Here is a 57,671-nt window from a genome sequence, read left to right as displayed (position 1 = left end):
TCCTTTTCCAGTCCGCACAGCCCCTGGTAGACCCAGCGGGTAAATTCGCTTTCGCGCAGCGCATCGCCCCAGGCGACAGGTTGCACCCCTTTCCAGCGCTCATTGAGGAACTCGCTGAGCTGCGTCAGTGATTGCGCGGAGGTGGTGACATTGAAACGCTGTAACAGGCCCGCCGCGCGGCAGGCGCACAGCTCGCCCTGACAGGTGCCCATCCCAACGCGGGTACGGCGACGTAAATCGAGCAGGTTGTTAACCGCCAGATTTTCCACCGCATACTGTACTTCGCCCGCAGTGACGGCTTCGCATTCGCACACCAGGCTGCGGCTGAGGCGGCCCTGTCCCAGCCAGGCGGGCGTGCGGTCGCCGTGGCGGTAGATGGCCGATCCGCGCAGCGGCGCGGGCAGGGAGATGATTTTTTGCAGCGTTTTTTCGGTTGGCTCCTGCGAGCCTGGCAACGGGCGCTCAGCAGTGGTGCAGGGCTGCGTATTGCCGAGTTTGCGGCATACGGCGTCGGTGGCCCACTGCGCCATCAGCCGGTAGGTCATCAGTTTGCCGCCGGTGATGGTAATGAAACCCTCCAGCCCGTCGCGCGTGGCGTGATCGAGCAACACAATGCCACGGCTGACGTTGCGCCCGCTCGGATCGTCGTCGCTGGCGACCAGCGGGCGTACTCCGGCATAGGCGCGCAGAATGCGGGTTTGCGCCATGATCGGCGCCAGTTTTTCCCCTTCGCGCAGCAGGATATCCACCTCTTCGGCGGTCACCCGATTACAGTCGATATCGTTGTAATCAATGTGCGTGGAGGTGGTACCAATCAGGGAGATGGTATCGCCCGGCACCAGGATGTCGGCGTCGGACGGTTTGCGGCAGCGATTGATGACGTGATTATTGATACGGTGATCGAGGATCAGCAGCGAGCCTTTCGCCGGGAACATGCGAACGGACAGCTCTGCATATTCCGCAATGTGCTGGCCCCAGATCCCGGCAGCATTGACCACCACCCCTGCGTACAGCTCGCTGTGTTCCCCGTACAGGCGATCATAGACACGCACGCCCCGCACGCTGTCGCCTTCACGGATAAGCCCTGTGACTTCATGCGCGGTCAGAATGGTCGCGCCGTGTTCGCGGGCATCGAGCATATTGGCCGCCGTCAGGCGGAAGGGGTCCACGGTGCCGTCGGGCACTTTCACTGCGCCCAGCAGGGCCGGGTTTACCGCCGGTTCTATGCGCCGGGCAAGCAGAGGATCTATCGCTTCGGCATTGATTCCCGCGTTAGTGCAGGCGGTAATAAAGGTTTTCTGAAACGCCAGATCGTCCTCTGGCAGCGTGATAAACAGGCCGTCCGTGGGTTCAATGCAGTGGCGGGCGATGCGTTTGAGGATCTGGTTTTCGGCGATGCACTCGCGCGCGGATTCGTTGTCGGTCACGGCGTAGCGCGCGCCGCTGTGCAATAAGCCGTGATTGCGCCCGGTGGCGCCGGTGGCGATATCGTGACGTTCGAGCAGCGTAACGCTTAAGCCTCGCAGGGCGCAGTCCCGCGCCATCCCGGCGCCCGTTGCGCCGCCGCCAATGATAATCACATCGCTATAACGGGGATCGCGGATTGCCATTGTCTTCCCTCATGTTCGTTTTTTACCATTTAGCCACATCAAAAATGTGGTTTGTTTGATTTCGAACACAAACGAGCGCAATTCGAAAATGAAACGTGATTCCGTGCGCCTTTTTGCGCACTGTGTCATATTTCTGTAACAATTCGTGCGTTGATTCACAGTAACAATCGTCGTGATTATTTAACATCCCCAGCCTCTCTGGAGCTGGGGTGCAGTAAAAGCCCTGGCAATTAACAATATGGCCACGGAGGCTGTTATGCTCAGTATCTTTAAACCTGCTCCGCATCGGGCACGTCTGCCAGAGGCAGAAGTTGACCCGCTTTATCGCCGCCTGCGCTGGCAAATCTTCCTCGGAATTTTCTTCGGCTATGCCGCTTACTATCTGGTGCGCAAAAACTTCGCCCTGGCGATGCCGTATCTGGTTGAACAGGGTTTTTCGCGCGGTGACTTAGGTTTCGCGCTCTCCGGCATTTCAATTGCCTACGGTTTTTCGAAATTCATCATGGGGTCGGTCTCGGACCGCTCGAATCCGCGCGTCTTCTTACCGGCAGGCCTGATTCTGGCTGCGGCGGTAATGCTGTTTATGGGCTTTGTGCCCTGGGCGACCTCCAGCATCGCAGTGATGTTTGTGCTGCTGTTTATCTGCGGCTGGTTCCAGGGAATGGGGTGGCCACCGTGCGGACGGACCATGGTCCACTGGTGGTCGCAGAAAGAGCGCGGCGGGATTGTGTCGGTGTGGAACTGCGCCCATAACGTCGGCGGCGGTATTCCGCCACTGCTGTTCCTGCTAGGGATGGCGTGGTTTAATGACTGGAAAGCGGCGCTGTACATGCCTGCATTTGGCGCGATTCTGGTGGCGATGATTGCTTTTGCGCTGATGCGCGATACCCCGCAATCCTGCGGCCTGCCGCCAATTGAAGAGTATAAAAACGACTATCCGGACGACTACAGCGAGCAGCACGAAGAGGAGCTGACGGCGAAGCAAATCTTCATGAAATACGTCCTGCCGAACAAACTGCTGTGGTACATCGCGGTGGCGAACGTTTTTGTCTATCTGCTGCGATACGGCATCCTTGACTGGTCGCCAACCTATCTGAAAGAGGTGAAGCACTTCGCGCTGGATAAATCATCCTGGGCCTATTTCTTATATGAATATGCCGGGATCCCGGGCACGCTGATTTGCGGCTGGATGTCGGATAAAGTGTTCAAAGGCAACCGCGGTGCAACGGGCGTGTTCTTTATGACGCTGGTGACCATCGCCACGATCGTTTACTGGCTCAACCCTCCGGGAAATCCGGGCGTGGATATGGCCTGTATGATCGTGATTGGCTTCCTGATTTATGGCCCGGTAATGCTGATCGGCCTGCATGCCCTTGAACTGGCGCCGAAGAAAGCGGCAGGGACCGCCGCAGGCTTTACCGGTCTGTTTGGTTATCTCGGTGGATCGGTCGCCGCCAGCGCTATCGTCGGTTACACGGTCGATTTCTTCGGCTGGGACGGTGGCTTTATGGTGATGATTGGCGGCAGCATAATGGCAGTATTGCTGCTGATTGTGGTGATGTTCGGTGAAAAACGTCATCACGCGGAGATGATGCAGAAACGCGGATAAAAAAATGCCCGCGAAAGCGGGCATTTAGTGCGTGCAGGCATTACATCTCGATTTCGATATCGCCTTTTGCCCGGCAACAGCAGGGCAAAATTTCCCCTTCATTGATGAACGCCAGCGGCTCGGTGAGCCAGTCGACCTGGCCTGCCACTAAACGACAGCGGCAGGAGCCGCAGTAACCGGCGCGGCACTGGTATTCGACTTCCACCTGATGCGACTCAAGCGCGACCAGCAGAGAAGGGTGCTCTTCGCGGCACAGAACTTCTGTGCCGGAAAGGCTTAGCGTGACGCGGCTCATCAGAGCTGGAAATCGCTCAGGTCGTCAGTATTGACTTCGGAATCAATCTGACCGACCAGGTAAGAACTCACTTCCACTTCCTGCGGCGCAACCTGGACGTTGTCGGACACCAGCCAGGTGTTGATCCACGGAATCGGGTTAGAGCGCGTTTTAAACGGCAGCTCAAGGCCCACCGCCTGCATGCGGATGTTGGTGATGTACTCCACGTACTGACACAGAATGTCTTTGTTCAGACCGATCATGGAACCGTCGCGGAACAGGTAATCTGCCCACTCTTTTTCCTGCTGAGCGGCCAGCACGAACAGGTCGTAGCACTCCTGTTTGCACTCTTCGGCAATCTCTGCCATTTCCGGATCGTCCACGCCGCTGCGCAGCAGATTCAGCATGTGCTGAGTGCCGGTCAGGTGCAGGGCTTCGTCGCGAGCGATCAGACGGATAATTTTCGCGTTACCTTCCATCAGCTTGCGCTCGGCGAAGGCAAATGAGCAGGCAAAGCTGACATAGAAGCGAATCGCTTCCAGCGCGTTGACGCTCATCAGACACAGGTACAGCTGTTTTTTCAGGGCGCGCAGATTCACGGTCACGGTTTTACCGTTGACGTTGTGGGTGCCTTCGCCCAGCAGATGCCAGTAGCTGGTCATCTCGATCAGCTCGTCGTAGTAGTGGGCGATGCCCTCTGCGCGTTTCTGGATCTGCTCGTTGGTAACGATATCGTCAAACACCACCGCCGGATCGTTCACGATGTTACGGATGATGTGGGTGTAGGAGCGCGAGTGGATCGTCTCGGAGAACGCCCAGGTTTCGACCCAGGTTTCCAGTTCAGGAATAGAGATCAGCGGCAGCAACGCCACGTTCGGGCTACGACCCTGAATGGAATCCAGCAGCGTCTGATACTTCAGGTTGCTGAGGAAAATGTGCTTTTCATGGTCAGGCAGTGCCTGAAAGTCGATACGATCGCGTGAAACATCCACTTCTTCCGGACGCCAGAAGAAGGAGAGTTGCTTTTCGATCAGCTTTTCGAAGATGTCATATTTTTGCTGATCGTAGCGTGCCACGTTGACCGATTGTCCGAAGAACATGGGCTCTTTGAGCTGGTCGTTTTTCGTCTGTGAAAAGGTGGTATATGCCATTGAAGTGAGTCCTGTAGGAGTGTAATGCCGGACATCGCTTTGCGTATCCGGCCTACAACACCTCGAAATTATGTAGGCCGGATACGGCGTTTACGCCGCCATCCGGCAAAAGGCAAAACTAGATCTTACATGCGCCGCTTTCGCAGCCATCGTCCTGGATTGAAGGCGCCATATCATCCTGCGCATCTTCTGCACCGTCACGGGTGTTGTGATAGTACAGGGTTTTCACGCCAAATTTGTAGGCGGTCAGCAGATCTTTGAGCAACTGTTGCATCGGCACTTTTCCTGACGGGAAGCGCGTCGGATCGTAGTTGGTATTCGCAGAGATCGACTGGTCGATAAACTTCTGCATGATGCCCACCAGCTGCAGGTAACCGTCGTTATTCGGCATTTCCCACAGCAGTTCGTAGTTATTCCCCAGCGTTTCGTAATCCGGCACGACCTGACGCAGCACGCCATCTTTCGAGGCTTTGATGCTCACGTGGCCGCGCGGCGGCTCAATGCCGTTGGTGGCGTTGGAGATCTGCGAGGAGGTCTCGGACGGCATCAGCGCAGAAAGGGTGGAGTTACGCAGACCGTGCGTTTTGATCGATTCACGCAGACCTTCCCAGTCGAGATGCAGCGGCTCGCTGACGATACCGTCTAGATCTTTCTTGTAGGTATCGATCGGCAGAATGCCTTTCGCATAGGTGGTTTCATTGAACCACGGGCACGCGCCTTGCTCTTTCGCCAGCTCGTTCGAGGCTTTCATCAGGTAATACTGAATGGCTTCGAAAGTTTCATGCGTCAGGTTATTGGCGCTGCCGTCGGAGTAACGCTTACCGTTTTTCGCCAGCCAGTAGGCAAAGTTGATCACGCCAATACCCAGCGTACGACGGCCCATGGCACCGCGTTTTGCCGCAGGGATTGGGTAGTCCTGATAATCCAGCAGGGCATCCAGCGCGCGAACCGCCAGCACAGCCAGCTCTTCCAGCTCGGACAGGCTCTTGATTGCGCCCAGGTTGAATGCAGACAGAGTACAGAGCGCGATTTCACCGTTTTCGTCGTTAACGTCGTACAGCGGCTTGGTTGGCAGGGCGATCTCCAGGCACAGGTTAGACTGGCGGACTGGCGCGATGGCTGGATCAAACGGGCTGTGGGTGTTGCAGTGGTCCACGTTCTGAATGTAGATACGGCCAGTTGAGGCACGTTCCTGCATCATCAGAGAGAACAGGTCCACCGCTTTGACGCGCTGTTTGCGGATGCTGTCGTCGTTTTCGTACTGGGTGTACAGACGCTCGAACTCATCCTGATCGGCGAAGAACGCATCGTACAGGCCTGGGACGTCGGACGGGCTGAACAGGGTGATGTCCTGGCCTTTCAGCAGGCGGGTATACATCAGTTTGTTGATCTGAACGCCGTAGTCCATGTGACGAACGCGGTTGCCTTCAACGCCACGGTTGTTTTTCAGAACCAGCAGGCTTTCCACTTCGAGATGCCACATTGGGTAGAACAGCGTGGCTGCACCGCCGCGAACGCCGCCCTGAGAGCAGGATTTCACTGCGGTCTGGAAGTGTTTGTAGAACGGGATACAGCCAGTATGGAACGCTTCACCGCCGCGAATTGGGCTACCCAGGGCACGAATACGGCCCGCGTTGATACCGATACCGGCACGCTGGGAGACGTATTTCACAATGGCGCTGGAGGTGGCGTTGATGGAATCCAGGCTGTCGCCGCACTCGATCAGAACGCAAGAGCTGAACTGGCGAGTTGGGGTGCGCACGCCAGACATGATCGGCGTAGGCAGAGAAATTTTAAAGGTAGAAACCGCATCATAGAAACGCTTCACATAGCTCAGGCGGGTTTCACGCGGATAGCCGGAGAACAGGCATGCGGCGACCAGAATGTACAGGAACTGCGCGCTTTCGTAGATTTCACCCGTTACGCGGTTCTGAACCAGGTATTTACCTTCGAGCTGTTTGACCGCGGCGTAGGAGAAGTTCATGTCACGCCAGTGATCGATAAACCCGTTCATCTGCTCGAACTCTTCTTCCGTATAGTCTTCCAGCAGATGCGTGTCGTATTTGCCCAGCTCAACCATTTTGACCACGTGATCATACAGCGCTGGCGGCTCAAACTGGCCGTAGGCTTTTTTACGCAGATGGAAAATGGCAAGACGTGCTGCGAGATACTGATAATCAGGCGCTTCGCGGGAGATGAGATCGGCCGCCGCCTTGATGATGGTCTCGTGGATGTCAGAGGTTTTGATGCCGTCGTAGAACTGAATGTGAGAACGCAGCTCAACCTGGGAGATAGATACGTTATTCAGTCCTTCTGCTGCCCAGTCGAGAACTCGATGGATTTTGTCGAGATTGATACGCTCAGTGGTACCGTCGCGCTTTGTCACCAGCAGACTCTGATTCATGTGGGTTTTTACCTGTCCGTGAATTACCGTGAAATAGAAATATCCCCCGCTTATCCACAGAATGGTCTTGTGACTAACTCTGTGGATAAATACTACATGTAGGGGTTTTGCGATTAAAAGAACGCTATATGGTGAGTATTCTAGTATCGAATCATTTCAGTACAAGGGTTGATTTTGAGGTTAAATTGAGGTTGTGAAAGGGTAAAAAAGCCTAAGTCCTCGTGCTGTAAGGCCTGGACGACATGTCAATAATTAAGAAAAAAAATTCAAAATTTGATCGAGTGCTGATTTCTTCAACGAGAGGTCAAAATTGCGCAACATGACGCCGCGCAATCTTTATAAGAATAGTTTATGACGTTAGTCGTTTTTTGCGGTTGTGTGCAACATATAGTTAACATCTACACCCGGCGCGAGTTTGAATTTGTCCGTTAACGGATTGTAGTGCAGACCGGTGATGTGCTGCTCTTTAAGCCAGGTACCGTCGACCCAGCCTAATAATTCAGCCGGTTTGATAAATTTCTTCACGTCATGGGTGCCTTTTGGCACCATGCGCAGGACATATTCTGCCCCTACGACCGCCATCAGCCACGCCTTGCCGTTACGGTTGATGGTCGAGAAGAAAACCTGTCCACCGGGTTTGACAAGCGCAGCGCAGGCCTTGACCACCGACTGCGGGTCAGGAACGTGCTCTAACATTTCCATGCAGGTGACCACGTCATACTGATGGGCGTGCTTCGCCGCGTGCTCTTCGACCGTCTCCTGCACGTAATCCACCTGAATACCGGTTTCTAACGCATGCAGACGCGCGACCTGTAACGGCTCAAAGCCCATATCCAGCCCGGTGACCGTGGCCCCTTCGCGCGCCATGCTCTCTGCTAGAATGCCGCCGCCGCAGCCGACATCGAGCACGTTTTTACCGAACAGACCGCCGGAACGCTCCGCAATATAGCCCAGACGCAGCGGGTTAATACGGTGCAGAGGTTTGAACTCACCTTCGAGATCCCACCAGCGGGATGCCACCGCTTCAAATTTGGCGATCTCTTCGTGGTCGACGTTGTGAGCTACCGGGGATTTTTCGGCATTCATGGGCGCTTTTACTCCTTATTTCGCAAGAGGATCGAGTATATCAGGCTCTCCCCGCGAATAAAGCATACAGGTTTACCTGTCTCATAGCGGTTGTGTTATAATTTGCGACCTTTGAATCCGGGACACAGTAGAGGGATAGCGGTTAGATGAGCGACCTTGCGAGAGAAATTACACCGGTTAACATCGAGGAAGAGCTTAAGAGCTCCTATCTGGACTATGCGATGTCGGTCATTGTTGGCCGTGCGCTGCCAGACGTCCGAGATGGCCTGAAGCCGGTACACCGTCGCGTACTTTACGCCATGAACGTATTGGGCAATGACTGGAATAAAGCCTACAAAAAATCTGCCCGTGTCGTTGGTGACGTAATCGGTAAATACCACCCTCATGGTGATACCGCCGTTTATGACACTATCGTGCGTATGGCGCAGCCATTCTCCTTGCGTTACATGCTGGTAGATGGCCAGGGTAACTTTGGTTCTGTCGATGGCGACTCCGCGGCGGCGATGCGTTATACGGAAATCCGTATGTCGAAAATCGCCCATGAGCTGATGGCCGACCTGGAAAAAGAGACGGTAGATTTCGTCGATAACTACGACGGTACCGAGCGCATCCCAGACGTGATGCCGACCAAGATCCCGAACCTCTTGGTGAACGGTTCTTCCGGTATCGCCGTCGGTATGGCCACTAACATTCCGCCGCACAACATCACGGAAGTGATCAACGGCTGCCTGGCCTTTATTGACGATGAAGAGATCAGCATTGAAGGGCTGATGGAACACATCCCTGGCCCGGACTTCCCGACTGCCGCCATTATCAATGGTCGTCGCGGTATCGAAGAAGCGTACCGTACCGGTCGTGGCAAAATTTATATTCGTGCCCGCGCGGAAGTGGAAGCTGACGCGAAGACGGGTCGCGAAACCATTATCGTCCACGAAATTCCGTACCAGGTGAACAAAGCGCGCCTGATCGAGAAAATCGCGGAACTGGTAAAAGATAAACGCGTTGAAGGTATCAGCGCGCTGCGTGACGAGTCTGATAAAGACGGTATGCGCATCGTGATTGAAATCAAACGCGACGCGGTGGGTGAAGTTGTTCTTAACAACCTTTACTCCCAGACGCAGCTCCAGGTTTCCTTCGGTATCAACATGGTGGCACTGCACCATGGTCAGCCGAAGATCATGAACCTGAAAGAGATTCTGAGCGCGTTCGTGCGTCACCGCCGTGAAGTGGTGACTCGCCGTACTATTTTCGAACTGCGTAAAGCACGCGATCGTGCGCACATCCTCGAAGCGCTGGCTGTTGCGCTGGCGAACATCGACCCGATCATCGAACTGATCCGTCGTGCGCCAACGCCTGCCGAAGCGAAAGCGGGCCTGGTTGCCCGTCCGTGGGAGCTGGGTAACGTCGCGGCCATGCTGGAACGCGCTGGCGATGATGCTGCGCGCCCTGAGTGGCTGGAGCCGGAGTTCGGCGTGCGTGACGGTCAGTACTATCTGACCGAACAGCAGGCACAGGCGATTCTGGATCTGCGTCTGCAGAAACTGACTGGCCTTGAGCATGAAAAACTGCTCGACGAGTACAAAGAGCTGCTGGAGCAGATTGCTGAACTGCTGCATATCCTCGGTAGCGCAGATCGTCTGATGGAAGTGATTCGTGAAGAGCTGGAACTGGTCCGCGATCAGTTTGGTGATGAGCGTCGCACTGAGATCACCGCCAACAGCGCGGATATCAACATCGAAGATCTGATCAACCAGGAAGATGTGGTTGTGACCCTGTCTCACCAGGGCTACGTGAAGTATCAGCCGCTGACCGACTACGAAGCACAACGTCGTGGTGGTAAAGGCAAATCAGCTGCACGTATTAAAGAAGAAGACTTTATCGACCGCCTGCTGGTGGCCAACACCCACGATACGATCCTCTGCTTCTCCAGCCGTGGCCGTCTGTACTGGATGAAGGTCTATCAGCTGCCGGAAGCGAGCCGTGGGGCGCGTGGTCGTCCAATCGTCAACCTGCTGCCGCTGGAGCCGAACGAACGCATCACTGCGATTCTGCCGGTCCGCGAGTACGCAGAAGGCGTAAACGTCTTTATGGCGACCGCCAGCGGGACCGTGAAGAAAACCGCGCTGAAAGAGTTCAGCCGTCCGCGTTCTGCCGGCATTATTGCCGTCAACCTGAACGAAGGCGACGAACTGATCGGCGTGGATCTGACCTCCGGTACTGACGATGTCATGCTGTTCTCTGCCGCCGGTAAAGTGGTGCGCTTCAAAGAGAGCGCCGTGCGCGCGATGGGTCGTACTGCGACCGGTGTTCGTGGTATCCGACTGGCAGGCGAAGACAGCGTTGTTTCCCTGATTATTCCACGTGGCGAAGGGGCAATCCTGACCGTGACGCAGAATGGTTACGGTAAACGTACGGCCGAAGGGGAATACCCAACCAAGTCTCGCGGTACGCAGGGCGTTATCTCCATTAAAGTCACCGAACGTAACGGCTCCGTTGTCGGCGCGGTACAGGTTGATGACTGCGATCAGATCATGATGATCACCGACGCAGGCACCCTGGTTCGTACCCGCGTGTCTGAGATTAGCGTTGTGGGTCGTAACACCCAGGGCGTGATCCTCATCCGTACTGCGGAAGACGAAAACGTGGTCGGCCTGCAGCGTGTTGCAGAACCGGTGGATGACGAAGAGCTCGATTCCATCGACGGAAGTGTGGCAGAAGGCGATGACGAAATCGCGCCGGAAGCTGACACCGACGACGATGCGGCAGATGATGCCGAAGAGTAATGTCTCCTGACAGAAAAAAGGGCCGGATTCCGGCCCTTTCTTTTTTGCAGACAAGCGAACATTGCGGCAAGCGGCGTTTACCGCTACCTTAACCACATTCTTTTTGACCCTGATGGCGGAGCTTCGCCCCCTTGAAATACCTCGTCTCCTTTCGTACCACGCTTAAAGTCTCTCGCTATTTATTCCGGGCGCTGGCGTTATTGCTCTGGTTACTGGTCGCGCTGTTTTCGGTGTTTTACATCGTCAACACGCTGCACCAAAAGGAGTCCGAGATCCGTCAGGAGTTCAATCTAAGCTCCGATCAGGCCCAGCGCTATATCCAGCGCACGTCCGACGTGATGAAAGAGCTGAAGTACATTGCGGAGAACCGTCTGACGGCGGAAAACGGGATTATGGCGTCCCGTGGGCGCGACGAGAAATCGGAAGTCCCGGATTTCGAGCCGTTGTTCCCGGATTCCGACTGCTCGGCGATGGGCAACTCCTGGCGAGGCTCCCTCGAATCACTGGCCTGGTTTATGCGCTACTGGCGCGATAATTTCTCTGCGGCCTACGATCTTAACCGCGTGTTCCTCATCGGCAGCGAAAACCTCTGTATGGCCGATTTCGGCCTGCGAGATATGCCCGTCGAGCGCGAGGATGCGCTGAAAAAACTGCATGAACGTATTCTCAAATACCATAACGCCCCTCAGGATGAGCGCGGCAACAATATTTTCTGGATTAGCCAGGGTCCGCGTCCTGGCGTGGGCTATTTCTATGGCCTGACGCCTGTCTATCTGGCTAACCGCCTGCAGGCGCTGCTGGGCACCGAGCAGACGATTCGCATGGAGAACTTCTTCACGCCAGGCAGCCTGCCGATGGGCGTGACCATTCTCGATGAAAATGGCCATAAGCTGATTTCACTCACCGGTCCTGAGGATCGTTTAAAAGTCGATCCGCGCTGGATGCAGGAGCGTTCCTGGTTTGGTTATACCTCGGGGTTCCGCGACCTGGTGCTGAAGAAAAGCCTGCCGCCGTCTTCACTGAGTATTGTCTACTCCGTGCCGGTCGATATGGTGCTGGAACGCATCCGGATGCTGATCCTCAACGCAATCCTGCTGAACGTGCTGGTAGGCATTGCGCTGTTTACGCTGGCGCGGATGTATGAGCGCAAGATTTTCATTCCGGCAGAGAGCGACGCCCAGCGGCTGGAAGAGCACGAGCAGTTCAACCGCAAAATCGTCGCTTCGGCGCCCGTCGGCATCTGTATTCTGCGCACCCAGGACGGAACGAATATCCTCAGTAATGAGCTGGCGCATAACTATCTGAACATGCTGACGCACGAAGACCGGCAGCGGCTGACGCAAATCATCTGCGGGCAGCAGGTCAATTTTGTCGATGTGCTCACCAGCAACCATACGAACCTGCAGATCAGTTTTGTTCACTCGCGCTATCGCAACGAAAACGTGGCGATTTGCGTGCTGGTGGATGTCTCCTCGCGCGTGAAAATGGAAGAGTCCTTGCAGGAGATGGCGCAGGCGGCAGAACAGGCCAGCCAGTCGAAATCCATGTTCCTCGCCACCGTCAGCCATGAGCTGCGCACGCCGCTGTACGGCATTATCGGTAACCTCGATCTGCTGCAAACCAAAGAGCTGCCGAAGGGCGTCGATCGTCTGGTGACGGCGATGAACAACTCATCGAGCCTGCTGCTGAAAATTATCAGCGACATTCTCGACTTCTCCAAAATTGAGTCTGAGCAGCTGAAAATCGAGCCGAGCGAGTTTTCGCCGCGTGAGGTGATGAACCATATCAGCGCCAACTATATGCCGCTGGTGGTGCGCAAACAGCTGGGACTTTACTGCTTTATCGAGCCGGATGTGCCGGTGACATTGCAGGGCGACCCGATGCGCCTGCAGCAGGTGATTTCCAACCTGCTGAGCAATGCGATCAAGTTTACCGACATCGGCTGTATCGTCCTGCATGTTTCCCGCGCCGGGGATTATTTGAGTATCCGCGTTCGCGACACGGGGACCGGGATCCCGGCCAAAGAGGTGGTTAAACTGTTTGACCCGTTCTTCCAGGTGGGAACCGGCGTACAGCGTAACTTCCAGGGTACAGGCCTTGGGCTTGCGATTTGCGAGCAGCTGATCAGCATGATGGACGGCGATATCTCGGTGGATACCGAACCGGGTATGGGCAGCCAGTTTACGATTCGTATTCCGCTCTATTCGGCGAAGTATCCGGTGAAAGCCCCGGCGGATGGGCTGAGCGGTAAAACAATCTGGCTGGCGGTGCATAACGCCTCGCTCTATACCTTCCTCGAGTCGATGCTGACTAACCGTGGCCTTAACGTGATGCGCTACGAGGGGCAAACCGCCGATGCCGACGACACGCTGATTACGGACGTGGAGCTGGACCCGTCCTGGAAAGGCAGAGCCGCGATTATCTTCTGTCGTCGTCATATTGGTATTCCGCAGGAGCGTGTGCCGGGAGAGTGGACGCACAGCGTCGCCACGCCGCATGAGCTGATGCATTTGCTGGCGCATATCTATCGCGTTGAAGTGGATGAGCGCGACGGCGTGAGAGCGCTGCCGTCGCCGGACTCTTCCGTCGCAATGAATGACGATATGATGATTCTGGTGGTCGACGATCATCCGATTAACCGGCGTCTGTTGGCCGATCAGCTCGGATCGCTGGGATATCAATGCCTGACGGCCAATGACGGCGTCGATGCGCTTAACGTGCTCAGCAAAAATCATATTGATATTGTGCTTAGCGACGTCAACATGCCGAACATGGATGGCTATCGCCTGACGCAGCGTATCCGCGAGCAGGGGCTGACTCTGCCGGTGATTGGCGTGACGGCGAATGCGCTGGCGGAAGAGAAGCAGCGCTGCCTGGAGTCGGGAATGGACAGTTGTCTGTCGAAACCGGTGACGCTAGATGTGATCAAGCAGACCCTGACGGTCTACGCGGATCGCGTGCGCAAAAACAGGGCGTAAAAAAAACCGGCAAGCGCGAGCGCTGCCGGGTTTTTTAAGCGAAGAGCAATCAGTCTTTGTCGACCGCGCTCAGCGTCACAGAAGAGAGATAGTTCAGCAGGGCGATGTCATTTTCAACACCCAGCTTCATCATCGCCGATTTCTTCTGGCTACTGATGGTTTTAATGCTGCGGTTCAGCTTCTTGGCAATCTCGGTGACCAGGAAACCTTCCGCGAACAGGCGCAACACTTCGCTCTCTTTCGGTGACAAACGCTTGTCACCGTAACCACCGGCGCTGATTTTCTCCAGCAGACGGGAGACGCTTTCCGGGGTAAATTTCTTGCCTTTCTGCAGGGCGGCAAGCGCTTTCGGCAGATCGGTTGGCGCGCCTTGTTTCAGCACGATCCCTTCAATGTCGAGTTCCAGCACGGCGCTTAAGATCGCCGGGTTGTTGTTCATAGTCAGAACAATGATCGAAATGCTCGGGAAGTGGCGCTTGATGTATTTGATAAGCGTGATCCCATCACCGTATTTATCTCCCGGCATGGAGAGATCGGTGATGAGGACATGGGCATCAAGTTTCGGGAGGTTATTGATAAGTGCTGTAGAGTCTTCAAATTCACCGACAACATTCACCCACTCGATCTGTTCAAGTGATTTGCGAATACCGAACAGTACAATCGGGTGGTCATCGGCAATAATTACGTTCATATTGTTCATGTATAAGGCTACCTTGCTACAGCAAGCTTTTGACGTAGGCGTCAATGTCGCTGATGTATTTTTCTGTGCCAGAAGCATCCTTCTCGCGAATAAGATGTTCCAGCGTTTCACATAACTGCTTGCCCGGAACCAGATTAAGCATGGCAAACACCCCTTTAAGCCGGTGTGCTGTCTGCGCCAGCGCCGCGAAATCCTTCGCAGCGGACTCAGTATACAACCGCTTAACATCATCTGGTACTGTATCTACAAAGAGGGAATAGTATCCGCTGGCATGGAGTTCGGCATTTTCATCGCCACCCAACGGGGACTCCAGGATCTCTTCTTGTGCCAGCTGTTCCTCTATTAGTTGTAGTACAGCTTCCTGCATCGCATTGCTCATATTAAAGTTGACGCGCATCTGGCCGGGGCCGATTTTGCGCACGCCAGACTCATCATCGCTTAAAAGCAAGCCCGAGGCAGTAAGATTAGACGGATTATCAGTTAAAAACAGATCATATTCTTGACTTGTAAGCCTGTCGTCCGGGGTGATGCAGGACGCGCCCCAGTTTTCCAGCTGACGAACCACAATGTTGCGGATCTCGTTCGAGGTCACATCCACCATGATCACCACATCATCCAGCAGACGCTCTTCGTCCTCTTCCTCTGGGGTCGCGGCCATTTTGACGTGCAGGGAATAGCGCGTACCAAGGGACTCGCGGGCTTTAATATTAAGGTGCCCGCCCAGTTTACGCGCCAGCTGATCGCACAGCCAGAAGGTGAGGGGATTGGCTTTGCCGTAGTTGTCGCTCTGAGTATCGTTAAGGAACGGGAAGTGCAGGTTATCGACTTCGCTCAGCGTCACGCCTTCGCCCGTATCCAGGATACGGATCGTCAGGCGGTCTTGAGCGGATTCGTCTGCGCTGACTTCCAGCGTAATCTTGCCGATTTGAGTGGTGGTGACGGAGTACTGAATCAGCATCAGCACGATGCGGCGCAGGGCATCGCGGTCGCCGTGGCGTTTATCGTTGGCCGGCAGATGGTTGTTAATCAGCAGCTGCAGCCCTTTACGCTTAATCACCGGCAGGACTTCAGGCACCACTTCGTTGATCAGATCCTGAATCGAGAACAGGGTAGGGTTCCCTCTCCAGGAGTCGTTTTCCAGCATATTAGCCAGCTGAATTTCATCCACCATCCGCACGAGCGTATCCGCCTGAGTGGCAAGCTGATGGCTTTCTGGCGTGCTGATGTTTGCGGCCTGGCTTGCCAGCGCTTTCAGCGGACGCTTAAACGCATCGCTGATGTTTTGCATAAAGACCGCGCGGCCCTGCTGGTTCTTCTCATACAGCCGCTGGGCCTGCTTGAGTTTCTTGTTCACCAGCACTTCACGGTCCTGATCGCGGATGATAAAGATTTGGGTGCGGGAAGCAACCTGGCTGCGGAACTGACGAATTTCATACAGTTCATTATTAATGGTGGCCTGAATGACGCCCTGGTGCTGATCGGCCATCGCCGTGATGTTCTGCAAATTCAGGTGCGGCAGCAGATGATCGGCAATCTTGTTGCTCATAATGGTGCGATTGGCTTCCTGATCATGCACCAGCAGCCCGAGCGGGAGGATGGAGACAATCTCCTCATTCAGCGCCCGCAGGACGCGCAGTTCGTTGCCTGAGCCGGATGACGACACGCTTTCGCTTTGACGTCCAGGCTGGAAGCGGAAGGTGCTGTAGCCAAACAGCGCCAGCGCCAGCAGGCCGATATTCAGCAGCAGCGGCAGGAGAATATTTTGCAGAGTATCCAGCAGTAACGTACCAAACGGCACCTGCCAGACCAGGCGCATACCGGTGGAGTTCAGCGCAGAGGCGATCTCAATCTTCGAGCCATTGAACGTAATGGTGGCGCTCTCCGGGCCCTCTTTCTTATCGGCTGATGCGCGCAGATTTTGTGCGGAGCTGTCTGGCTCCAGACGGAAACTGTCCAGCGGCATGTCAGGCGGGATCAGATCGTTAATCGGCAAATCAAAGGCCACGACGGTCGCCAGATGGCCCGGCTGGTTAAAGGTGGTGCGCAGGGTAAAGTAATGCCCGTTCTGCCACGCCAGGCGGCGCAGAGAGGAGAAACTTTCGCGCTCATCCAGGGCGTTGGCCTGCTGGAGCATTTCGGCGCGGCGGGAATCGACGATCGAGCCGATGGTGGACTCTTTAAACCCGGATGAGAGATCTTTCAGCGGCAGCGTGGAGATCAGGATCATGCTGTTATCCTGACCGTTGAGATAATACATCGACCACGGCACCGTTTCTGCGCCCCACAGCGTGTCGAGATAGGTCGACATCCGCTGTGTCATCTCAAGCGTGGCGCTATCGTGCGAACCAAAAATCAGGGCCTCGGTTTTACGGCGCGTTTTTTCGAGGTAATACACGTCCTGCTTAAGACGCGTCTCCTGCAGATTCTCACCCGACGAGGTTCCCGGTGCGGCGGCAATGTTGTCATAAATCTGCCAGGTGGCGTAACGCCAGGTATCAATACGCTTATGCACCGCGTGGGTAATATCAACAATCTGGTAGCTCCTGTCCTTCAGCCAGGTATTGACCGCGCTCTGCACCATCACTCCCATCGTCACCAGCAGCACAATGATTAAGAGAAGGAAGAAGCGGGTGATGCTCCCCGGAAGGAGGGAGAACTTACCTGTTGCTGTGGTTTCAGACTGACTCATTGATATGTTTAACCCGATATGGCCGCACGTAAGGGGGAGTGGGCAGTATAAAGGGTAATACCTGAATTTCCAGCATCGTAGCCAGAGCTGACGGGACTTTTTCGACTTTAAATAGCGCAGGGCGGGGTAGATTTAAAAGTGTACAAACGCGATCGAATTGTACAAATAATTGGCAAGGAATGTGAAAAATAGCACTAATTAACAAGAAATTAAAATTTGATAAAGCGACGGGAAAGGAAATTTAGGGACATAATCGAATTAATTAATAGTTGTTATAATTTCAGTGCGGTAGCACAGATAAATTCAGTTTACGTAAAGAAGCGTAAAAAAAAACCGAATGCAGTGCACTCGGCTGAATTAGGGATAAACAGACATTCAAAACTGAATGACGGTAATAAATAAGTTAATGATGATAGCGGGAGTTATTTTAGTGATCTCGACGGTTTTTGTTTTGACAATCAGTGCGGTAATGATTACTTTGGCCATCTCTCTGATATATATCATCTATTTTCAATTTTTGATTTAATGTGCTTTATTTATTAGCTCTTAGTGCTATCAAAAAGTTCCCCTTTATTTACAAATTGAAACATGTTTGTAGATGAATGAAACATCTTCAAAGTTTTCGTATCATATTCTTATTGGATTATTCTGTAATTTTGCGGAGAATGAAGTTGCCGACTGGTTAAGAGGGTTAATCAGTAAGCAGTGGTAATAATAAGGCATATAAAGGCATATAACAGAGGGTTAATAAAATGAAAGTTAAAGTCCTGTCCCTCCTGGTACCAGCTCTGCTGGTAGCAGGCGCAGCAAATGCGGCTGAAATTTATAACAAAGACGGCAACAAATTAGATCTGTTCGGTAAAGTCGACGGTCTGCACTATTTCTCCGATGACAAAGGCGCTGATGGCGATCAGACCTACATGCGTATCGGCTTCAAAGGCGAAACTCAGGTTAACGATCAGCTGACCGGTTACGGCCAGTGGGAATACCAGATTCAGGGTAACACCGACGAGAGCGACAACCAGTCCTGGACTCGTGTGGCCTTCGCGGGTCTGAAGTTCGCTGACGCAGGTTCTTTCGACTATGGTCGTAACTACGGCGTTATCTACGATGTCACCTCCTGGACTGACGTTCTGCCAGAATTCGGCGGCGACACCTACGGTGCTGACAACTTCCTGCAGTCCCGTGCTAACGGCGTTGCAACTTACCGTAACCAGGACTTCTTCGGTCTGGTTGATGGCCTGAACTTTGCTCTGCAGTATCAGGGTAAAAACGGCAGCGTTGACGGCGAAAACGACACCGGTCGTAGCACTCTGAAACAGAACGGCGACGGCTACGGCGCATCCCTGACCTACAACCTGGGCGAAGGCTTCAGCGTGGGTGGTGCGATGTCTTCCTCTAAACGTACTGCTGACCAGAATGCAGCAGGCGTGTACGGCGAAGGCGATCACGCAGAAGTGTATAGCGGTGGTCTGAAATATGATGCCAACAACATTTACCTGGCAGCACAGTACTCCCAGACTTACAACGCAACCCGTTTCGGCGACTCCCAGAGCAGCAGCGACATCTACGGTTTTGCTAACAAAGCACAGAACTTCGAAGTGGTTGCTCAGTACCAGTTCGACTTCGGTCTGCGTCCATCCGTGGCTTACCTGCAGTCTAAAGGTAAGGACGTAAGCAACAACACCACCAACTTCGGCGATCAGGATCTGCTGAAATATGTTGATGTTGGCGCGACTTACTACTTCAACAAAAACATGTCCACCTACGTGGATTACAAAATCAACCTGCTGGATGAAAACAACTTCACCCGTCAGGCAGGTATCGGTACTGATGATATCGTCGCTCTGGGTCTGGTTTACCAGTTCTAAGACACGCTCAGTAACACAAAGGGGCCTTATGGCCCCTTTTTCTATTCTCTTTTTAGGGCCTTACCTGCGACCGGGTTTGATATACTCTTGCCGCCCAGGCATGAGGATGATAACGAATGGACATGACTTTTTGGCGCGCTGGCATTCTGGCGAGCTTTTTCTTACTGGCGGCATGCGACTCTTCCACCCCTTCGGTGAAACCTGCTGCGCCTGCAGCCACGGTGCTGGAAGGGAAAACCATGGGAACCTTCTGGCGCGTCAGCATCATGAATGTTGATGCCAGACGCGCGGACGAACTGCGCGCTAAAATTCAGTCTCAGCTCGACGCTGACGATCAGCTGCTCTCGACCTATAAAAATGACTCTGCGCTGATGCGCTTCAATCTGTCCAATAGCACCTCCCTGTGGCCCGTAAGCGAGGCGATGGCCGACATCGTCACAGAGGCGCTACATATTGGCTATAAAACCAACGGGGCGATGGATATTACCGTCGGGCCGCTGGTGAATTTATGGGGCTTTGGCCCAACCAAACAGCCGGAGAAAATCCCCGATCAGGCGCAAATCGACGATGCCCGCGCCCGCACCGGTTTGCAGCATCTGACGGTGATCAACCAATACGGTCAGCAGTATCTGCAAAAAGACATTCCCGATCTGTTTGTGGATCTTTCAACGGTCGGGGAGGGCTACGCGGCGGATCATCTGGCCGCGCTGATGACCCAGGAAGGGATCTCACGCTATCTGGTCTCCGTCGGTGGCGCGCTGGTCAGCCGTGGACTGAATGCCAGCGAAAAGCCCTGGCGCGTGGCGATCCAAAAACCGACCGACATCCAGAACGCAGTCCAGGCGGTGGTGGATATTAACGGCCATGGCATCAGTACCTCCGGAAGCTATCGGAATTACTACGAGCTGGACGGGAAACGTCTCTCTCACGTCATCGATCCGCAGACCGGTCGCCCGATCGAACATAATCTGGTCTCCGTTACCGTCATCGCTCCCACTGCGCTGGAGGCCGATACCTGGGATACGGGGCTGATGGTGTTGGGGCCAGAGAAGGCGAAAGAGGTGGTGCGCCAGGAAGGGCTGGCAGTGTATATGATCACCCGCGAGGGCGAGACGTTTAAAACCTGGATGTCGCCGCAGTTCCAGAGCTTCTTAATTAGCGAACAAAATTAAAAAGCAAGGTTGCGGGTTTTTGTTCAGTGGCACTCCGGCATTGTGTGAGTATGCTTGTAAGAGGAGCCGATGATGAAAAACCTGATCCTGAATACCGATGAGGAACGCTGGCTGGCAGTGCTGGCCCGCGATTCCAGTGCCGATAACCAGTTTGTCTTTGCCGTCCAGACAACCGGCATCTTTTGCCGCCCTTCCTGCCGGGCGCGCCACGCGCTGCGCAAGAATGTCCGTTTCTTCCCCGATGCCCGTCATGCTGAACAGGCCGGGTTTCGCCCCTGCAAACGCTGCGCGCCGGACAAAGCCGATCCTCAGGCCGCAAAAATGGCCAAAATCGAAAAAGCCTGCCGCCTGCTGGAAGAGGACTCCGCGCTGACCCTGACTGCGCTGGCAGAAGCGGTGGCGATGAGTCCGTTCCATTTTCACAGGCTGTTTAAATCCCACACCGGGATGACGCCGAAATCCTGGCAGCAGGCGGCGCGCGCGCGACGTTTACGGGCCGCACTGACGCAGGGCGATACCATTACCGATTCCGTACTGGCCGCCGGTTTCCCCGACAGCAGCAGCTACTACCGAAAAGCAGACGACGTGTTGGGCATGACCGCAAAACAGTACCGCAATGGCGGGAGTGACGTGACCGTGCGCTACGCCATTAGCGACTGCGAACTGGGCCGTTGCCTGGTGGCGGAAAGTGAGCGCGGGATCTGTGCGATTTTACTGGGCGATAATGACGATGCCCTGGCAGAAGAAATTCATTCGCTTTTCCCGCACGCACAGCAGGAAACGCCCGAGGGGAACTTTGCGGGCAGGCTGCATCAGGTGATTACGAGTCTGGATAACAGCGGCACGGCGCTGGCGCTGCCGCTGGATATTCGCGGTACCGCGTTTCAGCAGCAGGTCTGGCAGGCACTGCGCGCGATCCCCTGCGGTGAAACCGCGAGCTACCAGCAGGTCGCCAGTGCCATCGGCAAACCCAACGCGGTGCGGGCGGTGGCAAGCGCCTGTGCGGCCAACAAACTGGCGATCGTTATCCCTTGTCACCGCGTCGTGCGAAACGACGGCGCCTTGTCCGGCTATCGCTGGGGAACGGCGCGCAAAGCGCAGTTGCTGCAGCGTGAAGCGAAAAATCAGGAGGAGTAATGCTGGATCTGTTTGCGGATAGCGATCCCTGGCAAGAGCCGCTGGCGCCCGGTGCCACCATTTTGCGCCGTTTCGCACTAGCGCGCGCCGATGCGCTGTTTCAGGCAATTGCTGAGGTCGCTGCGCTATCGCCGTTCCGCCATATGGTCACGCCGGGCGGATACACCATGTCCGTGGCGATGACGAACTGCGGATCGCTTGGTTGGACGACTAACGATCGCGGGTATCTCTATTCACCTATCGATCCTGTGACGGGCCAGCCCTGGCCATTAATTCCCGCAGCGTTCAGCACGCTCTGTCATGACGCGGCAGTCGCGGCGGGCTATCCGCACTTTCAGCCCGACGCCTGCCTGGTCAACCGCTACGCGCCGGGATCAAAGCTGTCGCTACATCAGGACAAAGACGAGCCGGATCTGCTTGCGCCGATTGTGTCTGTTTCGCTGGGTCTCCCTGCGGTCTTCCAGTTTGGCGGCCTGAAGCGCAGCGATCCGCTTAAGCGGCTGATGCTTGAGCACGGTGACGTGGTGGTGTGGGGCGGGGAATCACGGCTTTTTTATCACGGGATTCAACCCCTTAAACCCGGCATTCATCCACTGGCGGGGGAGTACCGCTACAATCTGACCTTCCGCCAGGCGTCGGATAGCGAATAAAAATAAGAATTATTCTTGATGTAACCGTCGGGCAGTTTACACTGCTGGCTGTTTTTTCTTGTCCGGATTGCTTTGCATGCAACTACTTCTCCTTGTCTGGCGTCAGTACCGCTGGCCGTTTGTCGCGGTTATGGCGCTCAGCCTTGCCAGCGCCGCGCTGGGCATTGGGCTTATCGCCTTTATTAACGTCCGTCTGATTGAAATGGTCGATACGAAACTGTCGGTATTGCCGGAGTTTCTCGGCCTGTTGCTGCTGCTGATGGCGGTCACGTTGGCCTCGCAGCTGGCGCTGACGGCCCTGGGGCACCATTTCGTCTATCGCCTGCGCGGCGAATTTATCAAACGTATTCTCGATACGCAGGTTGAACGCATCGAGCAACTGGGCAGTGCGTCACTGCTGGCGGGGCTGACCAGCGATGTACGGGCCATTACGATTGCTTTCGTGCGTTTGCCGGAGCTGGTGCAGGGTATCATTCTGACCTTTGGCTCAGCAGCCTATCTGGCGTGGCTGTCGACCAAAATGCTGGCGGTGACCGCGATTTGGATTGTGGTCACTATCTGGGGCGGTTACCTGCTGGTGGCACGCGTGTATAAGCACATGGCGGTGCTGCGTGAAACAGAAGATAAGCTTTATAACGACTACCAGACGGTGCTGGAAGGGCGCAAAGAGCTGACCCTCAACCGCGAACGCGCCGAGCACATCTTTAACAACCTCTATATTCCCGATGCGCGCGAATATCGCCATCACATCATTCGCGCCGATACCTTCCACCTGAGTGCCGTGAACTGGTCGAATATCATGATGCTGGGCGCAATCGGTCTGGTGTTCTGGATGGCAAACAGCCTCGGCTGGGCCGACACAAACGTGGCGGCGACCTATTCCCTGACGCTGCTGTTCCTGCGTACGCCGCTGCTCTCCGCCGTGGGTGCGCTGCCGACGCTGCTCAGTGCACAGGTGGCCTTCAGAAAACTGAATCAGTTTGCGCTGGCGCCGTTCCGCCCTGAATTTCCTCGCCCGGAAGCCTTCCCGGACTGGAAAACGCTGGAGCTGCGTAACGTCACTTTCCATTACCAGGATAACAACTTCGCCGTTGGCCCGGTCAATCTGACCATCCATCGCGGCGAGCTGCTGTTCCTGATTGGCGGCAACGGTAGCGGAAAATCCACGCTGGCGATGCTGCTGACCGGGCTGTATCAGCCGCAGTCGGGTGAGATCCTGCTGGACGGAAAAGCGCTGTCCGTTGAGAAACCGGAGGATTATCGCAAGCTCTTCTCCGCAGTCTTTACGGATGTCTGGCTGTTCGATCAGCTGTTAGGGCCGGAAGGCAAACAGGCAAATCCTGAGTTGGTCGCGAAGTGGCTCGAACAGCTGAAAATGTCGCACAAGCTGGAGCTTCAGGACGGCAAAATCCTCAATCTCAAACTGTCGAAAGGGCAGAAAAAACGCGTGGCGCTGCTGCTGGCATTAGCGGAAGAGCGCGACATCATTCTGCTGGATGAATGGGCGGCCGACCAGGACCCTCATTTCCGCCGCGAGTTTTATCAGGTGCTGCTGCCGCTGATGCAGGCGATGGGCAAAACGATTTTCGCCATCAGCCACGACGATCACTACTTCGTTCACGCCGACCGCTTGCTGGAGATGCGTGACGGACAGCTCAGCGAGCTGACCGGCGAGGAGCGTGATGCCGCCTCGCGAGATGCTGTGGCGCGTACCGCGTAAAGGTAAACATGCCGGGGGGCGGCCACGTCTTACCCGGCATGTTTTACGACAAAACCTGCTATCCGCTCCTTTTTTATCCATTCCGCCCATTTGTTTATTATCATTTACATTCCCCCACGCTATGCTTGATATCACCTTATTTCATGGATTTATGATTGATGTCGTTGATAAACAAAAACAGCGCAAGGTTGCGCGATCAGGAGCGTGCCCGACTTATCTGGCTTCTGACCACTGATAAAGCGGTCACGTCGGCGTTACTCGGAAAATTGACCCTGGCTGAGCAATATGACGTCGGTACCTTGTCCGACGATATTGCTGAGGTAGGGGCGCTGGTTGCCCATCTGCCACCGCCGGACCTGGCGGATACCCTCGAGTCTCTCCCTTCAGAAGAGCGTCACGCCCTGTGGCGACTGGTGCAGGATCATGAGCGTGGTCAGGTACTTCTGGAGGCTTCGGAGAACGTCTGGGATGATCTCATCGATGATATGAGCGACCGCGAACTGCTCGATGCCGTGCAAACGCTGGATATTGACGAGCAGATCTACCTGGTTCAACACCTGCCGCGTAACCTGACGGGCCGCCTGCTGGCATCGCTGCCGGCGGAAGAGCGTGCTCGCGTACGCCAGGTGATGGACTTCGCTCAGGACAGCGTCGGCGCGATCATGGAGTTCGAAGTGATCATGGTGCGCCCGGACGTCACGCTGGCCACCGTGCAGCGCTATTTGCGCCGCAAAGGGAAAATGCCGGAAAACACCGATAAGCTGTTTGTCACGGCGCGCGACAAAACTCTGCTTGGCGAGCTGTCGCTGCAATCCATCCTGCTCAACGATGCACAGCGTCGGGTGAGTGAGGTCATGAATAACGAGCCAATGGTCTTCTCCCCGGAAGATGACGCTGAAAAGGCAGCGCGTACCTTCGAACGTGACAACCTGATCAGCGCCGCAGTTGTGGATTCCGTTGGCAAACTGATGGGCCGCGTGACGATCGATGAAATCGTTGACGTAGTCTACGAAGAGACCGACAACGATCTGCGCGCGTTAGGCGGTTTGAGCGCCGAAGATGACGTCCATGCCTCCGTCGGTAAAGCGGTCAAAACGCGCTGGGCGTGGCTGGCGATTAACCTCTGCACCGCTTTTATTGCCTCCCGGGTGATCGACGGCTTTGAACATACGATTTCACAGCTGGTGGCGCTGGCCTCCCTGATGCCAATTGTGGCAGGGATTGGCGGTAACACCGGGAATCAAACCATCACCATGATCGTACGCGCCCTGGCGCTGGAGAAAATCCAGCCCGGCAACTTTACGTTCCTTATCCTCAGGGAGATGGGCGTGGCGCTGATTAACGGCCTGGTGTGGGGCGGGATTATGGGCGGCATCACCTGGTGGCTGTACGACGATATGGCGCTGGGTGGCGTGATGATGCTGGCGATGGTGCTTAATCTGCTGGTGGCGTCGATGATGGGGGTGATCATTCCGCTGACGATGACCCGCTTCGGGCGCGACCCCGCGGTGGGGTCGAGCGTGATGATCACCGCCATTACCGATACCGGCGGCTTCTTTATTTTCCTTGGTCTGGCGACGATTTTCCTGCTGTAGCCGCGTGCTTACGCTTCAGCCGGGCCGGGATTATCACCATCACGATGATCCCGCCCAGTACGCCAATCGCCAGATTGCCGGTTGAGACGGTGGCCGCAACGGTCACCAGCATGACCAGGGTTTCAGCAATCGGCGCGTCTTTCACGGTTCCCGGCTGAATGCTGTGCCAGTTGAAGGTCTTGAATGCCACAATCGCCATAATCCCGGCCAGCACCGCCATCGGAATGTACGCCATGACTTCGCTCAAGCCGGTGACCAGAATCAGCAAAACCACACCCGCCGCAAGCGTCGATATGCGGCTGCGTCCTTTCCCCATCTCCACGTTAACGATGGTTTGCCCAATCATTGCGCAACCGGCGATACCGCCGTAAAAGCCGGACATCATATTCGCAACCCCCAGCCCGATGCTCTCCCGGCGTTTACTCGACGGCGTCAGGGTGAGTTCATCCACCAGTTTTGCCGTCAGCAACGATTCCATCAGACCGACAAAGGCGATGCTGAGCGCGCAGGGCCAGATAATGCTCAGGGTGTGCAGGTTCAGCGGCACCAGCAGCTGCGTCAGACCCGGCAGCCCGCCGCTCATGGAGCCTTCGTCGCCGACGGTCGGCAGAAGCTGCCCGCTGGTCACGGTAAAGAGGGTTAAAACGACAATGGCGATAAGCGGAGAGGGAACGCTTTTGATAACCCGAGGCGCCCACAGGACTATCAGCAGCGTCAGCACAAACAGGCCGACGATCAGCGGGCTTTTGGTCCAGAAATGGGGCACCTGGGCAAAGAAAATCAAAATGCCGAGGGCATTCACAAACCCGGTCATCACCGACTGGGGAATAAAGCGCATCAGACGCGCCATGCCGAGCACGCCAAACAGGATCTGAATGAGACCGGCGAGGATCACGGCGGGCAAAATGTACTGAACCCCGTGCAGATGCACCATTGGGCCGATCACAAGGGCCACGGAACCGGCAGCAGCGGTAACCATCGCCGGACGGCCGCCTAAAAAGGACATCGCCAGACAGAGCACCACCGAGGCGATAAGACTCACCTTCGGGTCCACTCCGGCGACCACGGAAAACGAGATCACTTCGGGGATAAGTGCCAGGGCGGTAATCACGCCGGCTAAGGTTTCGCGCATCAACATTTTAGGTGAGCGCAGTACGCTTGAGACGCGACCATCGTCAGGCGTCAGGGCAGAAGTGTGTGGTAATGACATAGCTATTCGCAGGTTAGGGCAGGCTTCCGTGCGCGCGATCACAAAGTGCAGCATAGTAGCCAGAAAAGCCGCGCGGTGCCAGCCAGCAATCCTGATACCCACACAATTATTCAAACATTTAATTTCACAATTACAATAATTTCTTAACCTTTAAACAATGTTTAAAAATTGTTAACGTTCCCCCGCAGCTTATTTCACCTGCAATTTCCACGTAAAAAGCACGACTACAAGTAAGGCATAAATGATGAAAAAAATGACTGCCATGCTCTTTTCTATGGCCGTAGGGCTGAGCGCCATCTCAATGGCGGCGAAAGCGGATACGCCTAAAGAGCAGGAAACGGACGTCCTTTTAATTGGCGGCGGCATTATGAGCGCCACGCTGGGCACCTATTTACAGGAATTACAGCCAGACTGGTCGATGACCATGGTTGAGCGCCTCGACAGCGTGGCGCAGGAGAGTTCGAACGGCTGGAACAACGCCGGAACGGGCCACTCGGCACTCATGGAACTGAACTATACGCCGCAGAAAAAGGACGGTTCCATTAGTATCGAGAAGGCGGTTGAGATCAACGAAGCCTTCCAGATCTCCCGCCAGTTCTGGTCGCATCAGGTAAACAGCGGTGTGATGCACGACCCGCACTCCTTTATTAATACCGTTCCGCACATGAGCTTTGTGTGGGGCGACGACAACGTTAACTTCCTGCGCGCGCGCTACGCCGCGTTGCAGCAGAGCAGCCTGTTCCGTGGCATGAAATATTCCGAAGATCATGCGCAGATTAAAGAGTGGGCGCCGCTGGTGATGGAAGGGCGTGACCCGAATCAGAAAGTGGCCGCGACCCGTACTGAAATCGGGACCGACGTAAACTACGGTGAAATCACCCGTCAGCTGGTGGGCGCATTGCAGAAGAAAGACAACTTCAAACTGCAGGTCAGCACCGAAGTGCGTGGCTTTAAGCGTAACGCGGATAACAGCTGGAGCGTGACCGTTGCCGATCTGAAAAACAATGAAGCCGAGCACGTGATCAAGGCGAAGTTCGTCTTTATCGGGGCCGGTGGCGCTGCGCTGAAACTGTTGCAGGAGTCCGGTATTCCGGAAGCCGACGACTACGCGGGCTTCCCGGTTGGCGGCCAGTTCCTGGTCTCTGATAACCCGGAAGTGGTGAACCGTCATCTGGCGAAAGTGTATGGTCAGGCTTCCGTTGGTGCTCCGCCGATGTCTGTTCCGCATATCGACACCCGAATTCTGGACGGCAAACGCGTGGTGCTGTTTGGGCCGTTTGCGACCTTCTCCACGAAATTCCTGAAAAACGGCTCCCTGTGGGATCTGCTGAGTTCCACCACGACCTCGAACTTTATGCCGATGGTAGATGTGGGCCTGGATAACTTCGATCTGGTGAAATACCTGATTAGCCAGGTGATGCTCTCCGATGATGACCGTTTTGCTGCCCTGCAAGAGTACTACCCGCAGGCGAAAAAAGCCGACTGGCGTTTATGGCAGGCGGGTCAGCGCGTGCAGATCATCAAGCGCGATCCGAAAGAGGGCGGCGTTCTGCGTCTGGGTACGGAAGTGGTGAGCGACAAAGACGGGACCATTGCCGCGCTGCTGGGCGCATCGCCTGGAGCATCCACTGCGGCACCGATCATGCTGCATCTGATGGAAAAAGTGTTTAAAGATAAAGTCGCCAGCCCGGAATGGCAGGCGAAGCTGAAAAACATTATTCCGTCTTATGGCACCAAACTGAACGGTAACGTGGCAGCGACGGAACAAGAGCTGGAATACACCAGCGGTGTTCTACAGCTCAAATACGAAAAACCGCAGGCAGCAGATGTTGCACCGCAGGCGCAACCGCAGGCAAAACCACAGCCGGAATCTAAACCGGTCGCGGATATCGCGCTGTAAATACTATGAAGGACAAAAAAGCCGGGTATCACTACCCGGCTTTTTTTTTAACGCACGACTGCGTTTTCGACTTTCTCGTCGGCTTTCCAGACGCGGTATTTCACGTCGATATTCTCGGGCGTGTAAACCACAATCGGTAATTTGCTGTTGTAGCGCAGCAGGCTGTTATCGCCGAGATACGCTGTCACGAACTGCTGCGTTTTTTTCCCGTCCGGGCAGGCCATCATCGTGGAAACCGGCGACGTCACATTATCGAAGACGTAATAGTCGTAGCCCCAGCCTTCCAGGGTTTTGCTTTCCAGTTTGCCGCCAAGGCGATGACGATTGCAGTCCACTTCCAGGTTCTGTCCAATCAGAAGCTCTATTTTAAACGCAGACTCATCTTCCTGAGCCGGGAGCTGGATAACCTGACGCTTCATGCCTTTTTCCGCCTGCGGGTACGGCGCAATCTTTTCCAGAGGCTGCGCTTTCGGCGTTTCGCTTGCGAAGGCGCTGGTGCTCATGCAGGCAGCAGCCAGAAGGGCGATGGCAAATTTAGGTGTGTTTTTCACAGTCATTCCTTTTATGTCAAACAATCGATGCAAGATTAGCATAGTGCAGACGGCTGCCTGGTGGGATTTACCTATATTTTGATTTCACTCGGTTGATCACACTGCTTTTGTGGCTGAATGGCAGAGATAAATGCTGATATGGAATGAAAGGGGAGATCGTGTTAGGGTTAGCGCTAAATAATGTTATTCATCTGTAAAGGAAAGAGAGACATGGTCCGCGCAAAGCTTAAAACCCCCGAAGGCAGGAAGTTTTTACTGGCGCTGTTTGTGGTGTTTCTGATTGCCGCCGCAGGCGTCGGACGGGCAACAATCGTCGGTGTGATTGAGCAGTACAATATTCCGCTCTCACAGTGGACGACCAGCATGTACGTCCTGCAGTCGGCGATGATTTTTGTTTACAGCATGGTCTTCACCATTTTACTGGCGATTCCGCTGGGGATCTTTTTCCTCGGTGGCCCAGATAAGCATTGAATAATCGCCCATGATAAATAAGCCAACCTTCGGGTTGGTTTTTTTGAAAGCGAGAATGGCACAGCACGAAACTGCTCCGTCGAATTACGGCATTAAACGTTTGGCACGGCCACAATAACCGTAATACCGCTTCTTCCCAATCCGAACATGGAACCGGAACCGGTGCGGACAATGCGCATGACCACGCCTTTGGCGGGCATGTGGGTGCGGGCGGTGGCTTCCATATGTAACGGGAATCAATGTAAATTAAAAGGCCATCGATTGATGGCCTTTTTAATGACAGAAAAAACAAATAAGGGCTAACGAGGGGTGTCGTTAATAAACGTCAATACACCTCGCTGAATACCAATGATATTTTCGCTTTTCATTTCAGCCAGAATACTCATTACGCCACTGCGGGATAGCCCTGTCTTTTCCATAATATATTTGCACGAGTTTGTTTTCAGCCGGTATTGCTCACTCTCGTTCATTAAGTCAACCAGACAGTCACGGATAATCTCCCGCGAGCGTAGCCCTATACTGTAATGACTTAAGGCAGAGTGCAGGCCCATAATGTAGAGAAGATAGTTACTGTAATCTTCCCACATTTTCTGCTCTTTAATGATCGTCATGGCGGTTTTATAAGGCAGAATCGCGACATTCACCGTGGTGACGCTCATCAATCGGAACGCATTCCCCATATATTCTGGATGCGATATTCCGGCCACAAAGGGCGCTTTCAGCGTTCCTTTAAGCGTTCCGTTATCAATACGAGAAATATCCACCAGCCCTTCGAGGAGAATTAAGCACAGACGCTCACCCTGGCTATCAAGATGCAGGATACGGTGTGCGGAAAATTGTTTAAGCTGTGCGTGAGGAAGAAAGCGATGGATCAATCGGTCAATCTGCGCGTGCGGTTTAAAACGCGTCAGTGTGTGGATTGGCATGGCAGCTTTGGGATTCATGATGGTGCCCGGCGTTTTTAAGTAATTATCGCAGAAGCTGTGAAACGCGCAATCACATGCTCACACTGCGACATAAAACAACTATACGAATGGTGAGCATTGTTTAATGAACCCTGGGATGAGTCGCCAGGGGTCATAGTCGTAAGAAAGAAGTGCAGGGGGTTACTCAGAAACCATCCACATATCCGCTTCTTCAAACATCTCTTCCAGCATGCGGTTAAGTTTCTCGCGATCGCTTTTGCTGGCATCGCTGTTCAAACCGTTCGCCTGCATAGGTTTCACTTTCACCACTGCCTCCGGGAAGATCCGGTGCACGCGTTTTGTTAATTCATTCAGGATGATGTCACTGGCGCCCGGTAAACCTGCAACGTTGCGCTTGTCATAAACGAGTTCAACAAACATAACTGCCTCATGATAACTGTTTTTATATACAGCATCTTCGCGGTTACGCCCTTAAGAGTCAAGCAGTCCGGATGTTCAGGCATAAAAAAACCAACCGTAAAAGGTTGGTTTTTTTTACTATTTTGGTCGGCACGGAGAGATTTGAACTCTCGACCCTCGCCACCCCATGACGATGCGCTACCAGGCTGCGCTACGTGCCGACGTATGAAAAAGATACTACCTGTTTGCATTCTGAATGCAAGAGTGTACCACGCTAACTGATTTAAAATTAATCAGTTAGCGATAAACCGTTTCTCGTCAGTGAGCACCTGTAGCAACAGGCTCAGCTGCGGTTTTTGGTCGTGAATCTTCTCACCCTGCAGGTTATACGTCTGGTAATTGCCGTTGCTGTTGAGCACCAGCGTCAGTGCTGGCGTAGTCACTGCCAGGGTGTTATTGCTTGCTGCCGTCACCCAGTTATGTCGACGCGTGGCGCTAAACAGATCCTGACCCTGGGAATACTCATTCGCCGGTGTGCTGACGTGCAGCAGGCGTTGCATCAGCGTGGTCATCACATCTTTGTGATCTGTCAGCATATTGATGCGCTGCGCCGGTGTGCCCGGCCAGTGTACGACCAGCGGAACGTGCAGGTTAGGGCGCGACCAGTTCATGTCCGTCGCTTCATCGCCCAGCGGCACGCCATGGCCCGCAGTGATAATCACCACGGTATTGTCCAGCTTGCCGGATTCGCGCAGGGCGTTAATCACGCGCGCAATCTGATCGTCGACATTGCCAGCCGCGCGGCTGTAGCGGCGGACAAAGCCTTTTTGATTGCTGTCATCAAGGTTAGTGCCGTTAAAGGCCACCCATGAGAACCAGCGGTTATCTTCTTGCGCGTAACGATTGAGCCAGTTTACCCACTGACCGGCAGTCTGTTCGTCAGTCTGATTTTGCGCAGGCGGCAGTGAGAAATCAGACAGCAGTGCCTGGCGATAGAGCGGGCTGCTGAAACCGTCAGAGGAGAACAGTCCCAGCTGGTAACCCTGTTGGTTCAGGGAGGTAATCAGCGCCGCAGGCGTTCGGGAGGAAAGCACGCCGTCCATATAGCCGGCGGAGATGCCGTAGAACAGACCAAAAATACCGGCGTCGGTGTTATTTCCCGAGCTCATATGCTGGGTGAAGTTGATGTTCTGCTCGGCAAACTGTGCAAGCGCAGGCATCTGCTTCTCGTAACGGGAGTAGTTCAGACCGTCGACGGTAATAAGCAGAACGTTCTGGCCCTGACCCATATCGCGATAACGTAACTCGCTCAGCGGATACTGGACCGACACGGCTTCCGGATTACCTTGTTCCACCAGACGGCGCTGATATTCCTGCGCATCCAGCAGGCCGTGTTTCTCCAGGAAGCGGCGTGCCGTCATCGGATAGGAGAGCGGCAGGTTGGCGCGCTGCATTGTAATCGGGCGATAGAAGTTCGCATCCGCCCAGATGTACATAATATGGGAGCTGATAAACGCGACGAAAAACAGCGCCGCAACGGGCTGGGCATAGTGGCGACGGCGGGTGAGGCTTCGCAGTTTTTGCCAACTCCAGGTGGCAAACAGCATCTCAATCAGCAGGATAATCGGCACGCTGATAAACATCAGCTGCCAGTCACGCGCGGTTTCGTTCTGGTCGGGATTGATCACCAGTTCCCAGACGATGGGATTGAGATGGAGGTGAAAACGGGTGAAAACTTCGCTGTCGATCAGCAGCAGGGTCATGCCGACAGTGGCGAGAATTGCGGATAAAAACCGCATCAGCCTCTGCGACATCACGATAAACGTCAGAGGGAACAGAATCAGCAGATAGGTGGCGAAGACCAAAAAGCTAAAGTGCCCGACAACGCTTATCCAGGAGTAAATGCGCCCGGTTAAGGTCGTCGGCCAGTCGGCCACTAACAGATAACGGCTGCCGAGTACCATGGCCAACAGAATGTTGAACAAGGCAAACCAGTGCCCCCAGCTAACCATCTGGGAGACTTTTTCACGGTAGCGCTGACGATTCGTCACCATAGACTGTCGTTCGTTTCCCTTAATGCGCCTGGTCGTCGCTGACGGAGGACTGCAACGCGTGGGCGAATGATTTTGCGATCGCCTGACGTTGGGCCGGAGCAACGCTGGTATTGATAAGGTTGGTGACCATATTTCCCAGAACCATCAGGGAGAGATCGGTCGGCGTTTTATGTTTTTCAAGTACGTTGACCAGCTCACTGAGCAGTTGTTCAACGTGTTCATCACTATAGCGGGAATGTTGTGGCATAAATCGAAATCAGTTTGTTGATGAGAGGGCAACATATTACCGTAGCAACAGCTTTTTTTCCCCTTTTTTATCTTCTATTGCACACATGCGTGGGTGGTGGTTGAATACCGCCCGGTCTTAAAGGAGAGTTTATCATGAGTCTGGATATCAACCAGATTGCCTTGCACCAGCTTATCAAGCGTGATGAGCAAACCCTGGAGCTGGTGCTTCGCGATTCGTTACTGGAACCAACGCCTACCGTTACGGAAATGATGGCGGAGCTACACCGCGTCTACAGCGCTAAAAATAAAGCCTATGGCATGTTCAATGACGAGAGTGAGCTGGCCGAAAGCCTGCGTCTGCAACGCCAGGGCGAAGAGGATTTTCTGGCGTTTAGCCGCGCGGCAACCGGGCGTCTGCGTGATGAGCTGGCAAAATATCCGTTCGCTGACGGCGGTATCGTACTGTTTTGTCAGTACCGCTATCTCGCCGTGGAGTACCTGCTGGTCACGGTGCTCAGCAATCTGAGCAGCATGCGTGTCAACGAGCAGATGGATATCAGCTCCACACATTATCTGGATATCAACCACGCCGATATTGTGGCGCGAATCGATCTGACCGAATGGGAAACCAACCCGGAATCAACGCGATATCTGACGTTCCTGAAAGGGCGCGTGGGCCGCAAAGTCGCCGATTTCTTCATGGACTTCCTCGGCGCCAGCGAAGGTCTGAACGCGAAAGCGCAGAACAAAGGGCTGCTGCAGGCCGTGGATGATTTCACCGCAGAAGCGCAGCTCGATAAATCCGAGCGTCAGAACGTGCGTCAGCAGGTTTACAGCTACTGCAACGAACAGCTGCAGGCGGGCGAAGAGATTGAACTGGAGTCGCTGTCGAAAGAGCTTTCTGGCGTCAGCGAGGTCAGCTTCCACGAGTTTACGACGGATAAAGGCTACGAACTGGAAGAGAGCTTCCCGGCGGATCGCAGCACCCTGCGTCAGCTCACCAAATTTGCCGGTAGCGGCGGCGGGTTAACGGTGAACTTCGATGCCATGCTGCTGGGCGAGCGCATTTTCTGGGACCCGGCGACGGACACCTTAACCATCAAAGGTACACCGCCGAATCTGCGCGACCAGCTGCAACGCCGTACGTCTGGCGGTAAATAACAGCCATAAAAAAACCCCGCAATGCGGGGTTTTTCTCAACTTGTTGGCGATTAAGCGCGAACGAAGTCGACGTGAGACAGTTTTGGCTTGAACGGGTGACGCTGAACAGCCTGAACTTTCACTTTTTCTTCTTTGCCATCGATAACGATAGTCAGAACTTCGGTGTAGAAACCTTCTTTAGTCTGCTGGTTCCAGACTTTGTCCTGGTCCATCTCGATTGCTACTGGAGCAGCATCGCCACCATAGATGATAGCCGGGAATTTGTTAGCTGCGCGCAGGCGGCGGCTCGCACCCTTACCCTGCACAGAACGTACTTCTGCATTGATAGTAAACATTGATTTCTCTCTGTAAATAAGTCCTGCTACAGGCGACCCAGCAGCAGGTGAGTGTTCTGCCTCACGGATGTGAAGCGGGCGGCATTTTATACTCAAACGCCCGTCACATCAATCAAAAGTGCCCTTAACCGCGCAATTCATTGGCCCGACGGAAACGCCCTTCGTAATCGAAGACCTTCTCGCGCACCTGCCAGAACTGGCCTTTTTTGCGCGCGACGACAAAATCCGGGTGGCGCAACAATACCTGCTGATGGACGATGTCGGCGACCGTTATCCAGCGCAATGGCACACCTGGCGTGCGGGTATGCGGGCGAATAAACAGCTGTTCAAAAGCCGTGCGCTGGGCGGGCGTATGCAGACGAAAACGCTCGCTGACGTCTGCGCCGTCCTCATCGTAATAGGTGATTTTCAGCCATTCGCCTTTCTCGTCGGCGCCGGATTGCAGCGCCATGCCCGAGCAGCGTAGCACCAGCGCGTCTTTCAGCTTCAGCGCGGCTTTCAGCATGTCATCGGGATCGACCAGCACCGTGTCACATTCGCGACAGCGCCGCGCGGCAATATCATTTTCGGCGTTACACTGCGGGCAGTTTTTAAAGCGAAAACGGTAATCGCACTGCTCGCGATGACCGTCGTCATCCTCAAACCAGCCCTGACAGCGGCGGCCAAAATGCTCGATCAGAGTTCCGTCGGCAGTGGTTTTCCCCCAGAAGGTATTGGCGAAACCGCAGCCAGGACAGAAAACCTGCACCGGGACGTTCCCGCTTTTGCCTTTTGGCGTACCCACTTCCGGTGAATAGAGATCGTGCGGGTTCCCGGCGTAGTCGAGAATCAGACAGTCGGTCTTGCCGGGAGACAGCCGCAGCCCACGGCCGACAATCTGCTGATACAGGCTGACGGATTCGGTCGGGCGCAAAATCGCAATCAGATCCACGTGCGGGGCGTCAAACCCGGTGGTCAGCACCGAGACATTCACCAGATAGCGGAACTGCTGTGCTTTAAAGGCGTCGATCAGCGTGTCGCGCTCGGGTCCTGGCGTTTCACCGGTGATCAGCGCCGCGTCGTCGGCCGGAAGCAGGCCGGTTATCTCTCTGGCGTGCTCGACGGTGGCCGCGAAAATCATCACTCCTTTGCGCGTCTGGGCGAACTCTTCGATCTGGCTGATGATATGCGGGGTGATGCGCTGCTGTTTTTTCAGCTCCAGGTTCATATCTGCTTCGCTAAACAGCCCGTTACTCTGGGCCTGCAAACGGCTGAAATCATAGTGCACGACCGGCATATCCAGCCGTTCGGGCGGCGTCAGATAACCGTGCTTAATCATGTAGCGCAGGGGCAGCTCATAGATGCAATCGCGAAACAGGGCTTTTTCGTCGCCACGCACCATGCCGTGATAATGGAACTGATAGATCCAGCCTTTGCCGAGGCGGAAGGGCGTAGCGGTCAGCCCCAGCAGGCGAACCTGCGGGTTTACCGTTTTCAGATGATTAAGGATCTGCTGATACTGGCTCTCATCGTCATCGCTGATCCGATGACACTCGTCGACAATCAATAGTGAGAATTCACTGCGAAAATGCGCCAGGTTTCGTGCGACCGACTGCACGCTGCCAAACACCACTTTGCCGTGGCTCTCTTTGCGTTTCAGCCCGGCGGCGAAGATATCGGCCTCAAGACCCAGAGCACAGTATTTGGCATGGTTTTGCGCTACCAGCTCTTTGACGTGGGCCAGCACCAGCACCCGGCCACGCGCCAGCCGTGCCAGTTCGGCAATCACCAGGCTTTTGCCCGCTCCGGTGGGCAGGACGATGGCGGCAGGTTCAGTGTGCTTGCGAAACCAGGCGAGGGTGGCGTCAACGGCTTCCTGCTGATAGGGGCGAAGTGTAAAAGTCATGAGCTCTCTATTTTGTTATCACGCACATAGTATGCCACGAAACTTTTTCCCTTGAGTGGCGCAACCAGACCGCTATACTGGACCGTTCTTGACTGCTTCTTTTTCGGACATGTTGTCCGACTTCCAGCACCATAAAGGCTATAAGATTTCATGCGACTTGATAAGTTTATCGCTCAGCAACTCGGCGTAAGCCGCGCTATTGCCGGGCGTGAAATTCGCGCCAGCCGCGTTACCGTGGATGGCGATATTGTGAAAGAGAGCGCTTTCAAACTCCAGCCAGAACATGAGGTGGAGTACGACGGCAACACGCTGACCCAGCAGAATGGCCCGCGCTATTTCATGCTCAACAAGCCGGAAGGGTACGTGTGCTCGACGGATGACCCGGATCACCCGACGGTGCTCTATTTCCTGGATGAACCTGTCGCGCACAAGCTGCATGCGGCGGGGCGTCTGGACATTGATACCACCGGTCTGGTGCTGATGACCGACGACGGCCAGTGGTCGCACCGCATTACGTCTCCGCGTCATCACTGCGAAAAAACCTATCTGGTTACGCTTGAATCACCGGTGTCTGACGATACCGCCGAGCAGTTTACCAAAGGCGTGCAGCTGCATAATGAAAAAGATCTGACCAAACCCGCGCTGCTGGACGTGCTCACCCCGACCGAAGTGCGTCTGACCATCAGCGAAGGCCGTTACCATCAGGTGAAGCGTATGTTCGCCGCCGTCGGCAACCGTGTGGTTGGGCTGCACCGCGAACGCATTGGTGAAATCGCCCTCGATCCCGAGCTTGAACCCGGTGAATACCGCCCGTTGACGGAAGAAGAGATTGCCAGCGTTGGCATGCCTTCCCGCTAATTTCAGGAGCAAACTGTGACCACCAGGCCACACTCGTCAATTAGCATCGTATTTATTCTTGGCCTGCTGGCCATGCTGATGCCGCTGTCGATCGATATGTACCTGCCCGCGCTGCCGGTGATTTCCGCGCAGTTTGGCGTTCCGGCAGGCAGCGCGCAAATGACGCTCAGTACCTATATCCTCGGTTTTGCCGTCGGGCAGTTATTGTACGGCCCGATGGCAGACAGCATTGGCCGTAAGCCGGTGATCCTCGGGGGAACGCTGGTGTTTGCTGGGGCGGCGGTGGCCTGTGCGCTGGCGCAGACCATCGATCATCTGATTATCATGCGATTCTTCCACGGCCTGGCGGCTGCGGCGGCGAGCGTGGTGATTAACGCCCTGATGCGCGATATCTATCCGAAAGAAGAGTTCTCGCGCATGATGTCCTTCGTCATGCTGGTCACTACCATCGCGCCACTGCTGGCGCCGATGATCGGTGGCGCGGTGCTGGTGTGGTTTAGCTGGCACGCCATCTTCTGGATCCTGGCGATCGCAGCGCTGCTGGCATCGGCGATGATCTTCTTCTTTATTGACGAAACCTTGCCGGTGGAACGTCGGCAGAAGTTTCATATTCGCACCACCATCGGCAACTTCGCCTCACTGTTCCGCCATAAACGTGTGCTGAGCTATATGCTGGCGAGCGGTTTCAGCTTTGCGGGGATGTTCTCATTCCTGAGCGCCGGGCCGTTTGTTTACATCGAGATCAATCACGTTTCGCCGCAGCATTTTGGCTATTACTTCGCCCTGAACATCGTGTTCCTGTTTGTGATGACCATCATTAACAGCCGCTTTGTTCGTCGGGCAGGGGCGCTGAATATGTTCCGCGCCGGGCTGTGGATCCAGTTTGTCATGGCTGTCTGGATGGTGCTTAGCGCCTTCTTTGGTGTCGGTTTCTGGGCGCTGGTGGTCGGCGTGGCGGCGTTTGTTGGCTGCGTGTCAATGGTGTCATCCAATGCGATGGCCGTTATCCTCGATGAGTTTCCGCATATGGCGGGGACGGCCTCATCGCTGGCGGGAACCTTCCGCTTCGGGATTGGTGCGATTGTCGGGGCACTGCTCTCCATGGCGACGTTTAATACCGCCTGGCCGATGATTTGGTCAATCGCGTTTTGCGCGACCTGCTCCATTCTCTTCTATCTCTACGCCAGTCGGCCGCGAAAAACGGCAAGCTGATAACAGAAAAGGGGCCAATGCGGCCCCTTTTTTTGATACGCGTCAACCAAACCTGCGTTTGTTTACCCCTTGTTTGTTTCTTTTATGTAAAATCTATTTATGTAAAAAGTCACATCGTTGTAGTTAAAAAGGTTGAGTTAGATCGCAGAAACGGGTACATATACCGCCAAAGCGAGCCTGTAACTCACTAAATAATGCCCTGAAAAATGAGACGCTAAAGCCCGTAACATACGGCTGTGAACGGTTTTTCAGGAAAATAACGGCAGGTTAGCAACGATGTGTTACTATAAATGTAAATAAATTGTGAAGGCTTTTTTGGCTTCCGGGGAAAGAACGTGAATACATTACAACTCTCCATAGTCCATCGCTTGCCCCAGAGCTATCGCTGGTCGGCGGGTTTTGCAGGTTCGAAAGTTGAACCGATTCCGCAAAGTGGAAAAGAGGGCGATAACTGTCTGGTCGCGCTGAAATTGCTCAGCCCGGACGATGAAAACGCATGGCCGGTGATGGAGCGTTTGAGCCAGGCACTGACCGATATCGAAGTCGTCAGCTCCGTGCTGGAGTGTGAAGGCGAACCCTGCCTGTTTGTTAACAGCCAGGATGAATTTGCGGCGACCTGCCGCCTGAAAAACTTTGGCGTCGCGATCGCCGAGCCGTTCTCCGGCCAGCATCCTTTCTGAGCGTCAGCGCAGCGCTAACAGCTGACGCGTGTAGTCATGCGTCGGCGCGGCAAACACGCGCTGACAATCCCCTTGCTCGACCACCTCTCCCTGTCGCAGCACTATCACCTGATGGCATAACGCCCGCACCACCCGCAGATCGTGGCTGATAAAAATATAGGCCAGGCGATGCTTTTCCTGGAGTTCCTTCAATAGCGCCAGAATCTGGGCCTGCACGGTGCGGTCCAGGGACGAGGTCGGCTCATCCAGAATGATCAGCTCCGGTTTCAGGATCAGGGCTCTTGAGATGGCGATGCGCTGGCGTTGACCACCGGAAAAAGCCGCCGGGTAGCGATAGCGCGTTTCCGGATCCAGCCCCACCTCCTGCATCACCCGAATCACTTCCTCTTCCCGCTGACGGGCGCTCAACGCAGGCTGATGAACGCGCAACCCCTCCTCGATGATTTGCAGTACGTTCAGCCGCGGATTGAGAGACGAGTTCGGGTCCTGAAACACCACCTGCATCCGTGGGCGAACGGGCAACATCTGGCGACGATTCCAGTTGTGCAACGGTTTGCCGTCGAACAGAATCGTCCCCTGAGAATTAATCAGGCGTAACAGCGCCAGACCGGTAGTGCTTTTCCCCGAACCCGATTCCCCCACCAGCCCCAGCGTTTCGCCTGGGCGTAGAGAAAAGCTGACGTTCTTCAGCACCGTATTTTCCGCCACCACGCGGCGGAAAATGCCTTTACGCACCGGGAACGCGACGGCCAGGTTTTCGACGTTCAGCAGCGGTTTGCTGCCCGCGGTCAGCGGGACGGGATCGCCCGACGGCTCGCTGTCGAGCAAACGCTGGGTGTAAGGGTGCTGCGGCGCGTGGAACAGGGCGGTCGCCGTGTTCTGCTCCACACAGCGACCGTTTTGCATCACCGCCACGTTATCCGCGAGTTTCTTCACGATGCTGAGGTTATGAGTGATAAACAGCAGGCTCATATTCAGCTCTTCGCGCAGCTCGCGCAAAAGCTGCAGGATTTGCGCCTGCACGGTGACATCCAGCGCGGTCGTCGGCTCATCGGCAATCAGCAGCTCCGGGCGCGTCAGCAGCGCCATCGCAATCATCACACGCTGGCGCTCACCGCCCGACAGCTGATGCGGGAAATCGGTCAGGCGTCTGGCGGCGTTGCGGATCCCGGTACGCTCAAGGCAATCCAGAATCTCGCCGCGTGCGGCCTCTTTGCGCATTCCCCGGTGCAGGGAAAGCACCTCGTAGAGCTGTTTTTCCAGAGTATGCAGCGGGTTGAGGGAGACCATCGGCTCCTGGAAGATCATCGCGATTTTGTTCCCGCGCACGCCGCGAAGAGTGTGTTCATCGGCGTGAAGCAGTGACTGACCGTGAAACAGAATATCGCCCTGCGGATAGACCACCGGCGGGGAGGGGAGCAGGCGCAGAACAGACAGCGCCGAGACGCTTTTGCCAGAGCCGGATTCGCCCACCAGCGCCAGCGTCTCTCCCGCCTGGATTTGCAGGGATAAATCGCTCACCACTTCGCGCGTTTCACCTTGCTGAGTGAATGCGATGGAGAGATTTTCGATGCTAAGCAGAGGCTGCGTCATCTTATACCGCCTTATTAGGATCAAAGGCATCGCGGACCGCTTCGCCAATAAAAATCAGTAACGAGAGCAGTATGGCCACCGACAGAAACGCCGTAATGCCCAGCCAGGGCGCCTGGAGATTGTTTTTCCCCTGCAGCAACAGCTCGCCCAGAGACGGTGAGCCAAGCGGCAAGCCGAAACCGAGAAAATCAAGAGAGGTGAGGGTGGTGATCGAACTGCACAGAATAAAGGGCAGGAAGGTCAGGGTCGCGACCACCGCGTTGGGCAGCATGTGGCGGAAAATGATGCTGCGATCGCTCACCCCCAGCGCCTGCGCCGCACGAATGTAATCAAAGTTACGGGTGCGCAAAAACTCGGCGCGCACCACGCCCACCAGCGCCATCCAGCCAAACAGCACAGTGATACCGAGCAGCCACCAGAAGTTGGGCTGTAACACGCTCGAGAGCAAGATAATCAAAAACAGCGTCGGCATGCCCGACCAGACCTCGATAAAACGCTGGCCCCAGAGATCGATTTTACCGCCGTAATAACCCTGTACCGCGCCCGCGACAACTCCCATTACGCTCGAAAACAGCGTCAGCATCAGGCCGAAGAGAATGGATATCCGCGTGCCGTAAAGGATGCGTGCCAGCACATCGCCGCCGTTGGCATCCGTCCCCAGCCAGTTTTGCGCGGAGGGCGCAGAAGGGAAGGGAGTAGAGGTGGAGAAGTTGATACTGTTCGCGCCAAAGCGAATGGGCGCCCACAACACCCAGCCGTGGTTGTCGAGCTGATCGCGCAGCCACGGGTCCTGATAGTCAGCCGGTGTGGCAAAGGGCCCGCCAAAATCACTTTCGCTGTAGTTGGTGAGTACCGGCATGTACCAGCGATCGTTGAAATGCACCAGCAGCGGTTTGTCGTTGGCAATCAGCTCTGAACAGAGGCTCAGGATAAACAGGACGGCGAAGATCCACAGCGACCAGTAGCCGCGACGATTGTGGCGAAAACGTGCCCAGCGGGCCTGGTTGACGGGGCTTAAATGCGGCATCAGCGGCCCTCAAAATCAATGCGAGGATCGACCAGCGTATAGCTGATATCGCTGACAATATTCAGCAGCAGGCCAATCAGGGTGAAAATGTAGAGTGTGCCAAACATCACGGGATAGTCGCGCGACACGGTGGCTTCATAGCCGAGCAGGCCGAGGCCATTGAGGGAGAACATCACCTCAATCAGCAGCGAGCCGGTGAAAAACATGCTGATAAAAGTGGCCGGGAAGCCGGCGATAACCAGCAGCATGGCGTTGCGGAACACATGTTTCCACATGATCTGTTTTTCGCTCACCCCTTTAGCCCGCGCGGTGACCACGTACTGTTTGCGGATCTCATCCAGAAAGGCGTTTTTGGTCAGCATCGTCAGGGCGGCAAACCCGCCAATCACCGTCGCCAGCACCGGCAGGGTGATATGCCAGAGATAATCGGTGATTTTCTGATACCAGGGCAGCGAGCTGAAATCAGCTGACACCAGCCCACGCAGGGGGAAGAGGTCGAAATAGCTGCCGCCGGCGAAAAAGACAATCAACAGCACGGCGAACAGAAATGCCGGGATCGCGTACCCGATAATGATGAAGGTGCTGCTCCAGATATCGAAACGGCTGCCGTTGTGCACCGCTTTGCGGATCCCAAGCGGAATCGACACCAGGTAGATAATCAGCGTCCCCCACAATCCGAGGGTGATCGACACCGGCAGGCTGTCTTTGATGAGCTGAATTACCGAGGCGCTGCGGAACAGGCTGTCGCCGAAATCGAAGCGGATATAGTCCCAGAGCATTTTGAAATATCGCTCGTGAATGGGTTTGTCGAAACCGTAGCGGTGGGTGATCTCAGCGATCACCTCAGGATCTAATCCGCGTCCCCCGCGATAACTGCTTTCACTGATATTTCCGGTGCCGGTTTGTGCGTGGCTGGCGCGCAGGCCTTCGCCTCCGCCGCCCGGTAGGCCGCTGCTGTTGCCAAACTCAATGGCGGCAATGGCCTGATCGACCGGGCCGCCCGGCGCAATCTGCACAATGAAAAAGTTAATGGTGATAATCGCCCACAGGGTGGGGATTATCAGCAGTAAACGGCGAATCAGGTAAGCACCCATCTGTATTCCTTAACGCCGTTCAGCGGGCAGTTTGGCGGCTTTATTGACGTCATACCACCAGTTATCTAGCCCCAGTGAATAGATCGGGCGAATGGATGGCTGAGAGAATTTGTCCCAGTAGGCCAGTCGATCTTCTCCCATAAACCACATCGGCAGCATGTAGTAGTTCCAGGTCAGGACGCGATCGAGCGCACGGCCCAGAGGGACCAGCTTCGTCTTATCGCCCTGCGCGGCAATGATTTGGTTTATCAGGTTGTCGATGACCGGGCTTTTAACGCCCGGCGCGTTGTAGGTCGAGTTGATGTATTCCGACGCCCACGAGATGCGCAGATTGGTGTTGGGCCACGGCTGTGCCTGCCAGACGCGCGGCATCATGTCGTAATCGCGGTTGCGCATTCGGTTGGTGATTTGCGCGTTATCGACCTGTCGAATCTCCACGGTGACGCCCAAACGCTCCAGATTGTGCTGGAACGGTAGTACCCACTGATTATTACCGGCGGAGGAGAGCAGCAGCTCAAAGCTGAGGGGGTTACCGGTCTGCGTATTCACCCGTTTCTGGTTTCTAAGCACCCAGCCCGCGTCGTCGAGCAGTTTGCTGGCTTTAAGCAAGTTGTCACGGTCGTAGCCATCCCCTTTTGAGGTTGGTGGCTCAAAGATACTGGTGAAAACTTCCGGCGGCACTTCAGCTTTCAACGGCGCAAGCAGGGTCAGCTCGGCGGCATCGGGATACTGGCGGGCTGCGTATTCCGTATTCTGGAAATAGCTGTTGGTGCGGCTGTAAGCTCCGTAAAACAGCGCCTTGTTCATCCATTCAAAGTCAAACGCCAGCATGATGGCCTGACGCACGCGCCGGTCGGCAAAGACCGGACGCTGAATATTAAATGCCAGCCAGCGTGTATCTTGCGCAGATTCATTTTTTTGCTCGTCTTTGACGATGAAATGGTTAGAAAAATTCTTGCCTATATAGCGCGTCGCCCAGTTTTTCGGGCTGACTTCTGCACGCAGGTCAAATGCCCCGGCCTTGAAGGCTTCGAAGGCGACATTGTCGTCCAGATAGTAGTCGTAGCGAATCGTGTCGAAATTCCAGCGGCCCCGGTTGACCGGCAAATTAGCCGCCCAGTAGTCTTTGACGCGGGAATAGACCAGATATTGCCCCATCTTCCAGTGGGTGATGCGGTAAGGGCCACCCGCCAGCGGAGGCGTGGCGATCGGGTCGCTCAGCTTATGATTTTTCCAGAACGATTCAGGCATTACCGGGAGTGAGAAAAGACTCAGCATGCTCTCTTTACCCGGCTCTGCCAGCTCGATGCGCACGGTCAGCGGGGCGATGGCTTTGACGGTCGCGCCCTTGAATACCAGGCGGAACTGCGGCACCCCTTCAGTCATAAACTTGTGAAAGGTGAAGGCCACATCGCTGGCTTTTACCGGGGAACCGTCGTGAAAACGGGCGCGTGGGTTGAGGGTGACTTCCGCCCAGGAAAAATCATCCGCGTAGCGCGCGGAATCAGCGATCAGCGGGTAGTAACTGCCTGGCTCATCGTCCGAGGTGACAAACAGCGTGTCATACAGGGCATCGGTGCGTTCGGCAGCGACACCGCGCAGGGCGAAACGGTTAAAGTTATCAAACGTCCCGAGGGCGGAGAGGGTGAGGGTTCCGCCTTTGGGAGCCGCAGGATTGACGTAATCGAAGTGGGTAAAGTTCGCTTCATACTTCGGCTCGCCGAGCACGGCGAACGCGTAGCTCTCTTTAATACTCTGCGCCTGGCAGGTCACGCTGAATAACGCCATTAACAGCAAAACAAAGCGCATAGTCATTGGCAGCGTATCCCTCTTTTATTCTGGCTCACCCATAGTGAGGCGTCTGGTGTAGCTGAATCATAAGTGACGAAACGGTCATTGTGAAATTATTCACTGTCCTTGACGAAATCGGGCTGCCATTTCAGGAATTGTGCCAGCGGCATTGGGCGGCTGATCCAGTAGCCCTGAAGGTAGTTTACCCCATGCTGGCGCAGCCAGGCGGCCTGCTCCGGCGTTTCGACACCTTCAGCAACGGTGACCATGTTCAGCCGTCGGGCGAGCGTCAGCACGGCATCCAGCACCGGAGACGTGACCGTTTCCGTACCAATGGCGTTCACAAAACCGCGATCGATTTTCAGGTAATCCATCGTGAACCGCTCCAGATAAATCAGCGCGCTGTGGCCAGTACCAAAATCATCTATCGCGATTTCAAAGCCTTCATGATGCAACCATTCGAATAACGGGGCCGCTTCGAGCTGATTAATCATGTCGCGTTCGGTAATTTCCAGAACCACCTGGAAGTGGTCTGGCGGCAGCGACGCCGCGAAGTTGCGCATGTCATCTTTAAAACTGTCCGAATGCAGATGGCCCGGCGCGATGTTAATGCCCAGCTTGGCGCCCGGCGGCAACACGGTTTGCAGCAGCGCCGCGTCGCGGATGATCAGATCGAACAGATGCAGCGTCAGCGGGACAATCAGCCTTTGTGCTTCAGCGAAATTGATAAAGGCATCCGGCGGGATTTCACCCATCGTCGGATGTTTCCAGCGCATCAGCACTTCGCAGCCCTGCATTTTCAGCTCTTTTGTATCTACAACCGGCTGATACACCACATAGAACTGACCGTGCTTGATGGCTGAAAGGATCTCTTTCCCGGGATGCAAACGGATGGTGAGAATATAAAAAGAGAGGGTTCCCGCCGCAATACCGCATATCAGGCCGAAGAGCAGGGCGAACAGAATTTCATAGGGCGTCCACTTCTGCGCATACACCTTGATGGTGAGCGGTACCGTTTTCAGCATAGCGGTGCGGATAGCGGTTTCATGCATATCCTGGACGTTCAGCAGATGGTTCGAGAAGGTGGATAACGCTTTATTGCCAATCATCACCGCAATACCGGCAAACTCATCCTGACGTGAGGTATAGAGCAGATAGGGCGTTAAATTGATGTTGATTGACGTAAATACCCCGTCGCCTTTGACCAGCGGGTTCTGATACCAGATGGCGATAGCGGGCTTGTCTGGCAGCATTGGCGTGCCGGGCAGCAGCGCCATATCAACGGATTTGGAGGTATCCAGATCGGGTATCAGCTCCTTCATCGTGACACGCATTGGCCCGGTGGCGGAAGAACAAAATGCGGTGTTATCGCGGACCAGTAAAAATGCGCGCACGTTAACGCTAAAGGCGGCGCGGGACGTTAGCTCCGCACTCACATCCTGGCAACTGCTCAGCGTGAAGGGTTGGAGGGTATCAATCGAGGTTTTCAGCTCAGAGAAGTAGCTCTCCATGTAGACCCGAAGGTCAACGATCAGGGTATCGAATTTCGCTTCCCGCTTATGATAGCTCAGAAAAAACTGCAACATTCCGCAGAGAAGGGCAACGATAATGCCCGCGAGGATGCTGCCTGTCAGAACTTTGCGGCTGGTGGAAAAGAAACGAGTGAGCATAAACGTCATTGTTCCTGGATCGTCGTGATTCCGGCAGGACGACTAATCTTACGTATTTACAAGACTATAGCCTGGTTTTTTGCAACCAGTCATCTGTGAAGGCAGAGCGCACGGGGTTAAACAGGCAAAAAAAAACACTGCCGAAGCAGTGCTTATTTTTTATTGTGTTGCCAGCCAAGGGATAACCAACAACACAACAGATTAACTGCGACTCAGTACACGGCGCGCTTCGTTGTAGCGCTTCTTCCAGTAGGGTTCATTCATGCTGGAAATCGTGACACCGCTGCTGGTGGAGGCATGAACAAACTGGTCGTTGCCGATGTAGATACCCACGTGTCGGCCTGTAGAACCTGCACGGAACAGAACCAAATCACCGGTACGCAATTTTGTACGCGAGATGGATTTACCCATTTCCTGCTGTTCGTAAGTCGAACGAGGCAGATCTAAACCAAACTGCTCGCGGAATGTACGCTGTACAAAACCGGAACAATCGATACCTTTTTTGGTGCTGCCGCCAAGACGATAGCGCACGCCTTTCCAGTCAGCATACTGGTCCATAATGCGGGACTTCACGTCCAGATTACGTACCATGTTCTCAAATTCATCCTGAGAGGCTTGCAGTGACGAGGCATCTTCCATGCCCACAACACGCGTCTCAGGATGCATATTCTTCGCGGTGTTTGTCGAACTACATGCAGACAGCAGTACCGCAACTGCTATTGCCGGGATTCCCCGCAAGATATATCTCAAAATCGGTTGAGATTTGACCATTTTGATTATTTTCCCTTGAAGTCCTTAACGATAAATATCGTTATAAAAATGCCAAACGTGACGAGACTAAATACCTGCGCACAATGAGACAATTCTTTATGGTCAAATCTGTGCTCTAACGCACAAACTTATTCACCCTGAGAATAATTATCTCTGTGAGGCAAAACGAGTTCGAGATTACCCGATCGCCTTAGTCAATGCGAGCAAAAATATCCGATTTTTTATAAGAAATTGTGATAGAGAAAGTGATTAACCGGGATTGCTTAAAATAGCGACAGTTTAGGTTAAAACTCACGCAACGCATTCATTTAGCTGATGAATGATATTACGAGAAGATGACAGAATAGGGCGGCGGCGGCGGGAAAAACATCAGGGATCGAAAATGATCCCTGATGGATGATGTTAATTTAGGTTGGTTATTTGTTTTCTGTTTGTTGCATTTTGCCCGGAAGATAGCGATCAAATAGCGAAATCAGACGGTCGCTGAGTGGTGTCATTAAGACCCACGGTACACCAATCAGCACAGCAGAAAGTGAACCGACGACAATATCCGTTAGCCAGTGAGCGCCGATCATTACGCGCGGGAAGGCAAAAACCACAACAATAATCAGGGCAACCGCAAAGGCTTTTTTACCAAAATAGCGCAGCATGAAAGAGGCAAAAATAAGCAGCATCATTCCGTGATCGCCCGGGAAACTGTCTTTCGATGCGTCTTTGGTCGAGATATTCAGTAATTCACTCACCCTATGAATATTTGGGAAGAAGAGTGAAGGGCTGGAGCGCTTGACCGGCATCAGCCCTTGCGCCAGTTGGTTTATCACCACGGCGGTGAGCAGCATCACCAGGCCAATCAGGATGATTCGGCGGCGTCCTGTCGCATCTTCTTTCAGCCAGAATGAGAGCATTAAGCAGCCCATCGCCAGCAGAGAACAGCCATCGAAGGCGCGATTGTTGGTGATTGCCACCAGCCACAGGATCACCTTGCTCTTCACCAGCTGTTCATTGAAGAAGTGGAAAATACCGGAATCCACCGGGAACCAGAAACCATGGTTCACTGGCAGATACCAGGATAAGAAGAGCGCCAGACCGGCGGCGTTAAGCAGTAATATCAGGGGGATTTTTTTAATCATCGTCATATGCATAGCAGTTAAGTCCCGGCAACGTTAGTGGCTCGAACTTAAACGAAGCTTCAACAAGCTGGCCTGAAGTGCGTTCCAGTCCGTATTAACCGCACTAATTAACTCTATTCGGCTGTCGGGCGGGGCGACATTTTGCGTTTCAATGAAAAAATCGGCGCCCTGACGGTTAATGCGCACCAGCCCATCCGGTGTGCGCATCACGCCTTTCACGCGATCCACCGGCGCGAGGCGTGCCCATTCCAGAATGCCAATGGTGTCAAAGCAGGTATCGGCATCAAAAATCCAGCCACAGGCCTGATAACCCTGCCCGCTGTTGAGGCTGCGACGCCAGCGCTGATGTTTCGGCAGGCTCAGGGCTGCCAGCCCTTTTTGCGCCACATGCGCGTGTGAGTGCGCGGCACTGGCAGGCAGTTCGGTCAAATTCCGACGCGGCAGGTCGAGCAGGGCATTATCAATTTTCCCCTGGGTGGCCAGCACGAACTGGCGATCGTGACCAAAATTCTGCCACCAGAAGTCAAAGGCGTCACGGCTCTTCTGGGATGCGCGATCCTCTTTATTCGCCACAATGACATCGGCGGCAGCCAACTGGTCGCGGAAGTTTTCATTGCGTACTACTTTCTCGTCCAGTAGCTGGCGTGGGTCGAGGATACACAGCGTCGCACGCAGATCGATCCAGGGCTCATACACCGGAGCGGTAAGCAGATCGAGAATTTGTTTGGGATGGCCTAAACCGGTCGGCTCAATGATCAAGCGGTCCGGTTTGCCCTGACGCAGCAGGGTGTTGAGACCGACCTGCATCGGCAAGCCGTTGACGCAGCACATGCATCCGCCGGGGATCTCTTTGACCAACGCGCCAGAGTCAGCCAGCAGTGCGCCGTCAATCCCAATCTCGCCGAATTCGTTAACCAGTATGGCCCATTTCTCCGCCGGATCTTTATTAGCCAGCAGATGAAGGATTGAGGTGGTTTTACCGCTGCCGAGAAAGCCGGTTACCAGGTTAGTTTTGGTCACGTGAACTCCAGGAGATAATCATCATGCACGAACAATGAATATTATCCTGGCGAAAAAAGAGAGTATTGGGAAGGGCAGGAGCGAACGGAGTGTCCCCCGTCCGCTTTAAGCGCATGATCGGTTAAATCATCACGGCGTCAATCACAGCCTGGCGCGCCCCGTGCTGAGCAATACGTTGATACGCCTGACGAATGGCCTCGACGAACTGCGGATGCTGGGGCAGATCGGTGCCAAAAATTTCACCCAGCGTCAGCAGGGCGTTGACGCGCTCCTCTTCGCTACTGGTTTCTACGAGTGCACGTATTTTATCGCTGAGAGGATCGCGAATATCAATGGCGTTGCCATTATCATCCATACCGCTGACGTAGCGCATCCAGCCCGCGATACCCAGCGCCAGCAGCGGCCAGGCGCTCTCACGTGCTAAATGAACGCGTACGCCCTCAAGCATACGCTGAGGCAATTTCTGGCTGCCATCCATCGCGATCTGCCAGGTGCGATGCTGCAGAGCTGGATTGGCAAAGCGGTCGATCAGGCTGTCGGCATAACCCGTCAGGTCAACGTCAGTAATCCGCAGAGTGGGTGCCTGTTCATCCAGCATCAGGCGGCGCGCGGCTTCGCGGAACGCGTCGTCCTCCATGCACTCATTAATGTGAGCATAACCGGCAAGATAGCCGAGATACGCCAGGAAGGAGTGGCTGCCGTTAAGCATACGTAGCTTCATCTGTTCCCAGGGTAAAACGTCCTGCACCATCTGCACGCCCGCCAGTTCCCACTCCGGACGACCGGCAACGAAGTTATCTTCCACCACCCACTGGATAAACGGCTCGCAGCTGATGGCGCAAGGGTCTTCCACGCCGAGTTCCTGGGTGATTTCGGCGAGCGATGCCTCGGTGGCGGCAGGAACAATGCGGTCAACCATGGTACCGGGGAAACTGACGTGCTCAGCAATCCAGGCGGCAAGCTCTGGCGAGCGTTTCTCCGCCATTCCCAGCACCGCGTTTTTCACGACATGACCGTTGTCCGGAATATTGTCGCAGGAGAGCACGGTAAAGGGTGCCAGCCCGCGCGCGTGGCGACGGTATAAGGCTTCGACCAGAATTCCCGGCGCCGAGTGCGGCTCAGACGGATTTTCCAGATCTTGAACGATGCGCGCATTCTGCGTATCCAGTCGGCCCGTCGCCGGATCGATGCAATAGCCTTTTTCGGTGATGGTGAGCGACACAATCGCCACCTGCGGCTCGCAGAACTTTTCAATAATGGCTGCCAGCGAATCGAGTTTGGCATTGAGGCACTCATGCACTGCCCCGACGATAATCGGCTGATTACCCTCGGCCCCTTTCTCCAGCACCGTAAACAGATGATCCTGGGCGCGCAGCTGGCTCATCAGCGTATCGCCGCTGAACAGGCTAATTTCACAGATCCCCCAGTCGCCCCCTTTGGCGTTAAGCACGCGGTTTGTTAACAACGCCTGATGCGCGCGATGGAAGGCACCAAAACCGAAATGAACGATGCGGGAGCGCAGCTGCTGACGATCGAACTGCGGCAGTTGCACATGAGAAGGGAGCGCGGTGGAGGCAATTGTCTTCATGAAATACACACCTGATTAACCATTAATTAACAATGGCAGTGTAAAGTTATATGACAGCAAATTGAATTGGTAAGCCGTAAATATCCAGATTCTGTGAGTTTGATCAATCAATGCTGCCGCCTGTATTGACCGTCTGAAACAAACATGTATGGTAGTCGTCATTGCAACAATTATATTGGTATAACAACTTTAGAGGGTGAGGCAATGGAACAAACCTGGCGTTGGTACGGGCCGAATGATCCGGTTTCTCTTGATGATGTGCGTCAGGCTGGCGCAACGGGTGTTGTCACGGCACTGCACCATATTCCGAACGGTCAGGTCTGGCCGCTGGAAGAGATTAAAAAACGCCAGTCTGTGCTGGCGGAAAAAGGGCTGACCTGGTCAGTCGTTGAAAGTATCCCGGTGCACGAAGACATCAAAACCCATTCCGGCGAGTTTGACACCTGGATTGCCAACTATCAGCAAAGCATCCGCAATCTGGCGGCCTGCGGTATTGATACCGTGTGCTACAACTTTATGCCTATTCTGGACTGGACGCGTACCGACCTTGAGTACCAGATGCCAGACGGCTCTAAAGCCCTGCGTTTCGACCAGATTGCTTTTGCCGCTTTTGAGCTGCACATCCTCAAGCGTCCGGGCGCCGACGCGGACTATTCCGCCGAAGAGCAGCAGCAGGCGCTGAAATGGTTTAACGAGGCGACGGAAGCGGATATTGAGAAGCTGACCCGCAATATCATTGCCGGCCTGCCGGGTGCGGAAGAGGGTTACACGCTGGATCAGTTCCGCGCACGTCTGGCGGAATACGGCGACATCGACAAAAATCAGCTGCGCGAAAACATGGCCTACTTCCTGCGCGCGATTGTGCCGGTGGCGGAAGCCTGCGGTTTACGCCTGGCGGTTCATCCGGACGATCCACCGCGCCCAATCCTCGGCCTGCCGCGCATCGTCTCGACCATTGAAGATATGCAATGGCTGAAAGAGACCGTCGACAGCATTAACAATGGTTTCACCATGTGCACCGGTTCTTACGGCGTACGCGCGGATAACGATCTGGTACGCATGATTGAAACCTTCGGCGACCGCATTCACTTCACTCACTTACGCGCGACCTGTCGCGAAGATAACCCGAAAACCTTCCACGAAGCGGCGCATCTCGGCGGTGACGTGAATATGGTGGCGGTGGTTGATGCGATTCTGGGTGAAGAGCAGCGTCGTAAGAAAGCAGGTGATTTGCGTCCGATTCCGTTCCGTCCAGACCACGGACATCAGATGCTGGACGATCTGCGTAAGAAAACCAACCCAGGTTATTCGGCGATTGGTCGCCTGAAAGGCATGGCGGAAGTGCGCGGCGTGGAGCTGGCGCTGAAGATGACGAAGTACCCTGAACTGTTGTAACTGGCATTAATGCCCGGCGGCGCTACGCTGATCGGGCCTACAAAAAAACCGGCGAATTCGCCGGTTTTTTTATGCGTTTTTTATGTGAGCCGGATAAGACGAAGCCGCCATCCGGCAAAACACTATTAGTCAGCACGACCCATATAACGTTTTTCTTCGATATGGATGCGGATCTTCTCGCCAGCAGACAGATATTCCGGAACCTGTACTACCAGACCCGTAGTCAGCGTCGCAGGTTTGTTACGTGCGCTGGCAGAGGCCCCTTTAATGCCCGGTGACGTTTCCACGATTTCGAGATCCACGGTCTGCGGCAGTTCGAGTGCCAGCAGCTGGCCATCCCAGGTCAGAACCTGCATATCCGGCATACCGCCTTCAGGAATAAACTGCAGCTCGTCTTCAATCTGGTCTTTGGTAAAGATATACGGCGTGTAGTCTTCTTTATCCATGAACACGTATTCGTTGCCGTCAATGTAGGAGAAATCAACGAAACGGCGGGTCAGGGTCACGGTATCAACGATATCGTCGCCTTTAAAACGCTCTTCGACTTTCAGACCGGTACGCACATCGGCAAAGCGCATTTTGTACAGTGTGGCTGCGCCACGGGCGCTTGGGGACTGAACATCGATATCTTTCACAATCAGCAGTTTGCTGTTGTAGTTCAGTACCATACCTTTCTTAATTTCGTTCGCTCTTGGCATTGCAATAATCCTGTCTACTGGGAGGTAAAAAATATCGCGCCAAATTACTCGCGCGCAGCCTTTCAGGCAAGCGGAATTAGTGGCTTTTGCTATCAATACACAAAAGGTGTTACTGTGCGCGCCACGCCCGACCATACGGGCATCCGCCACTGACAGAGAGGGTTTATGGATTGTCGTCCAGACTGTGGCGCGTGCTGCACCGCGCCGTCCATCTCAAGCCCGATCCCAGGCATGCCAGAGGGCAAGCCTGCCAACACCCGCTGCGTTCAGCTTTCTGACACCAATCTGTGCAATATCTTTGGCTCGCCGCTGCGCCCGAAAGTCTGTGGTGCGCTTCAGCCATTAAAAGAGATGTGCGGCAGCACGCGCGAGCAGGCGATGATTTATTTGATTGAGCTGGAAGCGCTCACCGCGCCCTAGACATCTTTAATTCGCGTCAGGCAGCCGGTGGTAATGATGCACATCACTAGCGCAATCCAGAACACCGTGTGATAACTCCAGATTTCCGCCACAACCCCTGCCAGCGAGCCCGCAATGATCCAGCCCACGCGGGTGGTATTAGTATAAAGTGTCGTCGCTGCCCCTGCCTGGCCAGGCATTAAATCCTGGAAGTAGAGCATGCCGATCCCCGCGAGAATGCCAATATAGATGGCGTTCAGGAGCTGCAACGCCAGCAGCAACGCCGGGGTGTGCACTGTCAGCATTACGATGTAAAACAGCAAACCGGCTACGGCCGCAATCCGCATCAAAAAACGCTTTCCGAAACGCTTCGCGTAATAACCGGCGATCAGCATTGTCGGGATTTCCAGGCCTGCCGCTGTACCCATCATGATGCCTGCCAGTTTTTCTGGCAGATGCAGCTCGTCAATAATAAACAGCGGCATATTGATGATATAGAGGCTGTTGGTGCCCCACATCAGCGTGCAGACAATAAACAGAAGAAGGGTATCGCGGCGGTTGCGACGCGGCGCTTCCAGCGTGCCGGTCGACAGTTTTGGCTCTTTGCGCATGGTGGGCAGGAAAAACCAGACCATGATCCCGCACACGACAAACGCCACGGCGGCGCTCAGATACATCACCGTGAAACCAAAGCCCATCGCCAGCGCGTAAGCCAGCGGCGGGCCGATTACCCACGCCAGCGACACCTGGGCGCGCAGTATCGAGCTGAACATCACCGCTTCGCGCCCCGTGTGATCCGCGTGTTCCCGTGCAAGGGCAAACATCTGCGGGTTCGCGGTGGAACCAAAGCTACTCAAGAACACGCCGACAAACAGCAGGATAAAATAGTTGCGGTTCCAGGCGAACAGCACGCAGGCAAACACGCCGAGCAGGCAGCAGAAAACAATCAGGCTTTTGCGATCGCCTTTTCGGTCGGAGCGGCCTGCCAGAAACTGGCTGACGAGAATGCCGATGATGGCACTGCCGGTAAAGAAGAAGCCAACCATCGCCGGACGGGCATGAACTTCGTTGGTCAGGAACAGGCTCAGCGTTGGCGTCTGTAACGCACCGGCGATACCGGTGAGAAAGGCAACAATCAAAAACGCCGATGACGTCAAATCAAAGGGTTTTGGTGAGGCGGCAGCGGGGGAGTTGTGCATGGTTCGCTATCGGTAATGTGAAGAGTCGCGGAGTTTACGCCGCTTGTCAGAAAATAAACAGGTGGTGCGGTCAAATTCCCCACGAAAAATCAAAATGGCATTTCAAAATCATTGTGGCTGAAGTGTGCTGAAGCTGAAGGATGTACGTGCTTGTCACGTCAGCAAATGTGGGAGAAATGTGCTGCACTTCTAAATTCTGAAACAGAAAACACGACTTTTCTTGCAAGGCTGAACATTAAGCGCAAGACTTCTTGAAACGTTTCAGCGCTATCTTGTTTTAACTGACGGAGCAGGTTAGCGCATTTTTTCTCATTAAGGCTGAAACGATTCAATTCAGCGAGAGAGGAGAACTATGTTCCAGTTATCAGTGCAAGATATTCATCCGGGCGAACAGGCCGGTAATAAAGAAGAGGCCATTCGCAAGATTGCCGCTGCCCTCGTGGAGGCAGGCAACGTGGCGGACGGCTATGTAGACGGCATGCTGGCGCGTGAACAGCAAACCTCCACCTTCCTCGGCAATGGCATTGCCATTCCGCACGGTACAACGGATACCCGCGACCAGGTGCTGAAAACCGGGGTTCAGGTTTATCAGTTCCCGCAGGGGATTTTGTGGGGCGAAGGGCAGGTGGCTTACGTCGCCATCGGGATTGCCGCCAGCAGCGATGAGCACCTGGGCCTGCTGCGTCAGCTGACGCACGTGCTGAGCGATGACTCCGTGGCTGAACAGCTGCAATCTGCCACCACCGCAGAAGAGCTGCGTGCGCTGCTGATGGGTGAAAAACAGAGCGACGCGCTGAAGCTGGATAACGACACGCTGACGCTGGACGTGGTGGCCGCCGATCTGGTGACCCTGCAGGCGCTGAACGCCGGTCGTCTGAAAGAGGCGGGTGCAGTTGACACCGCCTTCGTTGCCCGCGTGATTAATGATAAGCCGCTGAACCTGGGTCAGGGCGTCTGGCTGAACGACAGTGCGGAAGGTAACCTGCGCAGCGCGATTGCTGTAAGCCGTGCCGCGAGCGCATTTGAAGCCGATGGTGAACATGCCGCTCTGCTGGTCACTGTTGCGATGGCCGATGAACAGCCAGTTGCCGTGCTGAAGCGTCTGAGCGATCTGTTGCTGAACAACAAAGCTGAACATTTGCTGAAAGCGGATGCCGCCACGTTGCTGGCGCTGCTGACCAGTGATGACGCATTGACCGACGACCTGCTGAGCGCTGAGTTTGTGGTGCGTAACGAACATGGCCTGCACGCCCGTCCTGGCACTCTGCTGGTCAATACCATCAAGCAATTCGAAAGTGATATTACCGTGACCAACCTCGATGGGTCCGGCAAACCCGCCAATGGCCGCAGCCTGATGAAAGTCGTCGCGCTGGGTGTGAAAAAAGGCCACCGCCTGCGCTTTACCGCTCAGGGTGCGGATGCTGAACAGGCGCTGAAAGCGATTGGCGAAGCCATCGCGGCAGGTCTGGGGGAGGGCGCATAATGAGCAGACGTGTCGCCACTATTACGCTGAACCCGGCTTACGATCTCGTCGGTTTTTGCCCTGAAATTGAACGCGGTGAGGTCAACCTCGTGCGCACCACCGGCCTGCACGCAGCCGGTAAAGGCATCAACGTTGCGAAAGTGCTGAAAGACTTAGGCATTGACGTGACCGTGGGCGGTTTCCTTGGGAAAGACAACCAGGACGGTTTTCAGCAGCTGTTCAGCGAGCTGGGCATCGCCAACCGTTTCCAGGTCGTTCAGGGCCGTACCCGTATTAACGTCAAGCTGACGGAAAAAGACGGTGAAGTTACCGACCTGAACTTCTCCGGTTTTGAAGTCACCGGCGCGGACTGGGAGCGTTTCGTGAATGACTCCCTGAGCTGGCTGGGTCAGTTCGACATGGTCTGCGTCAGCGGCAGTCTGCCGTCAGGCGTCAGCCCGGAAGCCTTCACCGACTGGATGCTGCGTCTGCGTAGCCAGTGCCCGTGCATTATTTTCGACAGCAGCCGTGAAGCGCTGGTGGCGGGTCTGAAAGCCTCTCCGTGGCTGGTGAAACCAAATCGCCGCGAACTGGAGATCTGGGCCGGCCGTAAGCTGCCAGAATTGAAAGATGTGATTGAAGCGGCCCATGCGCTGCGTGAACAGGGTATCGCTCACGTGGTGATTTCGCTGGGTGCAGAAGGCGCGCTGTGGGTTAACGCGTCTGGCGAATGGATCGCCAAGCCACCGTCGGTGGAAGTGGTCAGCACCGTAGGTGCCGGGGATTCAATGGTGGGCGGTCTGATCTACGGCCTGCTGATGCGTGAATCCAGTGAGCATACTTTACGTCTTGCTACCGCTGTTGCCGCCCTGGCCGTGAGTCAGAGCAATGTTGGAATTACCGAACGTACCCAGTTGGCCGCGATGATGGCGCGCGTTGACTTAAAACCTTTTAACTAACAGCAGGAGAGGCATAATGAAAACGCTGCTGATCATTGATTCCGGTCTTGGACAAGCTCGCGCCTATATGGCGAAGACCTTGCTGGGCGCGGCGGCACACAAAGCGCATGTTGAACTCGTCGACAACCCAAATGACGCCGAACTGGCGATTGTTCTGGGTGATAAAGTCCCGGCTGACAGTGCGCTGAACGGCAAAAAAGTGTGGCTGGGCGATATCAATCGCGCGGTGGCACATCCCGAACTGTTCCTGAGCGAAGCGAAAGGCCACGCAACGGTTTACAGCGCACCTGTTGCTACCGCAGCAGTGGCGACGGCAACCGGCCCGAAACGCATCGTGGCGATTACTGCCTGCCCGACGGGCGTGGCGCACACCTTTATGGCGGCTGAAGCCATCGAAACCGAAGCGAAAAAACGCGGCTGGTGGGTGAAGGTCGAAACCCGTGGTTCCGTGGGCGCAGGCAATGCGATCACCCCGGAAGAGGTGGCGGAAGCGGATCTGGTCATGGTGGCGGCAGATATCGAAGTTGACCTGGCGAAATTCGCCGGTAAGCCGATGTATCGCACCTCTACCGGCCT

At 54.8% G+C, this 57,671-nt stretch carries 46 protein-coding genes and 1 tRNA gene (2 of these 47 only partly in view); 20 read left to right on the top strand and 27 right to left on the bottom strand.

Translation table 11 applies throughout. The annotated features are described in order from the left end of the window. Positions 1-1,610: the 5' portion of an anaerobic glycerol-3-phosphate dehydrogenase subunit A gene (glpA, locus tag C0560_RS14055; protein ID WP_248858795.1), read on the bottom strand. The gene continues 19 nt to the left of window position 1, outside the view; the window shows 1,610 of its 1,629 coding nt (coding positions 1-1,610); its start codon is at positions 1,608-1,610; the stop codon falls past the left edge of the window. A gap of 256 nt (positions 1,611-1,866) precedes the next feature. Here glpA and glpT point away from each other — a divergent pair, with 256 nt between their 5' ends. Continuing rightward, positions 1,867-3,219: a glycerol-3-phosphate transporter gene (gene glpT, locus C0560_RS14050; RefSeq protein WP_100779472.1), complete on the top strand. Its 1,353-nt coding sequence runs from the start codon at positions 1,867-1,869 to the stop codon at positions 3,217-3,219. 40 nt (positions 3,220-3,259) lie between these two features. On the opposite strand, the gene yfaE is transcribed toward glpT, so the two are convergent. The 4 genes from yfaE to ubiG all read right to left on the bottom strand — a co-directional run bounded on the left by yfaE (position 3,260) and on the right by ubiG (position 8,134). Continuing rightward, entirely contained in the window at positions 3,260-3,514 is a 255-nt protein-coding gene (yfaE, locus tag C0560_RS14045) for a class I ribonucleotide reductase maintenance protein YfaE (protein WP_015959801.1), read from the bottom strand. Then, positions 3,514-4,644 (bottom strand): class Ia ribonucleoside-diphosphate reductase subunit beta, encoded by a 1,131-nt coding sequence (gene nrdB / locus C0560_RS14040; protein WP_100779473.1) that lies wholly within the window; start codon positions 4,642-4,644, stop codon positions 3,514-3,516. The genes yfaE and nrdB overlap by 1 nt, the downstream gene beginning before the upstream one ends. Positions 4,645-4,762: 118 nt before the next feature. Further along, entirely contained in the window at positions 4,763-7,048 is a 2,286-nt protein-coding gene (gene nrdA, locus C0560_RS14035; RefSeq protein ID WP_100779474.1) for a class 1a ribonucleoside-diphosphate reductase subunit alpha, read from the bottom strand. 357 nt (positions 7,049-7,405) lie between these two features. Next, positions 7,406-8,134: a bifunctional 2-polyprenyl-6-hydroxyphenol methylase/3-demethylubiquinol 3-O-methyltransferase UbiG gene (gene ubiG, locus C0560_RS14030; protein ID WP_100779475.1), complete on the bottom strand. Its 729-nt coding sequence runs from the start codon at positions 8,132-8,134 to the stop codon at positions 7,406-7,408. Positions 8,135-8,280: 146 nt separating this feature from the next. On the opposite strand from ubiG, the gene gyrA reads away from it, so the two are divergent. Next, a complete protein-coding gene (gene gyrA / locus C0560_RS14025; protein WP_102104891.1) occupies positions 8,281-10,917 on the top strand; it encodes a DNA topoisomerase (ATP-hydrolyzing) subunit A in 2,637 nt (878 codons plus the stop codon). A gap of 131 nt (positions 10,918-11,048) precedes the next feature. After that, a complete protein-coding gene (gene rcsC / locus C0560_RS14020; RefSeq protein ID WP_248858792.1) occupies positions 11,049-13,895 on the top strand; it encodes a two-component system sensor histidine kinase RcsC in 2,847 nt (948 codons plus the stop codon). A 49-nt stretch (positions 13,896-13,944) separates the two neighbouring features. On the opposite strand, the gene rcsB is transcribed toward rcsC, so the two are convergent. Continuing rightward, on the bottom strand, positions 13,945-14,595 hold the full coding sequence (gene rcsB / locus C0560_RS14015) for a response regulator transcription factor RcsB (protein ID WP_015959795.1): 651 nt from the start codon (positions 14,593-14,595) through the stop codon (positions 13,945-13,947). A 16-nt stretch (positions 14,596-14,611) separates the two neighbouring features. Beyond that, positions 14,612-17,284 (bottom strand): phosphotransferase RcsD, encoded by a 2,673-nt coding sequence (gene rcsD / locus C0560_RS14010; protein WP_102104889.1) that lies wholly within the window; start codon positions 17,282-17,284, stop codon positions 14,612-14,614. 752 nt (positions 17,285-18,036) lie between these two features. Here rcsD and C0560_RS14005 point away from each other — a divergent pair. From C0560_RS14005 to mgtE, 6 genes are all read left to right on the top strand, one after another. Next, positions 18,037-19,155 carry a porin OmpC gene (locus tag C0560_RS14005; RefSeq protein WP_100779480.1) on the top strand — a complete coding sequence of 373 codons (1,119 nt, stop codon included), beginning with the start codon at positions 18,037-18,039 and terminating at the stop codon, positions 19,153-19,155. A 116-nt stretch (positions 19,156-19,271) separates the two neighbouring features. Continuing rightward, on the top strand, positions 19,272-20,327 hold the full coding sequence (apbE, locus tag C0560_RS14000; RefSeq protein ID WP_248858790.1) for an FAD:protein FMN transferase ApbE: 1,056 nt from the start codon (positions 19,272-19,274) through the stop codon (positions 20,325-20,327). A 72-nt stretch (positions 20,328-20,399) separates the two neighbouring features. Continuing rightward, on the top strand, positions 20,400-21,464 hold the full coding sequence (gene ada, locus C0560_RS13995; protein WP_248860292.1) for a bifunctional DNA-binding transcriptional regulator/O6-methylguanine-DNA methyltransferase Ada: 1,065 nt from the start codon (positions 20,400-20,402) through the stop codon (positions 21,462-21,464). Continuing rightward, a complete protein-coding gene (alkB, locus tag C0560_RS13990) occupies positions 21,464-22,114 on the top strand; it encodes a DNA oxidative demethylase AlkB (protein ID WP_248858786.1) in 651 nt (216 codons plus the stop codon). Before ada ends, alkB begins: the two co-directional genes overlap by 1 nt. Positions 22,115-22,190: 76 nt before the next feature. Continuing rightward, on the top strand, positions 22,191-23,834 hold the full coding sequence (locus C0560_RS13985) for a multidrug ABC transporter permease/ATP-binding protein (protein WP_194513029.1): 1,644 nt from the start codon (positions 22,191-22,193) through the stop codon (positions 23,832-23,834). Between the two features lie 158 nt (positions 23,835-23,992). Beyond that, positions 23,993-25,429 (top strand): magnesium transporter, encoded by a 1,437-nt coding sequence (mgtE, locus tag C0560_RS13980; protein WP_181826602.1) that lies wholly within the window; start codon positions 23,993-23,995, stop codon positions 25,427-25,429. Here mgtE and C0560_RS13975 read toward each other — a convergent pair. Continuing rightward, positions 25,392-26,693, bottom strand: a complete 1,302-nt coding sequence (locus tag C0560_RS13975; protein WP_248860291.1) for a SulP family inorganic anion transporter — start codon at positions 26,691-26,693, stop codon at positions 25,392-25,394. The genes mgtE and C0560_RS13975 overlap by 38 nt on opposite strands. Positions 26,694-26,883: 190 nt before the next feature. Between C0560_RS13975 and mqo the strand changes: the two genes are divergently transcribed. Continuing rightward, positions 26,884-28,539: a malate dehydrogenase (quinone) gene (gene mqo, locus C0560_RS13970; RefSeq protein ID WP_248858783.1), complete on the top strand. Its 1,656-nt coding sequence runs from the start codon at positions 26,884-26,886 to the stop codon at positions 28,537-28,539. A gap of 47 nt (positions 28,540-28,586) precedes the next feature. On the opposite strand, the gene eco is transcribed toward mqo, so the two are convergent. Beyond that, positions 28,587-29,096, bottom strand: a complete 510-nt coding sequence (gene eco, locus C0560_RS13965; RefSeq protein WP_248858781.1) for a serine protease inhibitor ecotin — start codon at positions 29,094-29,096, stop codon at positions 28,587-28,589. 204 nt (positions 29,097-29,300) lie between these two features. Between eco and C0560_RS13960 the strand changes: the two genes are divergently transcribed. Next, the gene (locus C0560_RS13960; protein WP_100779489.1) at positions 29,301-29,561 is read left to right on the top strand and encodes a DUF2534 family protein; all 261 of its coding nucleotides are present in this window, start codon (positions 29,301-29,303) and stop codon (positions 29,559-29,561) included. Positions 29,562-29,860: 299 nt separating this feature from the next. Here C0560_RS13960 and C0560_RS13955 read toward each other — a convergent pair whose 3' ends face one another. From C0560_RS13955 to C0560_RS13935, 5 genes are all read right to left on the bottom strand, one after another. Next, positions 29,861-30,505, bottom strand: coding sequence for a helix-turn-helix domain-containing protein (locus tag C0560_RS13955; RefSeq protein ID WP_248858778.1), 645 nt, complete (start codon positions 30,503-30,505; stop codon positions 29,861-29,863). A 162-nt stretch (positions 30,506-30,667) separates the two neighbouring features. Continuing rightward, positions 30,668-30,907, bottom strand: coding sequence for a DinI family protein (locus tag C0560_RS13950; protein WP_100779492.1), 240 nt, complete (start codon positions 30,905-30,907; stop codon positions 30,668-30,670). A 123-nt stretch (positions 30,908-31,030) separates the two neighbouring features. Further along, positions 31,031-31,107 (bottom strand) — tRNA-Pro (locus tag C0560_RS13945). Between the two features lie 72 nt (positions 31,108-31,179). Further along, complete coding sequence (yejM, locus tag C0560_RS13940; protein WP_181826599.1) at positions 31,180-32,940, bottom strand: LPS biosynthesis-modulating metalloenzyme YejM; 1,761 nt, start codon at positions 32,938-32,940, stop codon at positions 31,180-31,182. A gap of 19 nt (positions 32,941-32,959) precedes the next feature. Further along, on the bottom strand, positions 32,960-33,187 hold the full coding sequence (locus C0560_RS13935; protein WP_100779494.1) for a YejL family protein: 228 nt from the start codon (positions 33,185-33,187) through the stop codon (positions 32,960-32,962). 134 nt (positions 33,188-33,321) lie between these two features. On the opposite strand from C0560_RS13935, the gene yejK reads away from it, so the two are divergent. Continuing rightward, positions 33,322-34,329 carry a nucleoid-associated protein YejK gene (gene yejK / locus C0560_RS13930; RefSeq protein ID WP_123427254.1) on the top strand — a complete coding sequence of 336 codons (1,008 nt, stop codon included), beginning with the start codon at positions 33,322-33,324 and terminating at the stop codon, positions 34,327-34,329. A 50-nt stretch (positions 34,330-34,379) separates the two neighbouring features. Here the strand turns inward: yejK and rplY are convergent, their stop codons facing one another. Together rplY and C0560_RS13920 are read right to left on the bottom strand one after the other, a co-directional pair. Further along, a complete protein-coding gene (gene rplY / locus C0560_RS13925; protein ID WP_100779496.1) occupies positions 34,380-34,664 on the bottom strand; it encodes a 50S ribosomal protein L25 in 285 nt (94 codons plus the stop codon). Between the two features lie 124 nt (positions 34,665-34,788). Then, entirely contained in the window at positions 34,789-36,549 is a 1,761-nt protein-coding gene (locus C0560_RS13920) for a DEAD/DEAH box helicase (RefSeq protein WP_248858776.1), read from the bottom strand. A 150-nt stretch (positions 36,550-36,699) separates the two neighbouring features. On the opposite strand from C0560_RS13920, the gene rsuA reads away from it, so the two are divergent. The 3 genes from rsuA to C0560_RS13905 all read left to right on the top strand — a co-directional run bounded on the left by rsuA (position 36,700) and on the right by C0560_RS13905 (position 39,299). Then, entirely contained in the window at positions 36,700-37,407 is a 708-nt protein-coding gene (gene rsuA / locus C0560_RS13915) for a 16S rRNA pseudouridine(516) synthase RsuA (RefSeq protein ID WP_107703210.1), read from the top strand. Between the two features lie 15 nt (positions 37,408-37,422). After that, positions 37,423-38,619, top strand: coding sequence for a Bcr/CflA family multidrug efflux MFS transporter (locus C0560_RS13910; RefSeq protein ID WP_100779499.1), 1,197 nt, complete (start codon positions 37,423-37,425; stop codon positions 38,617-38,619). 335 nt (positions 38,620-38,954) lie between these two features. Next, positions 38,955-39,299 (top strand): YejG family protein, encoded by a 345-nt coding sequence (locus C0560_RS13905; protein ID WP_100779500.1) that lies wholly within the window; start codon positions 38,955-38,957, stop codon positions 39,297-39,299. Between the two features lie 3 nt (positions 39,300-39,302). Here C0560_RS13905 and yejF read toward each other — a convergent pair whose 3' ends face one another. The 9 genes from yejF to C0560_RS13860 form a co-directional block, all read right to left on the bottom strand. Further along, a complete protein-coding gene (gene yejF / locus C0560_RS13900; RefSeq protein WP_248858774.1) occupies positions 39,303-40,892 on the bottom strand; it encodes a microcin C ABC transporter ATP-binding protein YejF in 1,590 nt (529 codons plus the stop codon). Between the two features lies 1 nt (position 40,893). Further along, the gene (locus C0560_RS13895) at positions 40,894-41,919 is read right to left on the bottom strand and encodes an ABC transporter permease (RefSeq protein WP_181826596.1); all 1,026 of its coding nucleotides are present in this window, start codon (positions 41,917-41,919) and stop codon (positions 40,894-40,896) included. Next, positions 41,919-43,013 carry a microcin C ABC transporter permease YejB gene (locus C0560_RS13890; protein ID WP_248858773.1) on the bottom strand — a complete coding sequence of 365 codons (1,095 nt, stop codon included), beginning with the start codon at positions 43,011-43,013 and terminating at the stop codon, positions 41,919-41,921. Before C0560_RS13890 ends, C0560_RS13895 begins: the two co-directional genes overlap by 1 nt. A 9-nt stretch (positions 43,014-43,022) precedes the next feature. Continuing rightward, the gene (locus C0560_RS13885) at positions 43,023-44,828 is read right to left on the bottom strand and encodes an extracellular solute-binding protein (protein ID WP_248858771.1); all 1,806 of its coding nucleotides are present in this window, start codon (positions 44,826-44,828) and stop codon (positions 43,023-43,025) included. 89 nt (positions 44,829-44,917) lie between these two features. Next, positions 44,918-46,474: a cyclic di-GMP phosphodiesterase gene (locus tag C0560_RS13880; RefSeq protein ID WP_142503411.1), complete on the bottom strand. Its 1,557-nt coding sequence runs from the start codon at positions 46,472-46,474 to the stop codon at positions 44,918-44,920. Positions 46,475-46,675: 201 nt separating this feature from the next. Beyond that, positions 46,676-47,245, bottom strand: coding sequence for a bifunctional murein DD-endopeptidase/murein LD-carboxypeptidase (gene mepS / locus C0560_RS13875; protein ID WP_100779505.1), 570 nt, complete (start codon positions 47,243-47,245; stop codon positions 46,676-46,678). Positions 47,246-47,661: 416 nt separating this feature from the next. Further along, a complete protein-coding gene (locus C0560_RS13870; RefSeq protein ID WP_248860290.1) occupies positions 47,662-48,375 on the bottom strand; it encodes a phosphatase PAP2 family protein in 714 nt (237 codons plus the stop codon). Positions 48,376-48,408: 33 nt separating this feature from the next. After that, complete coding sequence (locus C0560_RS13865; protein ID WP_248858770.1) at positions 48,409-49,395, bottom strand: GTP-binding protein; 987 nt, start codon at positions 49,393-49,395, stop codon at positions 48,409-48,411. Positions 49,396-49,516: 121 nt separating this feature from the next. Next, entirely contained in the window at positions 49,517-50,983 is a 1,467-nt protein-coding gene (locus C0560_RS13860; protein WP_248858769.1) for a mannitol dehydrogenase family protein, read from the bottom strand. 204 nt (positions 50,984-51,187) lie between these two features. Here C0560_RS13860 and uxuA point away from each other — a divergent pair, with 204 nt between their 5' ends. After that, positions 51,188-52,378 (top strand): mannonate dehydratase, encoded by a 1,191-nt coding sequence (uxuA, locus tag C0560_RS13855; RefSeq protein WP_248858767.1) that lies wholly within the window; start codon positions 51,188-51,190, stop codon positions 52,376-52,378. Positions 52,379-52,503: 125 nt separating this feature from the next. Here uxuA and yeiP read toward each other — a convergent pair whose 3' ends face one another. Then, complete coding sequence (gene yeiP, locus C0560_RS13850; protein ID WP_095282688.1) at positions 52,504-53,076, bottom strand: elongation factor P-like protein YeiP; 573 nt, start codon at positions 53,074-53,076, stop codon at positions 52,504-52,506. Between the two features lie 165 nt (positions 53,077-53,241). Here yeiP and C0560_RS13845 point away from each other — a divergent pair, with 165 nt between their 5' ends. Further along, positions 53,242-53,496: a YkgJ family cysteine cluster protein gene (locus C0560_RS13845; RefSeq protein ID WP_100779509.1), complete on the top strand. Its 255-nt coding sequence runs from the start codon at positions 53,242-53,244 to the stop codon at positions 53,494-53,496. Here C0560_RS13845 and setB read toward each other — a convergent pair. Then, positions 53,493-54,674 carry a sugar efflux transporter SetB gene (setB, locus tag C0560_RS13840; RefSeq protein WP_248858766.1) on the bottom strand — a complete coding sequence of 394 codons (1,182 nt, stop codon included), beginning with the start codon at positions 54,672-54,674 and terminating at the stop codon, positions 53,493-53,495. The genes C0560_RS13845 and setB overlap by 4 nt on opposite strands. A 352-nt stretch (positions 54,675-55,026) precedes the next feature. Between setB and fruB the strand changes: the two genes are divergently transcribed. The 3 genes in view from fruB to fruA are tightly spaced (at most 16 nt apart) and all read left to right on the top strand, a layout consistent with a single transcriptional unit that may run on beyond the window. Continuing rightward, a complete protein-coding gene (gene fruB, locus C0560_RS13835) occupies positions 55,027-56,157 on the top strand; it encodes a fused PTS fructose transporter subunit IIA/HPr protein (RefSeq protein WP_248858765.1) in 1,131 nt (376 codons plus the stop codon). Next, positions 56,157-57,095 carry a 1-phosphofructokinase gene (fruK, locus tag C0560_RS13830; protein ID WP_100779512.1) on the top strand — a complete coding sequence of 313 codons (939 nt, stop codon included), beginning with the start codon at positions 56,157-56,159 and terminating at the stop codon, positions 57,093-57,095. Before fruB ends, fruK begins: the two co-directional genes overlap by 1 nt. A gap of 16 nt (positions 57,096-57,111) precedes the next feature. Next, on the top strand, positions 57,112-57,671 hold the 5' end (the start) of the coding sequence (gene fruA, locus C0560_RS13825) for a PTS fructose transporter subunit IIBC (protein ID WP_102104868.1). It continues 1,132 nt past the right edge of the window; the window shows 560 of its 1,692 coding nt (coding positions 1-560); the start codon lies at positions 57,112-57,114; the stop codon falls past the right edge of the window.

Origin of the sequence: Lelliottia sp. AC1 (assembly GCF_023278595.1) — a bacterium.
Taxonomy (GTDB): Bacteria; Pseudomonadota; Gammaproteobacteria; order Enterobacterales; family Enterobacteriaceae; genus Enterobacter; species Enterobacter nimipressuralis.
The sequence above is the reverse complement of the archived record's forward strand: the minus strand, read 5'-3'. Positions and strand labels throughout refer to the sequence as shown.

Bases quoted from the DNA above. Each gene is read 5' to 3' on its own strand.
- glpT (WP_100779472.1), top strand. From the start codon at position 1,867: ATGCTCAGTATCTTTAAACCTGCTCCGCATCGGGCACGTCTGCCAGAG.
- yfaE (WP_015959801.1), bottom strand. From the start codon at position 3,514: ATGAGCCGCGTCACGCTAAGCCTTTCCGGCACAGAAGTTCTGTGCCGC.
- nrdB (WP_100779473.1), bottom strand. From the start codon at position 4,644: ATGGCATATACCACCTTTTCACAGACGAAAAACGACCAGCTCAAAGAG.
- nrdA (WP_100779474.1), bottom strand. From the start codon at position 7,048: ATGAATCAGAGTCTGCTGGTGACAAAGCGCGACGGTACCACTGAGCGT.
- ubiG (WP_100779475.1), bottom strand. From the start codon at position 8,134: ATGAATGCCGAAAAATCCCCGGTAGCTCACAACGTCGACCACGAAGAG.
- gyrA (WP_102104891.1), top strand. From the start codon at position 8,281: ATGAGCGACCTTGCGAGAGAAATTACACCGGTTAACATCGAGGAAGAG.
- rcsB (WP_015959795.1), bottom strand. From the start codon at position 14,595: ATGAACAATATGAACGTAATTATTGCCGATGACCACCCGATTGTACTG.
- rcsD (WP_102104889.1), bottom strand. From the start codon at position 17,284: ATGAGTCAGTCTGAAACCACAGCAACAGGTAAGTTCTCCCTCCTTCCG.
- C0560_RS14005 (WP_100779480.1), top strand. From the start codon at position 18,037: ATGAAAGTTAAAGTCCTGTCCCTCCTGGTACCAGCTCTGCTGGTAGCA.
- apbE (WP_248858790.1), top strand. From the start codon at position 19,272: ATGGACATGACTTTTTGGCGCGCTGGCATTCTGGCGAGCTTTTTCTTA.
- ada (WP_248860292.1), top strand. From the start codon at position 20,400: ATGAAAAACCTGATCCTGAATACCGATGAGGAACGCTGGCTGGCAGTG.
- alkB (WP_248858786.1), top strand. From the start codon at position 21,464: ATGCTGGATCTGTTTGCGGATAGCGATCCCTGGCAAGAGCCGCTGGCG.
- C0560_RS13985 (WP_194513029.1), top strand. From the start codon at position 22,191: ATGCAACTACTTCTCCTTGTCTGGCGTCAGTACCGCTGGCCGTTTGTC.
- mgtE (WP_181826602.1), top strand. From the start codon at position 23,993: ATGTCGTTGATAAACAAAAACAGCGCAAGGTTGCGCGATCAGGAGCGT.
- C0560_RS13975 (WP_248860291.1), bottom strand. From the start codon at position 26,693: ATGCTGCACTTTGTGATCGCGCGCACGGAAGCCTGCCCTAACCTGCGA.
- mqo (WP_248858783.1), top strand. From the start codon at position 26,884: ATGAAAAAAATGACTGCCATGCTCTTTTCTATGGCCGTAGGGCTGAGC.
- eco (WP_248858781.1), bottom strand. From the start codon at position 29,096: ATGACTGTGAAAAACACACCTAAATTTGCCATCGCCCTTCTGGCTGCT.
- C0560_RS13960 (WP_100779489.1), top strand. From the start codon at position 29,301: ATGGTCCGCGCAAAGCTTAAAACCCCCGAAGGCAGGAAGTTTTTACTG.
- C0560_RS13955 (WP_248858778.1), bottom strand. From the start codon at position 30,505: ATGAATCCCAAAGCTGCCATGCCAATCCACACACTGACGCGTTTTAAA.
- C0560_RS13950 (WP_100779492.1), bottom strand. From the start codon at position 30,907: ATGTTTGTTGAACTCGTTTATGACAAGCGCAACGTTGCAGGTTTACCG.
- yejM (WP_181826599.1), bottom strand. From the start codon at position 32,940: ATGGTGACGAATCGTCAGCGCTACCGTGAAAAAGTCTCCCAGATGGTT.
- C0560_RS13935 (WP_100779494.1), bottom strand. From the start codon at position 33,187: ATGCCACAACATTCCCGCTATAGTGATGAACACGTTGAACAACTGCTC.
- yejK (WP_123427254.1), top strand. From the start codon at position 33,322: ATGAGTCTGGATATCAACCAGATTGCCTTGCACCAGCTTATCAAGCGT.
- rplY (WP_100779496.1), bottom strand. From the start codon at position 34,664: ATGTTTACTATCAATGCAGAAGTACGTTCTGTGCAGGGTAAGGGTGCG.
- C0560_RS13920 (WP_248858776.1), bottom strand. From the start codon at position 36,549: ATGACTTTTACACTTCGCCCCTATCAGCAGGAAGCCGTTGACGCCACC.
- rsuA (WP_107703210.1), top strand. From the start codon at position 36,700: ATGCGACTTGATAAGTTTATCGCTCAGCAACTCGGCGTAAGCCGCGCT.
- yejF (WP_248858774.1), bottom strand. From the start codon at position 40,892: ATGACGCAGCCTCTGCTTAGCATCGAAAATCTCTCCATCGCATTCACT.
- C0560_RS13895 (WP_181826596.1), bottom strand. From the start codon at position 41,919: ATGCCGCATTTAAGCCCCGTCAACCAGGCCCGCTGGGCACGTTTTCGC.
- C0560_RS13890 (WP_248858773.1), bottom strand. From the start codon at position 43,013: ATGGGTGCTTACCTGATTCGCCGTTTACTGCTGATAATCCCCACCCTG.
- C0560_RS13885 (WP_248858771.1), bottom strand. From the start codon at position 44,828: ATGACTATGCGCTTTGTTTTGCTGTTAATGGCGTTATTCAGCGTGACC.
- C0560_RS13880 (WP_142503411.1), bottom strand. From the start codon at position 46,474: ATGCTCACTCGTTTCTTTTCCACCAGCCGCAAAGTTCTGACAGGCAGC.
- mepS (WP_100779505.1), bottom strand. From the start codon at position 47,245: ATGGTCAAATCTCAACCGATTTTGAGATATATCTTGCGGGGAATCCCG.
- C0560_RS13870 (WP_248860290.1), bottom strand. From the start codon at position 48,375: ATGATTAAAAAAATCCCCCTGATATTACTGCTTAACGCCGCCGGTCTG.
- C0560_RS13860 (WP_248858769.1), bottom strand. From the start codon at position 50,983: ATGAAGACAATTGCCTCCACCGCGCTCCCTTCTCATGTGCAACTGCCG.
- uxuA (WP_248858767.1), top strand. From the start codon at position 51,188: ATGGAACAAACCTGGCGTTGGTACGGGCCGAATGATCCGGTTTCTCTT.
- yeiP (WP_095282688.1), bottom strand. From the start codon at position 53,076: ATGCCAAGAGCGAACGAAATTAAGAAAGGTATGGTACTGAACTACAAC.
- C0560_RS13845 (WP_100779509.1), top strand. From the start codon at position 53,242: ATGGATTGTCGTCCAGACTGTGGCGCGTGCTGCACCGCGCCGTCCATC.
- setB (WP_248858766.1), bottom strand. From the start codon at position 54,674: ATGCACAACTCCCCCGCTGCCGCCTCACCAAAACCCTTTGATTTGACG.
- fruB (WP_248858765.1), top strand. From the start codon at position 55,027: ATGTTCCAGTTATCAGTGCAAGATATTCATCCGGGCGAACAGGCCGGT.
- fruK (WP_100779512.1), top strand. From the start codon at position 56,157: ATGAGCAGACGTGTCGCCACTATTACGCTGAACCCGGCTTACGATCTC.